This window comes from Nostoc sp. ChiQUE01b (assembly GCF_034531255.1).
GTDB lineage: Bacteria > Cyanobacteriota > Cyanobacteriia > Cyanobacteriales > Nostocaceae > Nostoc.
This window is the reverse complement of sequence record NZ_JAVRBM010000026.1, coordinates 1-57,671: the sequence shown is the minus strand read 5'-3', so window position 1 is coordinate 57,671 and position 57,671 is coordinate 1. Positions and strand designations below refer to the sequence as shown.

47 protein-coding genes and 1 riboswitch are annotated in these 57,671 nt (G+C 42.7%); of the genes, 23 read left to right on the top strand and 24 right to left on the bottom strand.

Translation table 11 applies throughout. The annotated features are described in order from the left end of the window. The first annotated feature begins 259 nt into the window (after window positions 1-259). From RMY63_RS18485 to RMY63_RS18470, 4 genes are all read left to right on the top strand, one after another. Complete coding sequence (locus RMY63_RS18485; protein ID WP_322730125.1) at window positions 260-784, top strand: MogA/MoaB family molybdenum cofactor biosynthesis protein; 525 nt, start codon at window positions 260-262, stop codon at window positions 782-784. 188 nt (window positions 785-972) lie between these two features. After that, window positions 973-1,740, top strand: a complete 768-nt coding sequence (locus RMY63_RS18480; RefSeq protein ID WP_416212531.1) for a tetratricopeptide repeat protein — start codon at window positions 973-975, stop codon at window positions 1,738-1,740. After that, a complete protein-coding gene (locus RMY63_RS18475) occupies window positions 1,712-2,560 on the top strand; it encodes a tetratricopeptide repeat protein (protein WP_322730094.1) in 849 nt (282 codons plus the stop codon). The genes RMY63_RS18480 and RMY63_RS18475 overlap by 29 nt, the downstream gene beginning before the upstream one ends. Before the next feature lie 260 nt (window positions 2,561-2,820). After that, window positions 2,821-2,976, top strand: a complete 156-nt coding sequence (locus tag RMY63_RS18470; protein WP_322730093.1) for a hypothetical protein — start codon at window positions 2,821-2,823, stop codon at window positions 2,974-2,976. Window positions 2,977-2,982: 6 nt separating this feature from the next. On the opposite strand, the gene RMY63_RS18465 is transcribed toward RMY63_RS18470, so the two are convergent. The 5 genes from RMY63_RS18465 to RMY63_RS18445 form a co-directional block, all read right to left on the bottom strand. Continuing rightward, complete coding sequence (locus RMY63_RS18465) at window positions 2,983-3,198, bottom strand: DUF433 domain-containing protein (RefSeq protein ID WP_322730092.1); 216 nt, start codon at window positions 3,196-3,198, stop codon at window positions 2,983-2,985. Window positions 3,199-3,201: 3 nt separating this feature from the next. Beyond that, complete coding sequence (locus RMY63_RS18460) at window positions 3,202-3,438, bottom strand: hypothetical protein (protein WP_322730091.1); 237 nt, start codon at window positions 3,436-3,438, stop codon at window positions 3,202-3,204. Next, window positions 3,422-3,697 carry a BrnT family toxin gene (locus RMY63_RS18455; RefSeq protein ID WP_322730090.1) on the bottom strand — a complete coding sequence of 92 codons (276 nt, stop codon included), beginning with the start codon at window positions 3,695-3,697 and terminating at the stop codon, window positions 3,422-3,424. Before RMY63_RS18455 ends, RMY63_RS18460 begins: the two co-directional genes overlap by 17 nt. Before the next feature lie 85 nt (window positions 3,698-3,782). Further along, window positions 3,783-4,886, bottom strand: a complete 1,104-nt coding sequence (gene mraY / locus RMY63_RS18450; RefSeq protein WP_322730089.1) for a phospho-N-acetylmuramoyl-pentapeptide-transferase — start codon at window positions 4,884-4,886, stop codon at window positions 3,783-3,785. Between the two features lie 79 nt (window positions 4,887-4,965). Beyond that, the gene (locus RMY63_RS18445) at window positions 4,966-5,208 is read right to left on the bottom strand and encodes a DUF3134 domain-containing protein (protein ID WP_322730088.1); all 243 of its coding nucleotides are present in this window, start codon (window positions 5,206-5,208) and stop codon (window positions 4,966-4,968) included. A gap of 244 nt (window positions 5,209-5,452) precedes the next feature. On the opposite strand from RMY63_RS18445, the gene RMY63_RS18440 reads away from it, so the two are divergent. The 5 genes from RMY63_RS18440 to RMY63_RS18420 all read left to right on the top strand — a co-directional run bounded on the left by RMY63_RS18440 (window position 5,453) and on the right by RMY63_RS18420 (window position 10,424). After that, window positions 5,453-6,037 (top strand): PAP/fibrillin family protein, encoded by a 585-nt coding sequence (locus RMY63_RS18440; protein WP_322730087.1) that lies wholly within the window; start codon window positions 5,453-5,455, stop codon window positions 6,035-6,037. 378 nt (window positions 6,038-6,415) lie between these two features. Further along, window positions 6,416-6,631, top strand: coding sequence for a photosystem I reaction center subunit IV (locus tag RMY63_RS18435; protein ID WP_322730086.1), 216 nt, complete (start codon window positions 6,416-6,418; stop codon window positions 6,629-6,631). 251 nt (window positions 6,632-6,882) lie between these two features. Continuing rightward, the gene (locus RMY63_RS18430) at window positions 6,883-7,809 is read left to right on the top strand and encodes a DNA-formamidopyrimidine glycosylase (RefSeq protein WP_322730085.1); all 927 of its coding nucleotides are present in this window, start codon (window positions 6,883-6,885) and stop codon (window positions 7,807-7,809) included. Window positions 7,810-8,078: 269 nt separating this feature from the next. After that, entirely contained in the window at window positions 8,079-8,306 is a 228-nt protein-coding gene (locus RMY63_RS18425) for an NAD(P)H-quinone oxidoreductase subunit O (protein WP_322730084.1), read from the top strand. Between the two features lie 543 nt (window positions 8,307-8,849). Next, window positions 8,850-10,424: a group II intron reverse transcriptase/maturase gene (locus RMY63_RS18420; protein WP_322730083.1), complete on the top strand. Its 1,575-nt coding sequence runs from the start codon at window positions 8,850-8,852 to the stop codon at window positions 10,422-10,424. A 476-nt stretch (window positions 10,425-10,900) separates the two neighbouring features. Here the strand turns inward: RMY63_RS18420 and RMY63_RS18415 are convergent, their stop codons facing one another. Then, window positions 10,901-12,364, bottom strand: a complete 1,464-nt coding sequence (locus tag RMY63_RS18415; RefSeq protein WP_322730082.1) for an FAD-binding protein — start codon at window positions 12,362-12,364, stop codon at window positions 10,901-10,903. Window positions 12,365-12,694: 330 nt separating this feature from the next. Between RMY63_RS18415 and RMY63_RS18410 the strand changes: the two genes are divergently transcribed. Next, window positions 12,695-12,865 carry a hypothetical protein gene (locus tag RMY63_RS18410; protein ID WP_322730081.1) on the top strand — a complete coding sequence of 57 codons (171 nt, stop codon included), beginning with the start codon at window positions 12,695-12,697 and terminating at the stop codon, window positions 12,863-12,865. Between the two features lie 388 nt (window positions 12,866-13,253). Further along, the gene (locus RMY63_RS18405; RefSeq protein WP_322730080.1) at window positions 13,254-14,825 is read left to right on the top strand and encodes an adenosine deaminase; all 1,572 of its coding nucleotides are present in this window, start codon (window positions 13,254-13,256) and stop codon (window positions 14,823-14,825) included. 240 nt (window positions 14,826-15,065) lie between these two features. Here the strand turns inward: RMY63_RS18405 and RMY63_RS18400 are convergent, their stop codons facing one another. From RMY63_RS18400 to RMY63_RS18390, 3 genes are all read right to left on the bottom strand, one after another. Further along, window positions 15,066-15,398 (bottom strand): translation initiation factor, encoded by a 333-nt coding sequence (locus tag RMY63_RS18400; RefSeq protein WP_322730079.1) that lies wholly within the window; start codon window positions 15,396-15,398, stop codon window positions 15,066-15,068. 95 nt (window positions 15,399-15,493) lie between these two features. Next, window positions 15,494-15,976, bottom strand: coding sequence for a hypothetical protein (locus RMY63_RS18395; protein WP_322730078.1), 483 nt, complete (start codon window positions 15,974-15,976; stop codon window positions 15,494-15,496). Window positions 15,977-16,243: 267 nt separating this feature from the next. Continuing rightward, window positions 16,244-16,690 (bottom strand): hypothetical protein, encoded by a 447-nt coding sequence (locus RMY63_RS18390; RefSeq protein WP_322730077.1) that lies wholly within the window; start codon window positions 16,688-16,690, stop codon window positions 16,244-16,246. A 143-nt stretch (window positions 16,691-16,833) separates the two neighbouring features. Here RMY63_RS18390 and RMY63_RS18385 point away from each other — a divergent pair, with 143 nt between their 5' ends. Further along, a complete protein-coding gene (locus tag RMY63_RS18385; protein WP_322730076.1) occupies window positions 16,834-17,100 on the top strand; it encodes a hypothetical protein in 267 nt (88 codons plus the stop codon). Between the two features lie 50 nt (window positions 17,101-17,150). Here RMY63_RS18385 and RMY63_RS18380 read toward each other — a convergent pair whose 3' ends face one another. Both RMY63_RS18380 and RMY63_RS18375 read right to left on the bottom strand, forming a co-directional pair. Beyond that, entirely contained in the window at window positions 17,151-17,771 is a 621-nt protein-coding gene (locus RMY63_RS18380; RefSeq protein ID WP_322730075.1) for a hypothetical protein, read from the bottom strand. A 324-nt stretch (window positions 17,772-18,095) separates the two neighbouring features. After that, a complete protein-coding gene (locus RMY63_RS18375; protein WP_322730074.1) occupies window positions 18,096-22,922 on the bottom strand; it encodes a CHAT domain-containing protein in 4,827 nt (1,608 codons plus the stop codon). A 207-nt stretch (window positions 22,923-23,129) separates the two neighbouring features. Between RMY63_RS18375 and RMY63_RS18370 the strand changes: the two genes are divergently transcribed. Both RMY63_RS18370 and RMY63_RS18365 read left to right on the top strand, forming a co-directional pair. Then, a complete protein-coding gene (locus RMY63_RS18370) occupies window positions 23,130-24,944 on the top strand; it encodes a ShlB/FhaC/HecB family hemolysin secretion/activation protein (protein WP_322730073.1) in 1,815 nt (604 codons plus the stop codon). Window positions 24,945-25,407: 463 nt separating this feature from the next. Next, window positions 25,408-25,662: a hypothetical protein gene (locus RMY63_RS18365; RefSeq protein ID WP_322730072.1), complete on the top strand. Its 255-nt coding sequence runs from the start codon at window positions 25,408-25,410 to the stop codon at window positions 25,660-25,662. 128 nt (window positions 25,663-25,790) lie between these two features. On the opposite strand, the gene RMY63_RS18360 is transcribed toward RMY63_RS18365, so the two are convergent. Further along, window positions 25,791-26,822 carry a VOC family protein gene (locus RMY63_RS18360; RefSeq protein WP_322730071.1) on the bottom strand — a complete coding sequence of 344 codons (1,032 nt, stop codon included), beginning with the start codon at window positions 26,820-26,822 and terminating at the stop codon, window positions 25,791-25,793. A 300-nt stretch (window positions 26,823-27,122) separates the two neighbouring features. On the opposite strand from RMY63_RS18360, the gene RMY63_RS18355 reads away from it, so the two are divergent. The 6 genes from RMY63_RS18355 (at window position 27,123) to RMY63_RS18330 (ending at window position 34,366) form a co-directional block, all read left to right on the top strand. Continuing rightward, the gene (locus tag RMY63_RS18355) at window positions 27,123-27,248 is read left to right on the top strand and encodes a hypothetical protein (RefSeq protein WP_322730070.1); all 126 of its coding nucleotides are present in this window, start codon (window positions 27,123-27,125) and stop codon (window positions 27,246-27,248) included. Then, window positions 27,245-27,868, top strand: a complete 624-nt coding sequence (locus RMY63_RS18350; protein WP_322730069.1) for a DUF3859 domain-containing protein — start codon at window positions 27,245-27,247, stop codon at window positions 27,866-27,868. Before RMY63_RS18355 ends, RMY63_RS18350 begins: the two co-directional genes overlap by 4 nt. 5 nt (window positions 27,869-27,873) lie before the next feature. Then, window positions 27,874-29,631 carry an asparagine synthetase B family protein gene (locus tag RMY63_RS18345; protein WP_322730068.1) on the top strand — a complete coding sequence of 586 codons (1,758 nt, stop codon included), beginning with the start codon at window positions 27,874-27,876 and terminating at the stop codon, window positions 29,629-29,631. Next, window positions 29,619-30,971, top strand: coding sequence for a decarboxylase (locus tag RMY63_RS18340; RefSeq protein ID WP_322730067.1), 1,353 nt, complete (start codon window positions 29,619-29,621; stop codon window positions 30,969-30,971). The genes RMY63_RS18345 and RMY63_RS18340 overlap by 13 nt, the downstream gene beginning before the upstream one ends. A 29-nt stretch (window positions 30,972-31,000) precedes the next feature. Beyond that, entirely contained in the window at window positions 31,001-32,260 is a 1,260-nt protein-coding gene (locus RMY63_RS18335; protein WP_416212530.1) for a hypothetical protein, read from the top strand. Window positions 32,261-32,377: 117 nt separating this feature from the next. Then, complete coding sequence (locus RMY63_RS18330) at window positions 32,378-34,366, top strand: S8 family serine peptidase (protein ID WP_322730065.1); 1,989 nt, start codon at window positions 32,378-32,380, stop codon at window positions 34,364-34,366. A gap of 576 nt (window positions 34,367-34,942) precedes the next feature. On the opposite strand, the gene thiC is transcribed toward RMY63_RS18330, so the two are convergent. The 8 genes from thiC to RMY63_RS18290 all read right to left on the bottom strand — a co-directional run bounded on the left by thiC (window position 34,943) and on the right by RMY63_RS18290 (window position 45,014). Next, on the bottom strand, window positions 34,943-36,316 hold the full coding sequence (gene thiC, locus RMY63_RS18325) for a phosphomethylpyrimidine synthase (protein WP_322730064.1): 1,374 nt from the start codon (window positions 36,314-36,316) through the stop codon (window positions 34,943-34,945). Window positions 36,317-36,323: 7 nt separating this feature from the next. Then, window positions 36,324-36,420, bottom strand: a riboswitch (TPP riboswitch). A 325-nt stretch (window positions 36,421-36,745) separates the two neighbouring features. Continuing rightward, complete coding sequence (locus RMY63_RS18320) at window positions 36,746-38,203, bottom strand: carotenoid oxygenase family protein (RefSeq protein ID WP_322730063.1); 1,458 nt, start codon at window positions 38,201-38,203, stop codon at window positions 36,746-36,748. Between the two features lie 280 nt (window positions 38,204-38,483). Further along, window positions 38,484-39,605, bottom strand: coding sequence for a sulfonate ABC transporter substrate-binding protein (locus tag RMY63_RS18315; protein WP_322730062.1), 1,122 nt, complete (start codon window positions 39,603-39,605; stop codon window positions 38,484-38,486). A gap of 152 nt (window positions 39,606-39,757) precedes the next feature. Then, window positions 39,758-40,522, bottom strand: a complete 765-nt coding sequence (locus RMY63_RS18310) for a class II aldolase/adducin family protein (protein WP_322730061.1) — start codon at window positions 40,520-40,522, stop codon at window positions 39,758-39,760. Then, window positions 40,506-41,177 carry a hypothetical protein gene (locus tag RMY63_RS18305; RefSeq protein ID WP_322730060.1) on the bottom strand — a complete coding sequence of 224 codons (672 nt, stop codon included), beginning with the start codon at window positions 41,175-41,177 and terminating at the stop codon, window positions 40,506-40,508. The genes RMY63_RS18310 and RMY63_RS18305 overlap by 17 nt, the downstream gene beginning before the upstream one ends. Window positions 41,178-41,245: 68 nt before the next feature. Beyond that, on the bottom strand, window positions 41,246-41,452 hold the full coding sequence (locus tag RMY63_RS18300) for an RRXRR domain-containing protein (RefSeq protein ID WP_069068524.1): 207 nt from the start codon (window positions 41,450-41,452) through the stop codon (window positions 41,246-41,248). A 424-nt stretch (window positions 41,453-41,876) separates the two neighbouring features. Continuing rightward, window positions 41,877-43,574: an RluA family pseudouridine synthase gene (locus tag RMY63_RS18295; protein ID WP_322730059.1), complete on the bottom strand. Its 1,698-nt coding sequence runs from the start codon at window positions 43,572-43,574 to the stop codon at window positions 41,877-41,879. A gap of 126 nt (window positions 43,575-43,700) precedes the next feature. Beyond that, the gene (locus RMY63_RS18290; protein WP_322730058.1) at window positions 43,701-45,014 is read right to left on the bottom strand and encodes a hypothetical protein; all 1,314 of its coding nucleotides are present in this window, start codon (window positions 45,012-45,014) and stop codon (window positions 43,701-43,703) included. A gap of 756 nt (window positions 45,015-45,770) precedes the next feature. Between RMY63_RS18290 and RMY63_RS18285 the strand changes: the two genes are divergently transcribed. Next, a complete protein-coding gene (locus RMY63_RS18285) occupies window positions 45,771-46,988 on the top strand; it encodes a lipid-A-disaccharide synthase-related protein (RefSeq protein ID WP_322730057.1) in 1,218 nt (405 codons plus the stop codon). Window positions 46,989-47,136: 148 nt separating this feature from the next. Then, on the top strand, window positions 47,137-48,873 hold the full coding sequence (locus RMY63_RS18280) for an ABC transporter ATP-binding protein (RefSeq protein WP_322730056.1): 1,737 nt from the start codon (window positions 47,137-47,139) through the stop codon (window positions 48,871-48,873). 59 nt (window positions 48,874-48,932) lie between these two features. Here RMY63_RS18280 and RMY63_RS18275 read toward each other — a convergent pair whose 3' ends face one another. The 3 genes from RMY63_RS18275 to RMY63_RS18265 all read right to left on the bottom strand — a co-directional run bounded on the left by RMY63_RS18275 (window position 48,933) and on the right by RMY63_RS18265 (window position 53,952). Then, window positions 48,933-50,141, bottom strand: coding sequence for a NupC/NupG family nucleoside CNT transporter (locus RMY63_RS18275; protein WP_322730055.1), 1,209 nt, complete (start codon window positions 50,139-50,141; stop codon window positions 48,933-48,935). A gap of 486 nt (window positions 50,142-50,627) precedes the next feature. Further along, complete coding sequence (locus RMY63_RS18270) at window positions 50,628-51,959, bottom strand: serpin family protein (protein WP_322730054.1); 1,332 nt, start codon at window positions 51,957-51,959, stop codon at window positions 50,628-50,630. A 397-nt stretch (window positions 51,960-52,356) separates the two neighbouring features. Beyond that, a complete protein-coding gene (locus RMY63_RS18265) occupies window positions 52,357-53,952 on the bottom strand; it encodes a S8 family serine peptidase (RefSeq protein ID WP_322730053.1) in 1,596 nt (531 codons plus the stop codon). Between the two features lie 252 nt (window positions 53,953-54,204). On the opposite strand from RMY63_RS18265, the gene rpe reads away from it, so the two are divergent. Next, window positions 54,205-54,912 (top strand): ribulose-phosphate 3-epimerase, encoded by a 708-nt coding sequence (gene rpe, locus RMY63_RS18260; protein WP_322730052.1) that lies wholly within the window; start codon window positions 54,205-54,207, stop codon window positions 54,910-54,912. Window positions 54,913-56,372: 1,460 nt separating this feature from the next. Here the strand turns inward: rpe and RMY63_RS18255 are convergent. Further along, window positions 56,373-56,723 (bottom strand): HetP family heterocyst commitment protein, encoded by a 351-nt coding sequence (locus tag RMY63_RS18255; RefSeq protein WP_322730051.1) that lies wholly within the window; start codon window positions 56,721-56,723, stop codon window positions 56,373-56,375. Between the last annotated feature and the right edge of the window lie 948 nt (window positions 56,724-57,671).

The following is a 57,671-nucleotide window of genomic DNA, read 5'->3' as shown; positions in this document are numbered from 1 at the left end:
CGCGTACTCTGTAAGAGTTGCAAGCTAGCAAGAGCGTCTCGTAGAGAGCGTATGCGTGGATTAACCCCGTCCACAAGGGTCGGGGCTTGGGGATTTTAGATTAACGATTTTAGATTTCTTCCGCTCACAAGGGGCGGGGCTTAAACCGAAAAACCCCAATCCAAAAACCCCAATCCAAAATCTAAAATCTAAAATTGGCACGGTCAATGCGCCATTTACCATGCCCAATTATCAATTATTAAAAGTACATGAGTGACATATAATGCCACAACCTCATCCAGACTCGCCTGGAGTTCTAGTAACTTGTGCTGTAGTTACTGTCAGCGATACACGCACTTTGGAAACAGACAAAAGTGGCCAGCTAATTCAGCAGTTACTCCTTGGTGCTAACCATGCTGTAGGAGCCTACACGATTATCAAAGATGAACCAACACAGATTCAAGAGCAGATAGAAAATCTAGGTAAAAGCTCAAATTTGGATGCTGTAATCTTCAATGGTGGTACAGGTATTGCACCAAGAGATACCACCTACGATGCCATTGAGAAGTTATTGGAGAAAACTTTGCCGGGATTTGGTGAGTTATTTCGTTTTTTAAGTTATCAAGAAATTGGTTCGCGGGCGATCGCTTCTCGCGCTGTTGCTGGTATTTATCAAAATAAATTAATCTTTTCGCTTCCTGGTTCCAGTAATGCTGTGCGGTTAGCTATGGAAAAACTGATTTTACCTGAACTGGCTCATTTAGTAAGTCAAATGCGGAACAATCACCCAGGTTTAAAGTACTAATTACCACCAGGTTACAGTTAGATTTTCCTCAGTCATTCACTCTAGATGTTTTAAGTGAGTCCGCAGCACTGGAACTTTTACAAGAGTGGGTAGGAGCAGAAAAAGTCGCACAGGAATTAGTTGATGCCAAAGAGATTTGTCAGCGTTTAGGTTATTTGCCTTTGGCGTTGAACTTGGTGGGGAGGTATGTGAAAAAGCGGAAACTCTCTTTAGCAGAAATGTTGCGGCGGTTAGAAGCAAAAAAGTTAGCTCATGAGTCTTTAGCAAGGGATCAAAAAGACAAAACTTGGACGCTAAATGTCAAATGGGGTGTTATTGCTGCTTTCGAGTTAAGTTGGGACGAGTTAAGTCATGATGCCAAGGAGTTAGATGTTTTACTGAGTTTATTTGCTTTAGCTCCTATTCCCTGGACACTGGTAGAAAGTGTAGAAACGGGAAAAAATGTTGAACAGTTGGAAGATAGCAGAGTTGAGTTAGAGAGTTTGCATCTGCTTCAAGGAGAGAACGGCTACCAACTACATCAACTGATTCGGGAATTTTTTCAAATCAAGCAGGCTGAGTTTAATCAGGTAAAGGAATTAAAGCGATCGCTTTGCCGGGTAATGGTAGCAATTGCTAAAGATATTCCTGAAACACCCACCCTTGAGCAAATCACCGATGTCTCCCCTACAATACCTCATATAGCTGAGGTAGCTAAAAACCTCATTCAATACGTGAGTGATGAAGATTTAATTTGGGCTTTCCTCGGTAACGCTCAATTCTACGATGGTCAGGGATTATATAACCAGGCAACACCTTTGCTTGAGCAGTGTTTAGAAGTAGCTAAAAACCGCTTCGGAGAAGAACATCCTCTTGTTGCACAAAGCCTCCACAACTTAGCAGGAATCTACTACTCCCAAGGACGATACAGCGAAGTACCTGCAATCATTGGAATTAAGGCAACACTTGCTGGGTGAGGAACATCCTGATTTTGCACGAGGCCTCAACAACCTAGCAGAAGTCTACAAATCCCAAGGACGGTACTCAGAAGCCGAACCACTTTTGCTGCAAGCATTGGAACTGAGGCGACACCTGCTGGGAGAGTCACATCCTGATTTTATACTAAGCCTCAATAACCTAGCGATACTCTACTACTTCCAAGTACGGTACTCAGAAGCCGAACCACTTTTGCTGCAAGCATTGGAACTGAGACGACACCTGCTGGGAGAAGAACATCCTTTTGTTGCACAAAGCCTCAACAACTTGGCGCATTTTTACTACTCCCAAAAACGTTTCTCAGAAGCCGAAGCGTTGCATCTACAAGCGCTGGAATTGAGGCAACGCTTGCTGGGAGAGTCACATCCTGATGTTGCTAGTAGCCTCAACAACTTGGCGTTACTCTACACATCCCAAGAACGTTACTCAGAAGCCGAAACACGGTTTTTGCAAGCATTAGAACTGATACAACGCCTACTGGGTAAAGAACATCCTCTCTTTGCAATAAGCCTTAACAATCTGGGGTCACTCTACGACTCCCAAGAACGTTACTCAGAAGCCGAACCCCTCTACCAGCAAGCTTTAGCACTAAGGCAACGCCTACTAGGAGAGTCACATCCTGATGTTGCTACCAGCCTCAATAACCTGGCAGGACTCTACAAATCCCAAAGAAGATACACCGAAGCCGAACCCCTTTACTTGCAAGCTTTGGAAATTTTGGAGCAACGCTTAGGAGCGAATCATCTGAAAACTATCACTTGTCGTGAAAATTTGGCAAATCTTCGCGATCGCCCCACCTAAGAACAGTAAAATACAAGTTCTCAGCCTCATCAATTAAGCTTTTATCTCCAAGGTTCGTGTTCTAAACTCCAAGTTTCCTGTTCCCAGCGAGAACGTTCCTATTCTAAGTGAGAATGTTCCTGTCTCAAACGAGAACATTTCTATTTCTAGTGAGAATGTTCCTGTCTCAAACGAGAACGTTCCTGTTCCAAGTGAGAATATTCCTGTTTCAAGTGACAACGTTTTAATTTCGAGCTAGTCGTTCCTTGTTTTGAGGTGGAATGATGGTGTTGTCAAGGCGATCGCTTTGGGAAAATTTGTTAGGGAAGGCTGGGCGATCGCTAATACCGTTTCTTTATGAAGCTACGCCAAATGCTAGCTTTTTTCAACGCAAAGGTACGCGGAGGTTAGCGCAAAGGTACACAGCGGTTTTCTAATGATAATTAGGCGCATCTTCCTTGAGTCAACCACGCTGCATAAAGAAGAGATTGACGAATATCTTCTGCTTCTAAATCAGGATATTCTTTTAAAATTTCTTCTATGGGCTTTCCATGAGCTACCAAATTTACCACTAAAGAAACTGGAATCCGCATCCCGCGAATGCAAGCTTGTCCAGCCATAATGGTAGGATCAAATGTAATTCTCTCCAGACCTAACATAAATTATCCCTCCAAATTGTTGGGTTGCTGACGCTGGGCAATCTGAATTAATAATCTTAATGCCTCATTCACTGCTTCATCGTTAGGAAAAGCTTGAGCAACATCAGGATCTAAACGCACTAGGTTAGTTTGTGTACGATATCGCTCAACATATTTACCTCTAACTCCCCCTTCCATTTGAGCGAAGTCATATTCAGGACGTACTTCATCTTCCATTTCGTTGTCAACTTCCTTCTTCATAAAACCTCCTCTCTCTAGGGGTAGCTTTTCGGGCGCTGATAATTCTTACTTTTTCCCCTCTATCAGTATGTGCAACTACTAAGAGTTGCCCAAACCCAGATAAGCCAATAATAACGTAGCGGCTTTCTCCAATTGAGTGGTCAGGATCGGGAAAAGTTATGGATAGGGGATCGTTAAATACAGTTGCAGCATCCTGAAAAGAAACACCATGCTTCTCAAGATTTAGTGTCGCTTTGTCTGAATTCCATTCAAATTCCATGTGAAATTATTCACTTGATTCCAAATAAAAAAGAAACCGCAAAGTTTCGGGGTTTCTTTTTCTTAAATTAGTTTTTCAACAATTTTTAGAAAGGTGCGATCGCTAAACAAATGGTAGCTAAAATCGCAGCGATGATATAAAACACTCCTACTACTTGCAATTCTGACCAGCCAGTAAGTTCTAAATGATGGTGTAAAGGTGCCATTTTGAAGAGACGTTTGCCTTTACCATCAGGCCCTTTAGTGGCTTTATAATAACTTACCTGTGCCATCACCGAAAGGGTTTCTACGAAGAAGATACCACTGAGAATAAACAGACCTACTAAGCTGTTTGTCAATAGTGCTACAGCAGCTAAAGCTCCTCCCAGTGCCAGGGAACCAGTATCTCCCATGAAAACGCGGGCTGGGTTACGATTATGGGCTAAGAAACCTAAGCACCCGCCACTTAAAGCAGCACAGAAAACCATCAATCCTGGTGCTGTAGGCGCGACTAGAGCACCTAATGCCAAAAGTGCGATCGCAACTGTTCCTGCTGCCAAGCCATCAATACCATCTGTTAAATTAGTCGCATTACTTTCTGCAACTAGTACAAAACCGGCTATTGGCCAAAATAGAAATCCTAAGGGTAGTGTGAAGCTCACCCAAGGCAAAGCAATATTTGTAATATTAGAAGGTTGATTAAACATCAGCCATAGACAAAACATAGCCGCAAAACTCACCTGCAAAGCCAGTTTTGTTTGTGGAGATATACCTTTATTTGATTTCCGGCGCAGAATTTGCCAATCGTCGAGCCAGCCAATCAATCCGTAGCTGATTGTCAAAGCCGAAACTGCAAGCACCTCTTTAGAAAAGTTAGACAATATACAGGCAAGCAGAACAGATACAGGTATAAAAAATATACCGCCCATTGTGGGAGTGCCTGCCTTTTTGAGATGAGCTTGGGGCCCATCTTCGCGAATTATTTGTCCAGTTTTAAGTGCTTGAAGTAAAGGTATTACCCAATAGCCCACCACACCTGAACCCAAGGCACACAACAGCAGTGGCAGGGTTAACGACATACTTTGCCAAGGTAGCCGATTGGCGATCGAATCCAAGAAAAATGCTGTTGTACCTAGCCCTACGGCTAATAAAGAGGCTAGAGCGATTCCAGAAATGTTTAATCCTTGCTCAGGAGATAATTTAGCGTCCACAGAAGTTTCCCTTCACTCCACACTTATAAAATTGAATACCATTAACTAGGGATACTACCAAGTCCCTAGCCTGAAAAGGCTAATTCTCAGCGATTCCTATATCATCATCTTCATCATCATCGAGGTCGTAGCCAATTCCATCTTCTACACCCATTAGGGAGTCTATTCCTTCTTCGTCAGCTTGAAAATCCGGTTCGTGAACGTCACGGGCGATGATGCGACCGTTGTTTTGTAACCAGTCCAACAAAGAGGACTCTGGCTTTAGGGGGATGACATCGGCTCGTTGGTTACGAGCTGCTTCACGTAATGGAGAGTTCAACATATCGAGTCAGGGCAAGAAAAGGTTGACGTAAGTTGACATTTAGAGTCTATCACTTGACACGGATTAATTTAGTTATCTTTTCAACCCTTTAGTTGATAAATCCGCATTCAGATAGAAATTTTTTTATTTAATAAGCATAAGGCTTAAGTCAAGCGATTCTTAGTAATTTTTATGGCTCTACATATATGTCATGAATATCTTGTTTATGCTGATGGAAAGTGAATGATTTTTGAGGTGACAGGCGATGATGGGAAAAGCGGCTCTTATGGATGCGATCGCACTTACTAATCGCGGTCTACTGGCGACTGAAGAACAGAAACAGGCTATCTTAGCAGCGATCGCCAACTTAGAAGACTTTAATCCTACACCCCGTCCGGTGGAAGCTAGTAATTTGCTAGATGGCAATTGGCGATTACTATACACCACTAGCAAGGCTCTTTTAAACTTAGATCGTCTACCTTTGTGCAAACTCGGTCAAATCTATCAGTGTATCCGAGTAGAAACTACCAGCGTTTACAACATAGCGGAGATTTACGGCTTACCTTATTTAGAAGGATTAGTCAGCGTTGCTGCCAAATTTGAGCCAGTTTCACTTCGACGTGTCCAAGTAAAATTCGAGCGGTCTATTATCGGCTTACAACGTTTAATAGAATACAATTCTCCGGTAACTTTTATCCAACAAATTGAAGCAGGTAGAAAATTTCCCGGAATTGATGTTGCTATAAACAGTGACAAACAGCAAGGCTGGTTAGATATCACTTATATAGATAACAACCTGCGGATCGGCAGAGGTAATGAGGGAAGTGTGTTTGTCTTAACTAAAACATAAGCTTCTACAAAATAACTATTTGCGAACGAAGGTACGCTATAACGTGTGCCTTGTCAAGTAGGATCTAATACAATTTTTTGGGGAATGGGGAGTAGGGAGTAGGGAGTGGGGGAGATGAGGGAGATGGGGGAGATCAGGGAGATCAGGGAGATCAGGGAGATCAGGGAGAAAGAATAATTAATATTCAATGCCCAATGCCCAATTCTCAATTCCCAATTCCCCACTCCCCACTCCCCACTCCCCACTCCCCACTCCCCACTCCCTACTCTCAATTCAGACAAATAACTTAACAAAGACTCTTGCTGCGACCTTGAGGTTGTAGAGTGAAATCAATTAGCCCTCTAGATTGGCGATTGATAACTAAAAGGGAAAATAATCATGGTTCAACGTGGTTCTAAAGTACGTATTCTCCGCCCTGAATCCTACTGGTTTCAGGATCTAGGAACTGTAGCTTCCATCGACCAAGGCGGCATCAAATACCCAGTAATTGTCCGCTTTAACAAGGTAAATTACTCTGGTATCAATACCAACAACTTTGCTGAAGATGAATTAGTCGAGGTTGAAGCACCAAAGGCTAAAGCACCGAAAAAATAGCAGCAAAGCTACAAGGGGGTTGTTTGATGCGATGATGAAGGGTAGTCTTAAGTCTGAAGTATGAAGTCTGAAAATTTCAGTTCATTCATTCTTTGTCCTAGCCTACCCTAATCTACGAGAGCCGCCCTGCGGGTATTTACGGTTTCTATTGGGTAGTAATACGAGCTATATACGGCTATGTAAGTTACTACTCCATCTCTTCTTACTCGATCCCTCAAATAAATCATAATTGCCTGCCTAACTCAGCTTGAATGCCCGAACTGCCTGAAGTTGAAACAGTCCGAAGGGGTCTAAATCAATTGACCCTCAACCAAGAAATCACGGGAGGAGATGTGTTGCTCGATCGCACCATCGCCTACCCGTTTTCTGTTGGTGAGTTTGTTGATGGAATTAAAAAGAATGCGTACCCCGGAGGGGTTGGCACAGCGATCGCTACTTGGCATCGTCGCGGTAAATATCTCCTAGCTGAACTCACTCCCCCTTCTCCCTCATCCTCCTCATCCTCCTCATCCTCCCCCTCTTCCACAGGTTGGCTAGGAGTTCATCTGCGAATGACCGGTCAACTCCTATGGCTGCATCGAGATGAACCATTACATAAGCACACGCGGGTTAGATTATTCTTTGGGGATCGGCAGGAATTGCGTTTTGTTGACCAGCGAACCTTCGGTAAAATATGGTGGATTCCGCCCGGTGTTGCTGTAGAAAGTATTATGACTGGTTTAACAAAACTGGCAGCAGATCCCTTTTCACCTGAATTCACTGTTGAATATCTAGCAAGCAAACTCCAAAACCGCCGCCGTCCAATTAAGACTGCGCTATTAGATCAATCAGTAGTGGCGGGATTAGGTAACATTTATGCCGATGAAGCCCTGTTTCAGAGTGGAATTTTACCTGAAACCTTGTGTATAGATTTGCAGCTAAAGCAAATTGAACGTTTGCGAACAGCCATCATTCAAGTGTTAGAAACTAGCATTAAGGCTGGTGGTACAACATTTAGTAATTTCTTAAACGTTAAAGGTACTAACGGCAACTATGGTGGTGTTGCCTGGGTTTATAACCGTGCTGGAGAACCCTGTCGAGTTTGTGGTACAGCAATTCAACGAATTAGGTTAGCTGGGCGATCTAGTCATTTTTGCTCCGAGTGTCAAACGTTACGGGGAGTTAGGAGACGCGATTAATCGCTTCTTTACTATCTCAGTACTGAGTACTGAGCAGGGAGTATTTTTTCTTACTTAAACACTTGACTACTATGGTTAATGCCCCGCAAGAAAGTGGGCGGAATCTTCCAATCCGAGAGAAGGTTGATACCCCGCTCTCGTAGTGGGCGGTCTTTTAACTCTAAGCCGAGGAACTCGGAACTCAGCACTTTTCATAAGAGTTAGGAGTTCTAACTCGAAACTCTTTTAAAATGCAGGTGAAAGACGTTACAAATTTGAGAGGGGAATTCATGGCAGTCAAAAAAGGAGATATGGTTCGCGCTGTCCGCGAAAAACTGGAAAACAGTCTGGAGGCAAAAGCCAGTGATGCTCGCTTTCCTGCTTATTTGTTTGAAACTAAGGGCGAAATTGTCGATATCAAAGGTGATTACGCCCTGATTAAGTTTGGGAAAGTGCCAACACCTAATATTTGGTTACGTGTGGATCAACTTGAAGAGTTTGTGCGATTCGTTGTTTAGTGAATCACGGTAATCAGTCCGTACATAACTAAGCCAGCCCGACAGCAGATTACTGTCATTAAAGGCTGAACTCTCGGTCAGATGCAAGTGCAAGCCTTGCCATTCAGACTCAGAATTGACTCCTTATCTGCCCACACCGAACAAGCTCGGTTCTTGTAGAGTGAAGCTGGGAACAGGGCGCAATCAGACGACCGTTGCGGGTTGACACTGGCGCTAATAGGGAGTTCCTATGATGAAACCGAGCCTAGAAAAACGACTAACCGAGGGGCAAGGGCGCAACACAAAAATCCCTGACCCTACTGGAGTTCATTCCCGCCGAACAGGTACTCAGTATCGGCAAAGAGTCTAGGGAATCCAGCAGTTGAATTGGCTACATCTAACGGAACAATCAATCTCTCCGAGGGAACGAATAAAAACTAACTGTGGGTCTTGAGACAGTCGAATCTCAGGTAGACCAGACGAGCGGAGGAATTCCCACAGTTAGGGTAGGACAGACCGTAATTGGTCTGAGGTGTTCAGAATACACTAACTAGAGAAGAGAAAATGATTAGACACAGTAAACATACTAGTGAATCTTGGAAAGCCCTACCGTGGAAGAAATTCCGCCGAAATCTTTTCCGCCTTCAAAAGCGCGTGTACAAAGCTGTTCAAGTTGGAGACAAGCGGAAAGCGCGGTTACTCCAAAAGCTCATTCTAAAATCCACCTCGGCTCGATTTCTTGCAATTAGACAAGTATCTCAGCTAAACGCTGGTAAAAAGACGGCTGGTATTGATGGGAAGAAATCACTCTCATTTGAAGAACGCTTCAACCTTGAAGAACTACTGAAAATGAATAGTGGAAATTGGAAGCATCAAGGATTACGGGAAATCCCCATCCCTAAGAAGGACGGGACTACCAGAATGCTTAAGATACCTACCATCGCGGATAGAGCTTGGCAATGCCTAGCAAAATATGCACTCGAACCAGCACACGAAGCCACTTTCCACGCTAGAAGTTATGGGTTCAGAACCGGGCGCTCCGCCCACGATGCACAAAAGTACATCTACTTAAACCTTAGCTCCAAGGTCAATGGAATAGAAAAACGAGTAATCGAACTCGATATTGAAAAGTGCTTCGACAGGATTAACCACTTAGCAATAATGGACGAACTCATTGCCCCCAAAGGCTTAAAACTCTGTATCTTCCGATGCCTCAAGGCTGGAGTCAACCCAGAATTCCCCGAACAAGGAACACCCCAAGGGGGAGTGGTCAGTCCTTTACTAGCCAATATTGCACTCAACGGGATTGAGAGTATACACAGATATCATAGTAATCAAGGATACAGAATCACTGACAAAACTTCAGTCAATGATATTACTGAACCATCAATCCGATACGCGGATGACATGGTTATTATACTTCGACCCGAAGATGATGCGACAGAGATACTTGAAAGAATCAGCGAGTTCCTCCGCAATCGCGGAATGAATGTAAGCCAAAAGAAAACCAAAGTTACCGCCGCGACAGATGGGTTTGATTTCCTCGGCTGGCATTTTAAAATCCAGAAAAACGGAAAGTTCAAAAGTATCCCCTCAGTAGACAACTTCAAAGCGTTCCGCAAGAAAGTAAAACACATCGTCAACAACTCGAATTATGGTGCTACCACTAAGGCGGAGAAATTAGCCCCGGTAGTTAGAGGTTGGAGAAATTACCACAAGTTCTGCAAGATGGATGGGTCAAAACTTTCGCTTTGGTCTATAAGTAACAGAGCATATACGGTATTTAACAAGGAAGCAAAGCAAACACGCTACTCTAGTAAAAAATTAATAGATAAAGCGTTTCCAAAAGTTTCCTACTCCGAAAACAAACACATCTCTGTCAAAGGAGTTAAATCACCTTACGACGGAGATACACCTTATTGGAGCGAACGTAACAGTAAGCTTTATGACGGAGAAACCTCTAAAATTCTTAAGAAGCAAAACCATAGATGTGCATCCTGCGGCTTAAAATTCATTGATGAGGAACGGGTTCACCTGCATCACATTGATGGAAATCACGCCAACTGGAAGAAAAATAATCTTGAAGCAATTCACGAGAGTTGCCATGATTACAAACACATGAGCAAAAGCGCAAGCTGAGAACATCGGGAGCCGTGTGCAGTAAAAGCTGCACGCACGGATCTAACTGAGAGGTGCGGGAGATAATACTCCCCATCGACTCAAACAAATAAGTAAAAAGAATTCAGAAGTCAGAATTCAGAATTCAGCATTTATCAAGGAAGGCAGGAGGAAAACTGCCCCAAAGGCAAAGCCGCTTTGCCTTTACTCTGTTTCTTGCCGCGACCAGACGGGTCTTGGGTTTAACGTGAGTTCGACGGAACTAAAAAATAGCAGGAGGTTGCGATCGCCCTCCCACTTTCTCTTAGAACTGATCGCATAATATGCAAATTGTCCATCCGACTTGTAATCGTCAGGCTACAAGCTTAGATTTAAGTAGAGCCTTGGGTAAATTACACATTTTTTAAATACTGCTGCGCTTTTATTTAATGCGATCGCCCTATCGCACCCTTACAACGGTGGGCGGGTACGCCATCGCATTAAAGGAAAAGCTTAAGCTAACAGTTTGCAAAAATGCCCTGACTTGGTGTTAGTAAATTATTTGGATCGTAACGTCGCTTTGCACTTACCAAATTTCCCCAAACTCGACCAAAATGCTGCTGCCAATCCTTTTTGGAAAAGGGAATAGCATCTACGGAATATTTGTAACCACCCAAGTCACGGTTTTGCTCAAATAGTTTGCGATTATCAGACAGCATCCGTGTAACTACAGCATCTTCTGGTGGTGCTGCTGTTCGCAAAATAGAAAAGAGAAACACAATCTCTTCTGTGGGAACCCGGAACAAGGGTAGATGAAAACGGTTGGTTTTGACTGGATATAGCAGAATTGGCCCTTGACCCGTATCAGCTAACGTTAAGTTGGCAGCGACTTCACCAACAAAACTGTTAACTGCGCTACCAGGTACAAACAAATCTAACCAAGGATGAGGATAAGACCAAACACCAATAGATTTGAGGAAGGCAACTGTAGGAGCTAAACGATTGAGGAAATCAAAATAAGTTTTATCTTCTATTTGTTGTGTACCGCGAGTATAGTTTAATTCCCGAAGCAATCGGTTATTATTAGGTACAGAGGGAGGACTGTAAAAGCTAGCCGCTTCTAGCAGATAACGCCATCCACCAGCATTATTAGAAACTAACTGACCTTCTACATAGTTAAAGCGCTCATCATTTATGATTTGGCGTTGGTCACGAGTAAAGGTAGCTAAATCGTCATAATACAACTGAAATACACGGGCATTGGTAGTGGCGGGAATTAGCTTAACAGTTGCCTGTACAATAATTCCACATTGACCTAGCCCTGCTAGTACTGCAAACCATAGATTGCGATTGTACAACAGTGAACAAGTTTCGAGATCACCTTTGCCTGTAACTACCTTGAGTTCTAAAACATTGTCAACTTGCACACCATAGCGATGAGTTGCACCGCCAATACCTCCTACTGACAAAGTACCGCCAACAGAAAGTTCGATATAATCGGTAAGAACAGGCGGTGTTAATCCCTGCACAAGCGTTTGTTGCAATAACTGACTCCATACGACTCCAGCATCAACAATCGCTCGGTCTGTACCAATGAAATGAATCTTGTTGAGCGTACTTAAATCAATGACGATGCCTGCTTCTACTTGTGACTGACCGTAGGTAGAGTGACCCTGACCGCGTGGGGCAACCTTGAGCTTGTGAGTGCGAGCGAATTGAATAACTTGAATAATATCCTCAATGGAGCCTGGTTTAAGTACTGCTATCGGTTGACGATGGACGATATTACCAAAGTCAATACTGGCATCAGCAAGTGTCGCATTATCCGTGTAAAGCACTCCATCTAAGGCAGGTAAGCTTTCAAAAACAGATGTGGCACTGGCAGATGTTACCCAAGAACGAGTAGTTAAATCAAACCCGATCACAATTGCACTGGTAATCAAACCTTGTAAAACTGAGCGACGTGAAGTGTTTTGTCCCATAATTTTTACTTGGTAGTGTAATCGTTGCTTTCTCAAGTAAACACACTAAGAGTTTTAGTGTTTACTTAACTAACAGTGTGTTTCTATTCAGTGAAAGGTGTGAATTTATGGCTGTGCCATAAATTAAAAAATATACAATCATTACATTAAAAATACGGTTAAATACTGTTAAGGCTTAACTTAAGAAAAAATCACCTTTAGAAAATACAAGCGTTCACGTAGTGTCCGCACCAGAGCAAAAGTTACACTTCTGGAGCGATCGCCCCTTTCCCCTTTCCTCTAAGAAAATGGGAAAGCAATGACACGGAGCGATGGCAAGAAGTTGATGTTATGAAAATTCCTTTCGAGCGATCGCCCTTAAAAAATACAAGCGATTATCAGCTGATTTTGGCGAATGGTGTTCCCAAGAGAAAATCAAGGGCTGATAAGGCTTCTGGAAAACTTTTCGATCTACTGTTCTTTTCAGACTTCAAGACAATGTTAAGAAATGATAAGTTCTGATTGGATTATATAAAATTCATTGACAGGTATCTATCTCAGGTTATACGTTTATCTAGCTTATAAAGATTGATAGTTGATGGTTTTGAACAGGATGAGAACTACACTCATACTGAGTATCATTATTTTCAATCTATAAGCATATATTCTTAACTTGAAAACCATGAGATTAGATCATAAGTACAATACCGTTGCCCAAATAAGAGCATGAAGAGGTAAGAGACTTCGTAGTAGAGTTATTGTTTCTCACCACGACAACTCAAAAACTACTTGCAGCCTATGCCGGACATTTTATCAGTGTTTCAATGCTTATTACCGCAGATAAACCCTACAATGACGCGGCAATTAAACCAGATAATTCTGGCCATGTTTTACAAAAAAATAAATCTATATGCATAGACGATCGCTCTTATATTTGTTTTTAGGAGTATTAACGAGTTCTAGCTGTTTTATCTTCAGTGGAGCAGCCCAAGTCCCATCTACTTCGCAGCAGTCCTCGACTCACAGTGAAGCTCAAGCTGCTAGTTGGTTTGAAGCCCATCGCGCTCAACCTGCGGCTTTACGAGCATTTGTACAGCGAATGCCGAAGGGCGGGGATATCCACACTCATCTAAGCGGGGCTGTGTACGCAGAACACTACCTGGAGTGGGCTGCCACCGATGGGTATTGTGTAAATCCAAAGGCAGGGGCTTTAGTTGAACCATTAGCTTGCAATCAGGACAGTAGCTATTTTCCAGCCTCAGAATTGTTCAACCGAACATCTGTTTATGATTCCCTAATAAATCGTTGGTCTACTCGCAACCTCCAATTTGCTGGAAAATCTGGACACGACCAATTTTTTGAGGCTTTTACTGGTTTTGGGGCAATATCAGATTCTGCAAGCCGTCGGGATGATATGGTCGCAGAAGTTGCAAATCGGGCAGCTTCACAACATATTAGCTATCTAGAATTAATGCTTACCGTTCAGGGTAGTGAGGTTCGACAGCTAGGGCGTGAAGTTGGTTGGAATCAAGATTTGCAAGAGATACACCGTCAATTACTCAAGCGAGGATTAACCGAGCTAGTGACACTCGGCAGTCAGCAATTAACACAGTTGGAGCGTGAAGTCTCGAAAACACTCGGTTGCGGCACTCCATCGGCACAGCCTGGATGTACAGTAACGGTGCGCTATTTGCAGCAAACGACAAGAACAAAATCGCCTGTTGAAGTATTTTCTCAGTTAGCTTATGCCTTTGCACTAGCTTCATCACAAAAGCGAGTAGTTGGTATCAATCTCGTCGCCCCAGAAGACAACCCGATTGCACTACGTGACTACACCCTGCAAATGCAGATGCTGCAATTTTTCAAACGCCAATTTCCCAATGTTAAGGTCGCACTCCATGCCGGAGAGTTAACTTTGGGGTTGGTTCCGACCGAGGATTTACGTTTTCATATTCGGCAAGCTGTAGAAGTAGCACAAGCCTCTCGCATCGGACATGGTGTGGATATTCTTTTTGAGGAGCGTCCTTTCGAGTTGATGGCGCAAATGCAACGACGCGGCGTGTTAGTCGAAATCTGCCTGACCAGTAATGAGGTCATTTTGAATGTCCAGGGAAATCAGCATCCTTTTATGGAGTATTGGAAAGCTGGCGTACCAATGACTCTTGCTTCCGATGATGAAGGCATTTCCCGCATCGATTTAAGTCATGAATATCTGTTGGTGGCAACAAGATATGGGCTGGGATATAAAGACCTCAAGCGACTGGCTCGCAATAGCTTAGAATATAGTTTCTCTCCTGGAAATAGTCTCTGGAAGTCGCCTGAGTTTAAGGCGATGGTTCCAGCTTGTGCAAGCGATACCCCTGGTGCAACCTCCATTTCTCAAGGGTGCAGTGCTTTTTTGCAAAAGAGCGAACACGCACGAATTCAATGGCAACTAGAGTCAGAATTTGCTCGGTTTGAGTCATTGCAGAACTGGCTTTGATCACCCGTAAGAGGTTAAGAAAAAGTACATTTTGTCAATCAGCTAAAATACTTCAAAAACTTTTATTGATAATGATAATCAAATAAAAGGCAGTAGGTTTTAATCCCACTGCCTTATTTTTTATTCCGAAATTTATCGAAACCCGTAAATCCCTTTCCAAACCTCTCCTCTAGAAGAGAAGAGGCTTTGAATTGTCTCCATTTTCTGGTAGGGAAGGAGGCTGGGAGGTTAGGTTTTGCGTTAACGGCGGGAATCCTGATCTGCGGGGTCGCCGTAGGGATCTTCACTAGCTGGGCGGACGTCACCAAACTCCCCTGTATCTGCGGGGTCGCCGTAGGGGTCTTCACTAGCTGGGCGAACATTGCCGTAAGATGCAATATCTGCGGGGTCGCCGTAGGGGTCTTCACTAGCTGGGCGAACATTGCCGTAAGATGCCGGATCTGCGGGATCGCCGTAGGGATCTTCGCTGGCTGGACGTACATTGCGATCGCGGAATTCGGCATCTTTATCAGCTTGATCGCTGTTCGACCCCAAAAGCAACTCCTTCGCCTTTCGGAAAAATTCATCTACCATAATCTGTCTCCTGATTTAAGTTCGTGTTTCCGACGTGCGCGATCGGCGTTATCCTTCGGGAAACCCGCTTTTTTATTTACACACGCTTCGCTGATCTAGAGTGCCGGAGCTGCGGATGAAGTTAGACCAGTGAGATCGCGACCTGTGGCACTCCGGTTATAGCCTTGGAATTCCCGATACTTTTGTGCTTCAGATTCCGGTACTCGAATTCCTTCTGCTGGTGGCGTTACCCAGTGAGCGCGATGTTCAGCGTCACGGTAGTATACACGCCCGTTCTTGGAAAGATAGTATTTACCTTGCGCTCCTTCTTGGGGAGCATTCTTATGTTGGTTATAGAGGTAATAAAGTCCCGCAGCACCTGCCAAGATAGCCACTTTTTGCCCAGTAGACAAGCCCTTCTTAGCTTCGGTTTGGCGATCGCTCACTGTTCTACCAACAGTATCATCAACAGGTGGTGGAACTGAAGCGTTTTTAGAACCGCCTCCGCAGCTACTCAACAAGGGAACCATTAGCAATGCCGAAAGCAGCACTGCAAATAGACGCGAAACTATTTTACGTTCTTTATATATTGTGTTCATTGGATTTCGTTCTCACCTGTATTTGCTAAAAGCCTTGCTGTTGCAAAAACAAAGTTGGAATTCCTGTGATTTCGCTGGGAATTGAAAAAACATATACCACTCAAATTTACAACTGCACAGCTACAGCGTTTCTCTTTCATGGTCGTCGATTTTTTCAAGCATTCCATCCCGCCTTTGAGAGAAACTGCGTTCATCCCAAGGAAATATATTGTTGATTTTTGATGAGTTTATTTAGCTGAAACGCCGAAATCTTCAGCAATTTCTCGGTTATTTTTTCAGGGTAATCGAAAGTTTTGGAAACTGGAGACTGGGGAATTCCCAAAAGTTGGGGGGCGCAGGCGAAATTTCCAGCCTCTTAGCTAACCATCCCCAAAGGGGCGGTAAAAATCCTGGTTTAGTAGATGCACTCTTGGTGTGCGCCATTTCTGGGAATTGCCAAGCTAGAAGTTGTCTGGCATAATTCACAATTGGCGATTGCACCCGGTTGAGGTGTTCGAGTTGCTGACACAGATCGCGCAACTCATCGATGGGTTCGGGACGGTGCATGAGGAAATACCTCAAATTTAAGTCCCCAGTTTCCAGTCGGTGATCTGGGTCGTGACCGTAAGCAGCCATTGCTAAAGCATCAGCAGGATCGCTTTTATTCGGGAGATTTTTACCACCCCGGTAACGCCGCAATTCAACATGACCAACCCAAAGAATTTTGATTTCCAACTTCTACTGCGACTTAGACCAGGCATACCGGGACTACCAGGAAGAGACGGTAGGAAATGGCCTTGATGGTAAACCTGGGCGGAACGGCGCACCAGGGGTAACAACTGTGATGCAAATCCCTGGCTAGCTTTTTATTAGCTTTTGTGGGTGCTTTATCAGGTTGGGTAGCTTGGTGGTTTAGTAAGTTAGAGCTAAAACAAGAAAAAGCTACCCAGTCAGCTGTAGCACTTGCAACTGAAGGAGTTAATGAGAGGCGTAATTTTAATCATCTCTTAGGCAATTACAAACAAATGTCGGAGGCGATGACTTTTGGCTTTAATGAACTTGAAGTAATGGTGCGTGAAAATAGGCTAGAGCTAGCTGAAATCAAGGCTTATTTAATCCGAAATCAAGGTAAGCAGGATCAGTAACTCTCTGGGGATTCCCTCCAGCAAGACTGCCTGATTTCTGGCAAGCGTCTTTAAGTTTCTCGAATCAAAAATGCCAATCCTCCCCCACGACCGCGAGCTGCAATGAAATCTTCTGTCACTAAAAAGAAGCCAAAGAAGGGTAGTTTAGCTATAGGTTGGTTGTAGAAATCTTCTGTTTGAACTTTACCAGCACGGATTGCTCTGTTGTAAATAACACGACCAAACAAACTGATAATCATTTGGTTAAAGTCAAAGGCTAATAAATTTTTCTTACCAAAATATTGCACTGGGCCCGTGAGCTTCAGTGAAACTGGGTTAAACTCAACCTGATTAGTAATTTCGCCTCTGTCTGAATCCTGTTCCAAAGTGGCATTAAAGGAAACATGGATTGCTATAAACTTGGGTACATAGAAACCGTTGCCTAATACAATTCCCCCACTACCTTTGTTTTTCTTAGTGCCAGTGACAAAGCAAAGTTGCCATTTACCGAGAAGAAACTCAAACGGATAAGTCAACCGTTGTTGCTTGGCAGTTTTTTCTGCTTGTAGCAACGCATTTACTAATATTTCAGCACTAGGGCGTATGCGTTGTGGTTCTCGATACGTAACCGCAGCTTGGGATAGCACGGTAACAAAGTTAAATGTCGCTGTAGGTGTTAAATTAGGCGTCATGAAGCCACTGTCGATTTAACTATTTCTTTGATTTTCTGATAGATTGTAGCGTTCATCTACAAGAAGACACATCTTTCATCCGTAGTATCCGCTAGAAGTATGTCGCTCGATTGAAGTTATAGCAAGGGACTGGGGACTGGGGACTGGGGACTGGGTGAAAAGTCTCTTTGTGTCTAGGTTTCATCATCTGTTAATGTCCTAACCACCTTGGCTTGTGCTATACTAGTGGTAATACTAATTCTACGTCTAACATCACGTTAGGTTAATAGCAACAATAAAAATCTCTTTCTTGCCCTACCTCTCTTAACTCCCTATTCCCTACCTTCACCAAGGATTACCAACCATTGTAAATCCAGCCCAATAATAAGGATGCATAAGTGATTCATCAGCACTGTCAGCAGGTAAAGGCAAATTCCCAACTACTCCTAAACCTTGCACTTGTCCATCCTTTACATAAATTTGCCCTTTGATCATAGCTACCTGAGCCTGTCTGAGAGCTTCTGCCTTAATTGGATCTGTCTTTAAGTTCTCATAAAATTTTGTCATCAACGCCGCTGTGCCAGCATCATTAACCGACCAAAGACTAGCAACACTAGTTTTTACACCTGCCAGCACTGCTAAACCCGCAAATCCCAGTTCGGATTCTTCATCTCCTAAAGCTGTTCTACAAGCACTCAGCACCAGCATTTCAACTTCAGGTTCATTCAAGCGTAACTGTCGTAATTGATTCAAGCGTAACTTGTCTTCCCATAGTTGAATATAGGAATTAGTCAAAGCGCCGGTAGCAAAATCGGCATGGGTTGCCATGTGAATAATCCCAAAAGGTTGTTGGCGGCGGGTAGTTTTGAGATTTTCTAAAGTGGCTTGCTTGTCTAATAATAATTTGCCCTGCCAAAGTTTAGATACTAGTGTTGATAACTCAAGGGGGACTGCTGGTAAAGGCTCTTGTCCCTGAGTACTCTGAGAAACCCCCAGCGCTAAAATTTGAGATTTTTTAATGTCTTTATAGAGGGTATTAGTCAAACTAAGACTAGGCATTAAGCCAATACTGTATTTTTCTACTAAAAACCCCTTACCATCGTGAAGTGCTGCCATTGGGGTTGAACGTAACCCAGTGTCTGGTAAAAAGACCAGATTGTTGATTCCTCTCGCCTGTAAATCTGCCTCTAGTGGTGCAATAATCCAGCGATAAAGTTGTTGAGATGAACGCAAATAACCGGTGCGACGACGGTTTTGGGGACTAACTATTTGGTCACGAAATTCTTGAGCTACTTGGAGAACTTTGGCTTTAGTTGTGTCTGGGATGCGCTTGCGGATAGGATCGCCTTTTCCGGTTACTACTACTACTTCTAGTTGGTCACTATCCTTTTCTCCTATAGTATTTAACTGTTTTGTCAGTTTTTGAGCTTTGCCTAAATTTCCCTCTGGTAGAATTTCCACAGGGACAAAACTGATGTAGATAAATGCAGGTTTCACACCAGTAGCTTCTTCAATTTTGCGAGCAATTTCTTTGGCATCATCTAGGGTTTTGATTCTAGGAGTAGATATGCCTAAATGGTCGGCAAAATCATCTGTGAAATTGTCTTCGGGAATGGGATCGGTATTCAGAACGGGGTTATCAATCTGAGGATTATTGGGGCCAGGGTCAATTGGTTTACCTGGTGGATTGCACTGGAATGAGCAGGGGGGAGGATCTGGCCTGTCAATTGGCGGCCTGTCAATTGGTGGCGTGTCAATTGGTGGCGTGTCGTTTGGTGGCGTGTCGTTTGGTCTAACGTTAATTCCTATCTGTACAGGTGGAGAAAAGTCAACCCCGTCATTTGCACTAATCACAAAGGCATTCAGTGAACCATTAGTATCTGTTGGAGCAGTGTAAACTAAAGTTTCTGTCCCAGATAAGGTGGTAACGCCAGGTTGTACGGGAAGACCGTTCACAGTTAGAGTTCCTCCATTCACTTGATCAATCCGAATGGAGGTGATATCAGTGTCAGCATCGGTAACTTGTGCTGCTAAACTGGCAAAGGTAAAAGTCACTGACTGATTACTTTGAGTATCGGGTAGCTGAGAATTGGCAGTGAGTTGGGGAGGTGTATTTACAGAAGTAATTGTAATCCCTGTTGGAGTAACTGGTGGTGTGTCACCTTTGGCAACTACTGGAAAGCTTCTACCCGTGGGGATGATAGAACTACCACCATCGATCGCAGCTTTTGTCCCGTTTACAGTAAAGTCGCCCACTGTCAAAGGAGTATTCGTTATTCCTCCACCATGTTGAATTGCGATCGCACCGTTTATAGGATTAGTGTCATCACCACTACTAACACCAATAGTAGAAATGCTGCTATCTCTAACCGCATTATTAATAAAACTGCCCGTTAAGCTGACAGCACCAGAGCCAGAGGTGCTGATTGTAACTTGACCTCCAGTGCCTATACCATTGCTGCCATATCCTGAGCCAGCTAACACAATCCCTTCAGTTTTAATTGAAGTTAGGGAGATGTTACTGGGTGTATTTGTAGTGTTGCTAGATGTATCGATTAGGACTGAACCACCCGTGGCATTGCTGTTTGTATCAGTGGAAATGGCGCTAGTATCAAGATTTCCCAGGCTGACAGCACCGTTAGTGCTGGTAACACTAATATTGCCGCCTTGAATTGTGTTATAACCTTGTCCTCTAGCGATAATATCACCACCAGTAATATTGTTCCTTGCAGACAAGGTGGCATTACCACCATTGCCATTAGTAATAAATTGACCTCCCTCGTCGATAAAGAAGTTGCTAGTGTTAATAACTCCTAAAGACAGGCTGGCTCCTGAAATGGTAATATCCCTGCCATTAGTTCTGATGGTGTCGCCTGTTCCCATTGTAAAAGCGCCTACACCATTACCATCTGCGTCTGCGGTAAAAGCGATCGCTCCGCCACCATCATTAACAAAATTCAACGATACGCCATTAGCGATCGTAATATCATTAGTCGCTGCCAAAGTCACAACAGCATTACTATTTTCTAAAGCGTCTTTGGAAATTGTGAAAATAGCTGGGGAAGCATCTTGAAAGATTTCAGGCACAAAGGTATCTTGAGGTGCATTAGTACCATCTACGATATTGATATTGGTTGGGTCTAGCAACAAGTTACCAACAATACCATTATTGGCACTCAGATTAGTATTACCACGGTAAATTAGATTCTCCTTACCCGACACTTCTACAAAACCACCGTTACCGGAGTTCAGTCCACCACGAGCAGTAATATTGCCAAAAAATCTCGTTGTCTTGTCACCCCAAACAATTACCCGACCACCATTTCCATTCAAGTTGCTATCAGCATTAATGACGGAGTTTGAATTAACATAAGTCTGCTCTGCATTGGGTAAAGTCCCCTTACCTTGATAATCTCCACCAATTAGCACAGTACCGCCGCCATTATTTCCAGAGGCGTTAATATTGGCATCAATCACCGCGACTTTTTTACCCAAAGCAGTTACAGTACCGCCTGTTTGACTCGCTGCATTCACTGTCCCAGAAACAATCGTTGTACCTGGAGTTGTGGGAATTGTGACATTAGAGTTTGTCAACTTTACAGTTCCATCAGGATTGGTAGTTAACCCAGTGTTACCAACTGTGAGCAATTCTGGTAAAGATACAATGGGAATTGTCCAGTTATTGGGTTGCTTGCTACTAGAGGCGAGGGGCTGAATTTCTAGACTCAACAGATTTCCTGGCTGACTGAGACGTACCCAATTTTGACCTGGTACGGATGTGACAGAAATCTGCCCTCCCGGTGCGGAAAGTTGCCCGGTGTTAACCACCGTACCGCCCAATAAATTCAAATTCTGCCCAGCACCGACTGCCAAATTTCCAGCATTTGCGATCGCTCCCGCCTGGTTCATACTAAAGGCAAATCCGTTGGGGTTTCCCACTAAAGCATTGTAGTCATTCACACCAATGGCGTTGAACCAACTGCTGCCAAAACCAATGCCGTTAGCTGTTGTCACCGTAAAAGCACCAGGCACATTTAAACTGGCGTTTGTTCCAAAAACAAATCCGGCTGGATTCATCAAGAAGAGGTTAGCATTACCACCTGTCACCTGAATTAAACCATTGATAACTGAGGCATTCCCGCCTGTAATTCGACCAAGAATATTTTGCAGCGCCGGATTAGCTTGAAAGTTGGCAATTTGTTCTGGTGAAATCCCAAATTGTTGAAAGCTGTGAAAGAGGTTTGCACCATCTTTAGAAGTTGTACCGCCATTGATATCAAGTCGATTGCCGTTTGGTGTAACAATTGTGTTTGTCCCATCGGCAGCAGGAACTATTTGTTGTGCTTGGACTAATCTGGGACTGACCAGCGACGCAATAACTAGGACTGAAGCGGCGATATTAGACAATAAAGATTTTTTGCGCCGCAATATGAAGCGACCTACGGGCAATTCTACATCGATTTGTAACTTGTCTGCTAATCCGCGTCGCCAAAGTGCTTGAGCGATCGCCTGCCAAGACCAGAGGATTTGTTCTGTTCTTCTAGTAATAGAGATGCTTTGAGAATGAATCCGGTAGAGGTAAAGTGGCTCTGGAACGCGGCGCACTTGAGCTACTTCTGAAAGTCGCAGACATAGGTCATAATCTTGGGCACAGCGGAACGACTTGTTAACACCTCCCACCCGGTCATAAACTGACCGCCGAATCAGGCGGAAGTGAAACGTCATGAAGTTTACCAAAAGACCTTCTTGGGAGTAGGGAATGGCACAGCGATCGCCGTAGCCGATAACTTTGCTGTCTCGATCAATATTTAAATAGTCGGTATAAACAAATCCCGTTTCTGGATGGCTGTTGAGGACTGTAGCAGTTTGGGCAAGGGCTGTGGGGGCTAGGATATCATCACTGTCTACCAAACCGATGTAAGTGCCAGTAGTTAGGTTGATTGCTGCTTTAAGTGCCGCCGTATATCCTTGATGGTGTGCTTGGACTAGCCGCACTCGCCCATCTTGTTGAGCATAGTTGTTGGCGATCGCTACCGATTTATCTGTAGAGCCATCATCCCAAATTAGTAGCTCAAAGTCTTGCCATGTCTGCGCTAAGACGCTAGCGATCGCTTCTTCAAGGTAAGACTCCCGATTGTAATTGACGATGACAATGGAAATCAGTGGTGACATCGAAGTATTCCCAAGTTTTCTACCTGTTACCACAATATAATGCTAAGGACTATTACTTAGAAAAAATCGTTGTTAATTATAGTTTTAGTTACAAATCTTTTGAAATTTCAATATCAAAAATATGATATTGAAATATTCATACAGCCATAGCATACTCAAAAATCAAAATCAGCCCAGTCGTTAAATAAGGCACTCCACCGAGGATAAATGAGAAAAGAAACAGAAACTGGTGTTCAGCTTAGAACAACGACTCAGCAAAGAAGCGTCTATTTATCTCATCAGTTAGACACTTGGCGGAGTTTGGCAACTACTAAATGCAGTAAGCACAGTTTTAGGTTTCGGTGCGGCTTGTTAATTCTGCCTGCGGTCTGGATAGTAACTGCAAATGGACTTAGAGCTACAGCAAATATTTTTACACCTGACTCGATTCAAAATAGCAGTCAGTCAGAGTTAAAAATAGTACAAGAAACAGAATCTACTCCCGCAACTAACCCACAACCAGAAACACCACAACGCATTCGAGTTCGGAAAATTCAGGTTGTAGGTAGCACAGTTTTTAATGAAAATGACTTAAATCCAGTAGTGAAACCGTTTGAAGAACGGGACTTAACTTTAGAAGAAATTAGACAAGCCGCAGATGCCGTTACCCAGCTTTACCTAAATAAAGGCTATATAAATTCCAGAGCAATTCCAGATACTCAACAATCTAGTACCGCAGATGGTGTTGTGGTAATTCGGGTGTTAGAAGGGCGTTTGACAGAGATTGACATCGAAGGGACGCGACGATTAAACCCATCTTATATTCGTAGTCGCATCCAACTAGGTGCTGGTATTCCTCTCAATACTGGTAAACTCGAAGAACAACTGAAATTATTGCGGCTCGACCCCTTATTTACAAATGTGGAGGCGCGTCTGCGTCCAACGGGTAAAGTTGGTCAAAGTGTTCTCGTTGTCAGAGTTGAAGAGGCAAAAACTTTAATTGGTAGCTTGGGTGTAGATAATTATTCGCCTCCCAGTATTGGGGCGGAAAGATTGGGTGTTGAATTACGCGATCGCAATTTAATCGGTATCGGAGATGAGTTAGCAGGCTCTTATTACCATACACTCTCTGGCGGTTCCGATGTCTTTGATTTTAGTTATCAGGTTCCCGTGAACGCCATGAATGGCAAAGTGCAGATTCGAGCCGCATTTAATCGCAACGAAATTACTGAGCCACCCTTTGATGCGTTAGAAATTCGGGCAAACCAGGATCTTTATGAAATCAATTATCGTCAACCATTGATGCGATCGCCCAAAGAAGAATTTGCCCTATCTTTAGGATTTACCTATCAAGATGGTCAAACCTTCCTTTTTGATAACCTCGCAACCCCCTTTGGCATTGGGCCTGATGCCAATGGCGTTAGCCGCACCAGTGTAATTAAATTTGGTCAAGATTATATCAGGCGCGAACCTCAAGGAGCTTGGTTTTTGCGATCGCAATTTAATTTTGGTATTGACGTATTAGATGCAACGATCAACAATGACCCCATACCAGATGGTCGTTTTTTCAGTTGGCTAGGTCAAATCCAGCGCGTGCAGCAATTGAGCAACGATCATCTATTGCTCATCCAAGCAGACTTGCAGCTTACACCAGATAGCCTTTTACCTTCCCAGCAATTTGTGATTGGCGGTGGACAATCGGTAAGGGGATATCGCCAAAATATCCGTTCTGGGGATAATGGATTTCGGCTAGCGATCGAAGATCGGTTTACAGTCCAGCGTAATGAATCTGGATTATCGACAATTCAACTGGCGCCATTTTTAGACATGGGAGCCGTCTGGAATCAGTCTGATAATCCCAATCCGCTACCTAATCAAACTTTTTTGGTGGGCGCAGGCTTAGGATTATTATGGAATCAGGCAATGGGAATTGATAATCTCTTTTTGCGGCTCGATTATGGATTTCCATTTATCGATTTGAGCGATCGTGGTAATAACGCTCAAGATGATGGCTTTTACTTTAGCCTTCGCTATCAACCTTAGCTAAAGGCTATGGTAATATAACTAATTTTGCGGGCATGATATTATTTGAGCCGCATTTGATCAAGTCAAGTTTAATCAGCAAAATGCTATAAAATGCTATTTCACTATACTTCTTGCATAAATCCAAAATAAGAACCCCACCCCGCCTTTGACTTACGTCAAATTCTCCCCTAAGAGCCTGCGGGGTGGGGCTGGGGGTGGGGTTTAGGGGACTTTTGCAAGAGGTCTATTTACTCCTTTTAGTGTTTTCCGCAAGCAATATGCCATTTGACTTACTCCTTTTGGTAGAGGAGGTACTTATTTCAGTATTTTCCACAGTTAATTACTTTTCCTTTTGCCTTATCCTAATATTGAACTAAAAAATTAACTTCTTTCTCCAGGAATTTGAATTTTCTTCTGTGTATATATACAAAGAAAGAAATTATAGTTTATAAATTTAAGAAAGAATTACAAGATAAAACTTATGACACAACCTAACTCGCAAGACAAAAACAGCTTTCTTTACCCTCGTAGCCGGTATTATGGTAAATTTCAGCCAGAGAATTTGGTGTTTAATGCCAACCTCCAAGAATTCTCTCAAAAAATTAGTTACATCACTTCCCTAGAAACAGGGGGGAAATTGTCTCAGGAAGAGGCTTACCAGCAAATTAAGTCACTTTGGAAAGAGTTGAAACATAGCAAAAAACAATTGTCTATTGGCGGAGATAAAGAAATTTAAACTAATTGTAAGGAGGTATTGGTAATTTTTATTAAATCTATTGCAAAAATACTTGAACCGCCCGATAATCAATTTCTGGGCGGTTTTTTGGCTTTTGCAAAAAGTCTTCTTTTTCGTCAGATGTCTAGTTAATTACCTTCTAGCAAAGTCCAGAAATAACCATCTGGTGCAATAAAAGAGAAACTCCTCTCACTAAATTCATTACTAATAATTTCTGTAACTTTTTGTGTAGTACTTGCCTTGATGCGATCGCAATATTCCTGTATTCTTTTAACCCGATAGGTATATAAAGACATACCCAAGCTACCTGGTTGGGCTGCTTCAAAGCGTGATTCCAAATTAATAGATTCTGGAAATCGAACGATATAAAGTCTACCGCTACGTGTAGCCATTAGGTCAGAGTTAGAAGAACGAGGATCGTCAAAGGTAGTGACAATAAACTTTTCACCAGGATTTAGGTCAAAAATATCTCGACCTGCTGGCGAAGATTCATAGCTAGTTTCGACACCATCACGCACACGCAGCAAACCCAAAACTTCTTCATAAAACTTCAGGGTTTCTTTGCTGTCATCCTGAACGATAATTCCTATATGAGTAAACTGACTAGTCTTAAGAGGCGCATTATGGTTAACTTGTCCGTAATGCGGTAGTGTATAGCCAAACCGTTGAAACAAAACCTGTCGAGCTAAGGGTTGCAATAGCAGCATTTCTCGCACACCAACTGCTGGCTCAATAAAAGGACGGCTTTTCCTCTCTTTGTTGTAGATGACTTCCCAATAAGGGTAAGAGTATCTAATAGAAAAACCTGCTGCCTTTGCATCCTCTATATGATTTAAAATACTCAAGACATCCGCAGTTAAGCTTGTCGCCCAACGATTTCCCTTAATTTTCATTGAGGCTGTTCCCAAACCTTCATTTGTGGGATTTTGCCAAACCATCAGCCGAATCAAACCATGATCTGTATTTTGGTGGTAGAGGCGAATTGAGCGTAAAGACGAATTCACCCCATATAATTGATGGGCGACATCTGCGGTTAATTCACCCACTTCACCAATGCGATAGCCAAATTGCTCCCAATACTGAATTGCAGAAATTGGCTCTGGAATGCCGATGCAGACTTCATAGATACCTGCAATTGTAGTTTGTTGTTCTTGAGTCATAATCAGTGCTGAGTGCTGAGTGCTGAGTGCTGAGTTAGGAGTTAGGAGTTAGGAGTTAGGAGTTAGGAGTTAGGAGTTTGGAGTTAGGAGTTAGGAGTTTGGAGTTAGGAGTTTGGAGTTAGGAGTTTTCATGCTGATATCATGTCCGCTAAATTACCCTTAATTCCCTCGGAACCCCACCCCGCCAATGCTACGCTTTGTCTCTCCTCGCCGCAAGCTCTTAGGGGTTGGGGGTGGGGTGTTTTTATTATGGTCAATTCGACGGACATGATATGAGACATGGAAATAAGAGAAAAGAAAGTGTTTACAAAAGTATCTCTCAAAGAATCCGAAAAGCAACAACTTTATTTTGTAGCTTATGATGTACCTACAAAAGTGAGATTTAGCGATCGCTATCAAGTTTTTTTAACAGGAGTTAAGCTATGACGCAGCGACTGACTCAAGAGCAATTATCACAAATAGTTACAGAAGTAGAAGGTCTGCAATTGCGTCGAGAAGCGGAACTAGACCAACAGCAGGTTAGAGAAATTTTACAGGAGTTGAATTTACCGCCAGAGTTACTAAATGAAGCGCTGATTCAGTTAAATCGCCGCCAAGCACTGGAAGTACAACAACGCCGGCATCGATGGATTACTTCTGGAGTGGTGGCAATTGTAGTGGTTGTCATTGCATCTACAATATTTTTCATGCAGCAGCAAAGTTCTACACTTTCCCGTGTTTCTGCTCAACAAGACCGTATCACTTTGACACAAGATAATGGCGGCGACTTAAAGACAATTTCCCGCCAAACCAATCCAGAAGTCTTGTATCGTGTCACCCTAAAGGATGTACCTTTGGGTCAAAAGCTGGCTCTCTCCTGTAATTGGATTGACCCAAGCGGTCAAATTGTCAAGCAAAACAACTATCAAACCCGCGAGATTAATACGTCTGTCTGGGATACCCAGTGTCGTTACACTATTAATCCGGCTGCAATTGTTGGCAATTGGCAGGTGCAGATGTTCCTAAAAGGTCGGCAAATTAGCGATGAAACCTTTGAAGTTAAATAGTCCAGATGGGTATCCCGCATCACTTTCTTGGCTATTGGGGTTACGGTGCTCAACAGGAGTTGGAAGCGCTATTAACTAGTGTTGTGGATAGAAAGGGAGAGGCTTTGAAGTTTTCTGCACAGGAAAATTATCCTCTTCCCATCTGGAATGTTGTTTACATAGGACTTGATGGCAATTCCCCGTCGCAACAAAATCAAATTGCTGCCATCTTTGCATCAGGATTATTTAGTTCACCCGATGCTTGGGTAAGTCTCCAAGAAAACAACTGCCTAATTTTGGGAAGAGAACCTTTCGGAAAGATGCCTTTGTATTGGACTGTGCAAAGACAAGTAGTCTGGTTTGCATCCCAACTGCAACTACTTTTACCGATTTTGCAACAGTCAGAAGTTAGCATTCCTGGATTATATGGCTATAGCTGTTTTTCTTACGTTCCCACACCCTTAACTCCGATTAATGGAGTGTTTGCAGTGATGGCGGGGACTGAATTAGTTTGGCAAAGTGATTGTCAATCAGGTAAGCTGCGATCGCCTGAATCTAAAAAAATCCACTCATGGCGGGAAGCGTCAGAACAGTTAACAGATGAAGCTACAGCAATTACTGAATTGCAAACTCTCCTTAAAGACTCCATTGAGAAACAGATTGCCGATTTAAAAGATGAGCCTGTTGGGGTGTTTCTCTCTGGCGGACTCGATTCTTCAGTGGTGGCGGCGCTGCTGGTGCAAGCAGGGGTGAAAGTCCGCGCCTACACTTTAGATTTTGGTGACGCAGGGATTCCAGAATATCCATACTCTGAACAAGTCGCCCAGTTTCTCAAAATTCCGCTTGTTAAAGTTGCAGTAACCCCAAGTTTGATCGAGAATGTGCTAATTCCGACTGTGCAAGCATTGGATTTGCCCTTTGGAGATGGCGTGTGTGTGCCGTTGTATCTTCTATCTCAGAGAGCGAGTCAGGAAACTCAGGTAATTTTTAACGGCGAAGGTGGAGATCAATTGTTTGCTGGTTGGACGAACAAACCTTTAATTGCCGCAGGTGTTTATCAAGCAGAAAATCCCGCCAGACAGGAAACTTTTATCCAGCAATATCTCCGCACCTTCCACCGTCTTGGGGGATACGAATCTCAAGTTTATCAGCCAGAGGTTTATGCACAGATTCAAAATTTGCATCCTGAAGATTGGTTGTTAACAGCTCTTGATCGCAATGAATGTCCATCTTTGCTGCATCGCCTCCGCCGTGCTAGTTTGATGCTCAAAGGAGCGCAGAATATCCATCCCCGTGCGACTGCATTGGGGTTTGCTCATGGGTTGTGGGTGCGATCGCCTTTTTGTGATTTACCTCTAGCTGAGTGGACATTCCGCCTATCTGGAGAACTCTGCTTACAGGGTGCTTGTGAAAAATATATCCTCAAACGGGCTGTAGAAAATTGGCTTCCACCCGAAATTGTCTGGCGACAAAAACGTGGTATGGGGGTTCCTTTGACTTCTTGGTGTTTAAATGATTTTTGGCATCAACTCGGCATTTGGCTTAATCCAGAAATACTTCGCGCCAACAATCACTTTTATCCTCATATTGCGGCCCAAATCGTTGAAGGCAAACTGGGAGCAGCTATTCAAGGCCGTCGAATTGGTGAAACACTCTGGTTACTAATTATGTGGCAACTTTGGCGATCGCACGTTTTAAATGAAGAAATAAGTAAACAGTCTTGGGATCATCCCTTTTGGTTACATCGTTGGCTATGGAGAAATTACAAACGATGGCAAAGTTAGATAAAAGTGAGGAGTTAGGAGTTAGGAGTGAGGAGTTAGGAGTGGGGAGTGGGGAGTGGGGAGTTGGGAGTGAGGAGTTAGGAGTTAGGAGTGAAAAATTAATCTCCTCATCTCCTCCATTTTCCAGGGAACTTGCTCAGGAGTTACTGAATAACTACGGTTCTCCGCTTTATGTTTATAATGGCGATCACTTGCGGGAAACTATTGAGCAAATTACCAAAGCAGTCAGTTATCCCCGCACGCAATTTCGCTTTGCCAGTGTTACTAATGGCAACATTGCGCTGTTAAAAATTTTTCGCTCTTTTGGATGGGGACTTCACGCCAATACGCCAGGAGATATTTATTTAGGATTGCAAGCTGGTTTCGATCCTAGTGAGATTGTTTATAGCGGCAGTAATTTGAATTGCGCTGAGATGCTACAAGTCATGAATTGGGGAGTTACAACTCTTAATCTCGATAGCCTTGCTCAGTTGCAATTATGCTGTACAATTTTGCCCAAACACAAAGAGAAATCGATTCGGCTAGGTTTACGTCTCAATTTGCCGGAAATTACTGGAGATAGCCGCATTGGTGTACGTCCAGAGGAATTTGATGATGCGATCGCTTTAACTGCTGAGATGGGATTAAAGCTGAGTGGTTTACACTTCTATCGAGGGACGGGAACTAATGCCACAGCCGCTTTTACCCAGGTGATTGATAGGGTAATCGCTCTTGCACAAAAGTTACCTGATTGGGAATATTTAGATTTTGGTGGTGGTTTTGGCTATCCTTATCACCACAACAAAACAGCCTTTGACTGGGAAATATTTGGGGCTGAGTTAACCGAGAGAATTACTCGTTTAGGACGGAAAATTGATTTGGTGATTGAACCAGGACGAAGTGCGATCGCCGGATGTGCAACTTTGCTTGCTCAAGTTGTTTCGGTAAAATGGCAAGGAGAAAAACAGATTGTCGGAGTTGATACCACCGTTGCTAATCTTTCAGTACCCTCAGTACACGGCGGCTACCGAGAAATTTTCACTTGGAAGCAAGCAGATAAATTCTCAATTCCCCACTCTTGTACAGACGCGATTAATCGCGTCTCCCTATTCACAACTGATATTTGTGGGAACACCACCTATTCACGAGATTATTTAGGGAAAAATTGTCAACTCCCAGTTTTAGAAATTGGTGATATTGTTGCCATTCTAGATGTCGGTGCTTATGGTTATGCCATGTCGTCTCACTTTTTACACCGTCCCAAACCTGCGGAAATCTTGCTAGAAAATGGTGCACATCGCTTGATTCGTCGGCGGGAAGACTACAGTGTTTTATTAACAAATCAGGTGCTAGATAACTAACAATTAAAAAATAACATTGGGCAACCATTATGAAATGTATTAACTGCGGAACTGACAATAAACTAAAAGACCGGACAGCTAATCAAGGTCGGTGTCTAAAATGCAATCATCTCTTTGCTTTTGAACCGACTAGTATGAGTAATGTTAAAATTACTGACCCTTTCTTTGCAAAGGCGATCGCTGATATTTCTGCAAATAACACTTTATTTTTTACACCCAAGCAACTGCTTTATTTTCTAGATAATCGTCTAAGGTCAAAGTCATTTTCAAGATTTAGCTGGTTATTTTTATATGTATTTTTTAATATATTTACATTTGCTTTCATAATTGGCCCATTGATAGTAAACTTTGTATTTATTTTGATATTTTTTAATCGCAGTAGCTCAAGTAAGTTCAACAATACAATTCGCAAAGCAAATGCTAAAAATTTGCAAATCATAGGATTAATTATTCTTGTAACAGGAATTTTACTAAGTCTTGCCTCAAACTCATTCAGTCTCTTTGTCATTGTTGTGATTATGGGAATGCTACCCATATATTTAGGAACTCGACAACTAGGTCGAATTGGATTCTTAACACAAGAATTTTTACTTTCACAATCTCAGGTTAAAGATTGGCTAGACCGCTGGCAGCAAATCAATGGTTCAATTCTCAAAATTCTTCCTTCACCAAAGCAGGAAAATACACCAGCTACGGTTAATCCTGATGTGACTGCTTACAGTTTTGATAAATTAGTCGTTTGTGACAGTGCTAGTATTGCTCAACTATTAATCGCTAATAATTTTCACTTTGAAAACAACTGTGCAATTCTCAGCATTACTGGATATCCTCAAAGCATTTTTGACACCACAATGCAAATGCTGCGCCGCAATCCCGATTTGAAAGTTTATGCACTTCATGATTGCAATCCACGAGGAGTTGGTTTAGTTCATAATTTGAGAACCAATACTAATTGGTTTCTCAATAGCGAGATTGTGATTATTGATATTGGACTGACACCACGTCAAATTATCGCTACGAAGCGCGGAATGTTCATTCAATCCTCTCCAGAGTCGGCGCAAGCAGCAAAACAATTGTCTGAAGAAGTACGTCAAAGTTTATCTGCTGAAGAATTAGCATGGTTAAAATCTGGAAAGTTTGTGGAATTAGAATCTTTCACTCCCCAAAGAATAATTAAAGTCCTGCAAAAGGGCATTGCTGGCAGTCAAAATTTAGAAAGTGATGACAGTAGCTTGCTTTTAGTCGGCGATACAGGAAATGATATGTATGTTGTTCAAAGTTTTGGTTAGTATTCTCATTTCAATTATGGCGGTAATTCATGACCATTGGTGTCAACTTAAGCAATTCCCCATGCCCCATCCTCAATGCCCAATTCCCAATTTTGAAAATATTTAGGAGATTAAACAATGGTTCAGGTTCGCTATGGTGGACAGAATGGCCAACAGTATGAATTTGCTATCAGTAACGAACACGTTGTAGTGCGTACCGAAAGCCGTAGCACTCTTGTTGGTGCAAGATCCTTTGAAGTCGCACCTGTATCACCCATAGCTCGTAGCATCCTCAATCAATTTGAGTTAAAAACACGGTTTCGGCAAGCGGGTGTAGAAATTTTGCAAGCGAAAGTTCCGAATCAGGGTGTCGCTCTGCGCGATCGCGCCCGTGAAATTCTCAACAATGAGTCTGAAGTCCAATTTGCTGGACGTGTCTTAATCGATCCAGTATCCCAACAACCTGTAGTTTATACTGAAAACCTTTTTGTTAAATTTGATAGCGAAGAAGAGTCAGGTGTCTGCCAAGAGGTTTTAAGACGTTACAGCTTAACAATTAAACGCCAACTTGAATACGCACGAAATGCTTATTTTGTCAGTGCGCCTGCAAATACTGGTATAGCGGTCTTTGACATCGCCGAGAGACTTCTAAATGAGGAATCAGTTGAACTGTGTCATCCTGAACTAGCGCGTGAGTCACGCCAACGTCAAGTTTTCCCGCAGCAGTGGCACTTAAAGCAAACAACAATTAATGGTAAGACAATTAATGCCCATGCCAACGTTGAAGCCGCTTGGAAGTTGAGTAATGGCACTGGGATGATTATTGCAATTATCGACGATGGTATGGATCTCGATCATGAAGAGTTCCGTTCCTCTGGCAAGATTGTTGCCCCACGTGATGTCACACGTAAAACGAACAATCCTAGACCGGGAAATGATAATAACCACGGTACATCTTGTGCAGGAGTAGCTTGTGCAAACGGCAGCTTTGGGGCATCTGGTGTAGCACCTGGGGCAAAACTCATGCCGATTCGTTTAGCTTCAGCGCTGGGATCGCAGGATGAAGCAGATGCTTTTATTTGGGCGGCTCAAAATGGTGCTGATGTTATTTCTTGTAGCTGGGGCCCAGCAGACGGTACTTGGTTTGAGCCAGACGATCCTGCACACAAGCAAAAAGTACCTTTGCCTGATTCCACACGACTTGCTATAGACTTTGCAATCAATAAAGGACGCAATGGCAAGGGGTGTGTAATTTTATTTGCAGCTGGCAATGGTAACGAAAGCGTCGATAATGACGGCTATGCCAGCTACCAAAAGGTGATTGCAGTGGCAGCTTGTAACGACTACGGCACGAGAAGCGCTTACAGTGATTTTGGTCAGGCGGTTTGGTGTGCCTTCCCCAGCAACAATGGTGACAGTTCTCAAACTACTGGAATTTGGACAACCGATCGCTCTGGTCTACTTGGTTATAATTCAGGTAATCGAAATCTGGGTGAAGCTTTAGGCAACTATACAAACGAATTTGGCGGAACTTCCAGTGCTTGTCCAGGTGCAGCAGGTGTAGCAGCCTTGATTCTAGCCAGAAACCCAAATCTGCGTTGGGATGAAGTGCGAGACATTATAAAACGTTCCTGCGATCGCATTGATTCAGCCGGAGGTAAATATGATGCCAATGGTCGCAGCCCCTTGTACGGTTACGGTCGAATCAATGCTCTCAAAGCTGTAGAATTGGCCAAGCCCGCGCAAACATCGCCCATTAGTATTTTCCAGGCAGTGCAAGATATCCCAATTAACGACTTGCAAACATCAACATTGTCGTTGGCGATCGCTAATACCACCCTTCTAAAATCCATCAAAGTTAATGTAGATATCGAGCATACTTATATTGGGGATCTTGTCGTTACTCTCCTTCCTCCAGTGCAAATAGGCATACTTCCCATAATTCTGCACGATCGCCAGGGTGGAGCTACAGATAATATTAAAACAATTTATGACGAGGTAAACACCCCTAAACTTGCTGCCTTTAAAGGCAAAAGTCCCCAAGGAACCTGGATTTTGGAAGTTGCAGATAAAGCTGACGGAGATACAGGAAAGATTCGCAGCTTGACCATTGAAATTGGATTTTAAGCCAATACGTTTGTGTTAATGATAATTGTCGTGGGATAGAGCGATCGCTTTACACTGCCTGATCTTGTCTTTTGACAGAAACAGCTAGTTTTGAGCATTTGTAGTAAGCACTTTAGTGCTTAGAAAATAAGGATTAAAGTTGCTCTGACAATCTTTTATATAGCCTTTCCTCATCATACAAGTTACATCATAGCCCCCTCCTCACTTGCGGGCTATCCATTAGTCACATCTTTCTTTACAATCTTGAAACGCTTGTTTTGTAGGCATCTTAAACACGCTCGGTGTGAGGCATACTTGACAAGTTACCTCTTAATATTCTCGCTAAAAGTAGGTTTTTATTGAGAATTAACGACGAACGAATCAGGGTTATAAAAAACGTGAGTGAATACTCTCGCAAATGTTAAGAAAGATCCGGGTAATGGATAGCTTACTTGCGGGGAGGGGGTTGGGGGTGGGGTTCTTCGGGTTTAATTAAGTAATTAAGCAGACAATCTGTTATGTCAATTTGAAAAATGATTACAACAGATAGATTAATAGAACCCAGACAGAGAAGGCAATTCCCAATTCAAAATGGAATTAGCTTTGAGTCACAGCCTCTTTCGCCAAGAACTTCTCTAATTCTGTCAGCGCATCAGCATCAACCTTAGTTTGCATTGGGCAGAACTTAGGCCCACACATCGAACAAAACTCAGCAGTTTTATAAATATCTGCTGGTAGAGTTTCATCGTGATATTCCTTAGCTCTTTCTGGATCGAGTGATAATTCAAACTGACGGTTCCAATCGAAGTTGTAACGCGCCTTGGAAAGTTCATCATCTCTATCCCTTGCACCAGGGCGATGTCTAGCAATATCAGCCGCATGAGCTGCTATTTTATAGGCAATCAACCCATTTCGCACATCTTCAGCATTTGGTAGACCTAAATGTTCTTTAGGTGTTACATAACACAGCATTGCAGTACCGTACCATCCAGCCATCGCAGCTCCAATGGCTGAAGTGATGTGGTCATAACCAGGAGCTATGTCTGTCACCAATGGCCCCAAAACATAGAAAGGTGCTTCCGAACACTCTTCCATCTGCTTGCGGACGTTGAACTCAATTTGATCCATTGGCACGTGTCCAGGCCCTTCCACCATCACCTGTACGTCATCTTTCCAGGCTTTGCGAGTTAGCTGTCCGAGGGTTTTCAATTCAGCTAATTGTGCTTCATCTGAGGCATCATGGGTGCAGCCCGGACGCAGGGAATCTCCTAAACTGAAGGAGACATCATACTTTTTGAAAATCTCAATAATATCTTGGAAGTGGGTATAAAGCGGATTTTGTTTGTGGTGATGTAGCATCCACCGCGCCAAAATCCCGCCGCCACGAGAGACAATACCAGTGATGCGGCTTCTTACCAAAGGTAAATGCTCAATCAAAATTCCAGCATGGATAGTTTGATAGTCTACTCCTTGCTGGGCGTGCTTTTCAATGATATGGAGAAAATCATCAGCAGTCAGATTCTCGATTGTGCCGTGGACACTTTCTAAAGCTTGGTAAACAGGCACTGTACCAATGGGAACAGGTGAAGCCTTGATGATTGCGGTACGAATTTCATCCAAATTACCGCCACCTGTAGATAAATCCATCACGGTATCAGCACCATACTTCACTGACAGATTCAGCTTATCCACTTCTTCTTGAAGATTAGAAGAGTTGGGAGAAGCGCCGATATTAGCATTTACCTTACATTTAGAGGCGATGCCAATAGCCATCGGCTCTAGGTTAGTGTGATTAATATTAGCGGGGATAATCATTCGTCCCCGCGCTACTTCCTCACGAATGAGATCGGCTGGGAGATTTTCCCGTTTTGCGACGTAGTGCATTTCTTCGGTGATAACACCTTGGCGCGCGTAGTGCATTTGAGATACATTAACTTGCCCACGTCGTTTAGCAACCCATTCAGTCCGCATATTGTCATTCCTCAATAAACAGCTTCCCTCCGCTGGTATTACCCAGACTCAGGTGTTAAGGGTGTGATCTCAGCCTCGTTATGTAGGCACCCCTAGCATGGATGTAGTGTAGCACCTTGGGTATATCTGGGAGCAAAGGTGTTAACAATTTATGAGGTGAGGGTGGTGTTAAGCGTGGGCATCAGAAACCTTTTGTTGTGCTTGAGCTAACAATGATGACAGTCAAAAGCTGACAATCACTCCGCTAAATAGTAATGCTATAGAGTTTATCCTGATGATTTTGGACTTATTTTTAGATACCAATATGTAGGATGCTACGTTTTTACACTTAGCAATTATCAAAAATTAGAGTGAATTGGGCATTCGGCATGGAGAAGAGACAAGGGAGAGACTTGTCCCCTTGTCTCCCTTGCTTCATTCCCCAAATTGTTAAGCTGGGTTCCAAGTGCCGTGGAAACTGTGGGGAATGACGCTAGGTAATCCTAGTTTGCAAACGGGTTCTTCATCCAGGCGATCGCTATCAAATACCCAAACTTCACTACTATGACAATTACCATCGTATACAACAGTTAGCACCCAACCTTGCTCAGGGTTTTGGGCATCTTGCGCGTGAATGGGTTCTGAAGCATAGCGGTTTTCTCCTAAGTCTGCTTCAGTGAGGGTTTCAGTTTTGTAGTCAAAGCGGGCGATCGCACTGAACCATTCTTTGCCTATATCCGCTCTTTGGGGCATTAATGATATATAAGTATAGCGCCAAGGTTGACCAACTTGCGATCGCTGCACTACAGGAAATTCACAAATCCGGTTGACAACTTCCTCTATTGCTGTCACTTTGCCAGTTCGGGGATTGAGGCGCACTTGCGACAATTTTCCTCTAGGAACTGTGTACGTCTCACCACTTGCGAATTCTCTAAGATACTCATTAGTTTGGTGAAAATCTCCATATCGCACCATGTCCAAAACCACGGAACCGTCTTTATCTTCATAGCCATTGCCAAAATGCCAATTAAACCAAGGATCGGTTTCGCCACGACTCACTAAGGATAAGTTTTCCCGGTCAAAGATTAACACCTGGGTTCCTAACTGAGGTTCCCACAACAGAGATTCACTAAAGGTAGTCACACCTAGCAAAAGTGACAGCATTTTCATCCGCATCGGTGGCATGAAAAACACCAGATACCTTTGAGTTAAAACAAAATCATGCATTATCGAGTAGCGATTTAGCTTAAAAGCAGTTTTTTGGATAATTTTGCCAGTGCGATCGCTTTTGTAAAGATTCAATTGTATAGAACTTCCGATACTGATTCCAAAGTTAAAAATCTCGCCTGTTTGTGAATCACGCTTATAATGAGCAGAATAAGGTAATCTGTTATCCAAAGCACCTAAATCATCCAATCCCTTCGTTTCTAAAGTTTGCAAATCAAGGGCGTAGGGATTGGTTGCTTCCCATAAAGCCAATAATTTATCAGGTAAAGCCAGCACTGAGGTATTCGCTGTATTTTTGACCTTTTGGCCCCAGCGCTTCCAGATGGAACCTGGCGGATGCATCCCATAGACACCATAAAGAAACCTATCCGCTTGAGTTTCAGCTTGATATTCTGCTGTTTGCACATAGCGATAGACTCCGGTAACTCCTGCATCTGTGAAATGGACGCCAAGAATTGCCCCATCTCCATCAAACCAGTGTCCCACGCGTTGGCGTAGCCCGTCGCAGACATCGCCACCGCGTTCTAGCCGTGCGGGGCCATTGCGGTAAAGAGTGCCACGCAAGCCATCTGGGATTTTACCAGAAATAATTGACAGTTGAGTAAGGGGAAATTCTTTTGCTGGTTCTGCGATGGCACCAGCCCAGGATTTCTTTATTGACTTTTTAGTGATAGTCTGCATATTACAATATTGCCTGATACATTGATGTAGACCGATGTATTCTGACATTGTTGCAATTTTTGGCGTTGCAGAGAAAGCGGCATGATTTAGCAACTTACAAAATTCCTCCCCTGCCTCCTCTGCTGGTTATATACGAGGTGGTATAGGACTATGATTTGATTGCGTGAAAAAACTCCGTACAACTCGAAAAGCCTGATTCTCTATTCCCTACTCCCTACTCCCTACTCCCCAACTACGTAGATAATTTCAGAAATCAAATACGATTCCTATATCAACTAGTTTAAGTTTTTGGTGATAAAGTAGCATATTCTTCTTTTGTCAACACTGCATCCTTCACATTTACCTCTTTGGGAATTAACTTCAATTTGTAATATGTATCTGCAACACCTTGCTGTAGATTTATCAAATTGTCGTCAATTGGCACAAGACCAAAAGTCCGTCTGTTAGTTGCTTTTTTCATCGTTTCTAAATCAATTCCTAACACAGGTGCGAGAGTTTTTGCTACTTCTTCTCGATTCTGTTTAGACCATTCTTCTAAATTTTGAATTTCCTCCAGTATTGCCTTGACAGTTTGGGGATTTTCAGTGACAAATTTGCGGGTCATTAAATAATATCCTCCCTGTTTATTAATTCCTGTGCCATCAATTAGGACTCTGGCTTTAGTTGCCTCTTGAGCCGCTGCATAGAAGGGGTCCCAAATTACCCAAGCATCCACACTCCCTTTCACAAATGCAGCGCGGGCATCAGCCGGAGCCAAATATTTAGGTTCAATGTCTGTATATTTTAATCCGGCTTTTTCCAAAGCTTGAACTAACAATAAGTGAGCACTAGACCCTTTTTGAAAGGCAACTGTTTTGCCCTTCAAGTCAGTAACTTTTTGAATTTGCGAATTTTGAGGAACAAGAATTGCTGAACTAGCCGGAGTAGCCGCAGTACCAACAACATAAGTTAGTGATGCTCCCGCTGCTTGGGCAAATATTGGCGGTGATTCTCCTACGGGCCCAATGTCAATACTACCCACATTCATCGCTTCTAGTAGTTGTGGCCCCGCTTGAAATTCAGTCCACTGTACAGTGATACCTTCAGGTGCTAAACGCTTTTCTAAAACACCCTTAGTTCTCAGCAAAATGGTCGATTTTTGATAGCCAAATCTGACTACTGGTGCTTTATTATTGGAAGCCGAATTGCCCACAGATGTGGCACTGGGATTAGGGGCATTAACAGTCGGTGTCGATGAACAAGCAGCAAATAGCAAGCTCAGACAAAGACCTGTAACAAAAGCCCCCACTGTTGGCAAAGGAGAAGAAAAGAATAATTTATGTTGGTTGTTAAATGGGATATTCTTGAATTTTATCAACGATATCCACTTGGCAATGAAACGGCCAAAGATTTGGTTAATCATCAAAATGATTTCTCTGAACTATATAAACACTATAAACTTATAGGTTTACCGTAGTATATAAATAAATCTAGGTTTAATTGACATCAAAATAGCGGGAAGTGGGTTAACTGGAAACTTCCCCGCCTATTATTCCAGTGTCAAAAAACACAGCACTAATTTAGCAAATCAGGTTCTTCGCGCACAATCCGGTCGTAAAGGGGCTGGAAACTGAACCACCCACTTACATGTGACCCCACTTGAGTTTGTGTTAAACGGGCTGTTTCGTGTTTGATCGTAGTCGGTCTACCCGCAGCTTCTGCTAACAGTTGGGCTTGGCACGATCGCTCTAAGCTAATGTACCAAAAGGCAGCTTCATCGACTGTATGTCCCACAGTTAAAATACCGTGGTTACGCAGGATTATCGCTTTATTACCGCTCAAAGCTTGAGCTAGTCGTTCACCTTCAGAGGTATCTAATACGACACCTGTATAGTCATCAAATAATCCATGATCTTCGTAAAAAGCACAAGAATCTTGAGTCAAGGGGTCAAGGAAACGCCCCAAACTAGACCAGGCTTTACCATAAAGTGAATGGGCGTGAGCTGCGGCGATTACATCAGGTCGAGCTTCATGAATCTGAGAATGGATGGCGAAAGCAGCTTGATTTACCTCAGCATCGCCGCCTTTAACCACCTCACCTTCTTTGTTAACTAGAATCAGGTCAGAAACTCGGATATGACCGAAGTATGCCCCGAATGGATTAACCCAAAAATGGTCTGTAAACTCAGGATCGCGAGCCGTAATATGGCCTGCGATTCCCTCGCTAAACCCAAACTTTCCAAAGAGGCGAAAGGCGGCGGCGAGACGTTGCTTGCGGTGGAGGCGTTCGTCTTCAACTCGCTCGAATGCTGGGGGTTGTGGTCTAATGTAACTGGACATATTCTTTTTCTTCTTCTTTACAGGGAGCGTTGGAATATCCAGAGCGAAAGGATTTGACGCTGTCAGATTCTGGGATGAACTGGTGACGCAAAACGCAACCAGTATCATTACCCAAGACATGGATGGATACAGATGCGCTCTGGGATGTGGTTTTGACAGCGTGGATATCACCATCTGGGGGTAAGAGGCGGTAGATATCCCCTGGTTGAAGCGATCGCACTTCAGTTACTTGTAATTGTGCGTGTCCTTCGGCATCACCGTTATCTACACGGCGATAGACTGTTTCTTCTTGATTACCCTTGTATAAACCAATCAATCCCCAAGCTAAATGGTCGTGGACGGGAGTCGTTGAGCTTGGGGGAATCACCAAACTGAATACTGATAAAGAACGGTCTTTAGCGCGATAAAGCAGCCACTGGCCAATACCGCCACCCATCCGGCTTTCGGGATTGACTTGGGCAAACTTTTGGGGTAGCCATTGTGGTTGAGCAAGAAGTTCTTGAAAATAGGGTTCTAGTTTAGCGAGAGTTTGTGTGCGATCGCTAACAGTGCTAGCGCTAATTTCCCGTACTGTTGCTACAAAGGATCGTAGTTCCTGGCTCTCAATAAACCATTGGTCTTCTGGTAACGGTTCTAAAATAGTGTGGTTCGTCATCTATATTCCTCTGTTTAGGAGGCGACTAAGATTAACTAATTGCTAAGTCGTAATTCATAGTTAAGAATTCAATTACGATTTATTTTAATACCAGGATGAATCTTAAAGCCAAGTTGCTCAAGTTTTAGATGAGAAAGGGACTCCTTCAGAATAATAGTAAAAGGATATCGCTGGAATACAGTAGCTTTACCTTGTGACAATAGTAGCCTAGCATGGCTGATGCGTACTGGATATAACGGTTGTTGGTTGGCATCGAGAATGAATACTTTAGTCATGTAATTTTGAATTTTAGATTTGCGATCGCCAGACTGGGGACTAGGAGAATCCCCTTACTCAGCTATGGAACGAGAAAATTATTCTCCTCTGCTCCTTTATTACTCCTTTGATTAAAGAAAAGACAAGAATGAGAGTCTAGAGGTCAACTCCAGCACTCTTGTCTTTACCTCTGATTTAAGGATTTCCAAGGAATAAATTATCCAATTTTGTGGGGTGTCTCACAATCATTTGTAATTGAATATTTTTATTGGGAAGCCTCTTAGCTGTTATATTAATTTTTATAAGTACTGTAATTCGGTCGGATAACCGTTGAATTAACTACAAGCAAAAATTATCACATACAAATTTAAAAAGCAATAGGCTAGCTGTTAGGAGAGACAAAGCGTAGCTTTAGCTCTTTGAGGTTTTTTATAATATGACTCGTCAAAAGGGCGTAATTGCTTGTAAATGCAGGGTTTTTTTCAACTGCGGATGCTCGAAGCGAAGTTCTCTGGCGTGCAGATGTAACCGACTAGTAACTGCACAGCATCCATAAAGGCGATCGCCTAAAATAGTTATCCCAAGTCCTCGCGCATCAGCTGCATGAACCCTTAACTGATGAGTGCGTCCTGTTAGTGGCGTAAATTCTACGCGAGTGTAGTTTCCTTCTCTGGCCATTACCTGGAAGTGTGTCAAGCTAGGTTTACCGTACTGCCAATCAACTTTTTGCTCAGGGCGATTTTCAGGATCTCCCCATAGTGGCAAGTCAATTTTACCTTGCTCAACTATTACAGCACCGGAAAGTATGGCTTCATAAACCTTGTGAACCTGGCGTTGCTGAAACTGCTGGCTGAGTTGCCGATGGGTTTGGCGATCGCGTGCCAACAACAAAATCCCAGAAGTTTCTCGATCTAAGCGATGCACAGATATAAGCGCCATGCCATCAGGTAACAAATGACATAAGCGACTCAAGACACTATCTTGGCGATCGCGATAACGACCAGGTACCGAAAGTAATCCAGCAGGTTTGTTTACAGCAATCAGCCATTCATCTTCATAAATAATCGGTAAAGTGACCTCCCCCCAAACCCTTCCCCTATCAGGGCAGGAGGGGCTTCTTACTGCCTTTTCCCTAGCTGGCAAGGGAGGTTTCAAGCCTGAGAGCAAAAACCCCATCAATGGCTGACATCGCTCGACACACGCTCCATAAAACTTTCCCGGAATTTTATCCTGATTTACGGAAGACGCACCCCACCAAAATTCTGCCATTGCTAGGGGTTTAAGATTATGTGTTGCGGCATAATGAAGCAGCTTTGGGGCACAACAGTCTCCTGTACCAGTTGGCGAACCTCTTGGCATCAATTCTTGCAATGATTGCGATCGCCCGGAAAAATTAGTCAGGCTGTAGCTAGCGTGCATTTGAGCTTGTAATTGACAAGAAAGTGCTTTACGCTGTTTTTTCAGTTCGCTAATTCGCGCATCCGTCGCTGTAATTGCTTGTTGTAGTGGCTGTAATACGGCATTTTGCTGGCGTTTAAGTTGTCGTCGCTCAATTCCCTGCTGACGACTCTCTTCGTCAAGTTGTTTAAGGGCAATCGTGAGTGTTTCGGGAGAGAGTGTATTGCAGAGTTGCTGACGTTTTTCCTGTCGTTGATGTTTGCAATAGCGATGGCGATCGCTCATTGCTTGTAACTGCTGCTCAAAGTCATTAAACAGGATTTCATACTGCTGGCGTTCGGTGAGTTGCTTCAAAGTAATAATTTCTTGCTTAATCGCGTCCAACTGTGCCAAAGTCCGGGCTTCCTCGAAAGCAACTTCGTCTCGTCCGGGAATTGGCGGCACCCAGCCCTCAACCACACTGCAACCATTCAAAAGACCGGAAAAGGCTTTTAGTACCCGTTGTTCGCCATTAGGCAGTTCAACCAATAGGATTCCATACATCTTCCCTTCACGAGAATAACAGTTATTCTTAGCAAGATATTGCATTAGTCCGTGGGCGATCGCTTCGGACATTGAAGTGCGGGGTAATTTTAGGCGATCGCCACTTTGCGGACAACGCCCTTCATACCAATAACTAGAAGATGAGTCGCCGAGCGCAAAATCACAGTCGATGAAATCTGAAAGTGTGTGCAGAACTACCATACAAAGTATGATTGCAAATCTAGCTAATTTTAATATTTTAAATTATTGCCCATACTAATAAGTTCGTAGTCAGGACTTTAGTCCTTATTTTTAAGCACTAAAGTCCTGACCACAAACCTTCTTGCACTAGCTTGACAAAGTATTAGTTGGAGTGCGATCGTCTTCTGGTGTAGGCAATTGTTCAGATAAATTTGCTTCTTGAGATGCAGGTTCTGGATCTTTTGTCATACCATGCTGCTCTTGCCCTCTCAGTCCAAGATATGTTGCGGCACTGATTCCTTGTAGCGCCAGAAGTGTATCATCAAATTCTGGCATTGCTAGATTTTTAATCACCTCCCAAACAAAAAATAATCCGATGGCAACTGTCCAAATAAATGTTTGGAAGCGATGAAAATTGACTCCATTAATATCTGATAATATATCGGTGAAAAACCCTTCCGAAACGCTTTGACTACCTTTTCTATTTTTCTCATTACCCTGCCCATCAATTAATGAAGTACCAAATGCAGTTACAGAGTTAATTCCTAATAAAACTAGTGATTGTGCAGTTAAAATATTAGTGTAATCTCCTGTTACGCCGTAGATAATCAGGTAAGCAGAAAAAATGAGAAATGTCCAGAAAGCAAGTTGAGATATTGATAAGCTGAAGGGATTTCTATACTCTTCATTTGAACCAAGAAAAAACTTAGCAATTCCCGAACGAGCTTCTTTTTGAGGTAGAAACTCTTTTCTAATCAACATTTCCTGACCATTGATGACTTCTTTTTTAGAGTAAATTCCTTCTATTCCAGGGCTACGTAGACTGTCTCGACCATATCTGATAAATATCAAGATAATAGCTATAACTAGAAGCAGACACAGCCAAAATCGCCATGATAACAGAACTATTTTTAATTGAGGAGGCGAGAGAGGATCGCTCACCAGAATCGCAACTTTACCGGGACAGCCTACCCCAACTATCGTATCAATACTATATTTGGGCCTACCACCAAGTAGCGAATTCCATGCAGTTTCAGATGCATCAGTACGTTCAAGCTGAAAAGCTAACCAATCATTATTAAGAGTTTTCTTTTGATCTTCACCCTCCTCCATGACGCTGACTGGTTCTCCGTGGACATTATCTAGCTGATAGCCATTCAGGTACAACACTAATTGGCGAGGATCGAATGAATTGCCTTTAGGCGTTGTACTTGTGGCTGCTGCTGACAATCCTTTAACTTTTACCCTGATGCGATCGCCCATTTTAACCTGGCTGCGATCGTTATCAGCAATGACTCGTTCAGTTCTGAGATTTGCAGGAACATAACAAGCGCGAGACGATGCAAAATTTACAGAAGGGATACCTGAACTATCTTGAGCGATCGCAGAAAAGTTGATAGAAACAACCAGAGAAAACACGAATAGAAAAATAGCAGTAAATCTTTTAGTCTTTCTATACATTGCTCAGTATTACTAAGTAAACTATGTCGTAGTTTACTCCTACTTGAGCCATTTGGAATATTAAAAAACTTGTCTAGGATGAATCCCCAGAGAGTTAATTTGGCAGACATTCAGGAGTGCTGAGTGCCTCGGCTTAGAGTAACCTTTGATGAGCGAAACGGGGGGATTGAAGTAAGGACGCATGTTTCGACTCCGCTCAACACAAGTTATTTCTTGTGGCACTTTCCGCTCGAAATAAATATTTATTTCTTCTTCCTTGGCTTTTAAGCAGGGGCTTCAGACCCTTCTGTGCTGAGTGCGATTATTACTTTATAACTGGGCACTCATAACTGGGCACTCAGCACTGTTTCAGTGACTGCCGAATCCATTAAAAACACAACAGCTTACCCATAGCGCTTGTACTCCTAATACTGTATTCTCTGATAGATTAGCGTTTGCAAAAACAGGGATTAGCAGTAATTCCATTCCGGTTTGCACCTGAAAAAGTAACTTTGTAGATTTGTCTATAAAATTACAAACTCCAAGAGTAAAAATACTATCAATCTCTTAGCCTACTCACCCAATGTAGGTTAAACCAATTCGCAATTCGCAATGACGCTCGCAGACTCGCTAACGCTGCGCTAACGCAATTACGTTTTGTAACAGGGATTTAACCCCGAGACAAAACCTGCTGTCTATAGAGACAGGGGACTTAAACCCCCAAACTTTGTTAAAAATCTCACCAAGCAAGCATTTTAGACCTATCCAAACCCCAAGATGCCTTCTAAGCGAATCTTGTTTATCAGTAACGGCCACGGAGAGGACAACCACACCTCTTATGTTATTCAGACTCTGCGCCAATTGTGTCCTTCTCTTGAGATGGCGGCAATGCCGATTGTGGGAGAAGGAAAAGCTTACCGTAGTTTAGACATTCCCATTATTGGGCCCACACAAACAATGCCCTCCGGGGGATTCTTCTACATGAAGCGCCTCTATTTGCTCAAAGATTTTCAATCAGGATTGATTGGGTTAACGTGGCAACAATTACAAGCAGTGTTGCAGTATGCTCCTAACTGCGATTTAATTATGTCTACTGGGGATTTTGTCTCCCAGACATTTGCTTACTTAACAAAGCGTCCCTTCGTTTCGTTTATCTCTTGTCTTTCTGCCCTTTATGAAGGGCGATTGCGTCTCAATCCGCTTCTGTGGCACGACCTTAATTCTTCTCGATGTCTGGCAGTTTTCACCAAGGATTCCCATACGGCTTATGACCTCGAACGGCAAGGTTTAACTAAAGCTCAGTTGGCTGGCATTCCGGCTTTAGATAGGCTCGTCCCTACTGGCAAAGACTTGCACCTGAAACCGGACGAAAGAGCGATCGCTCTCCTACCAGGGTCACGGATGCCTGAAGCCGCGCGAAATTTTTGTTTGCAGTTGCAACTAGTGGTAGAAATCGCCAAGGTGATGCCTGAGTCAGGATTACAATTTCGTGCAGCCTTGATACCGGATTTGATGGAGCAACTAGACGACATTGCCAAAAGTCAAGGTTGGCAGCTGACTCAAGGCATACTCACTTATTCTCCTCCAGGAAATTCTGCTGAGGAATCACCGATTGTGGAAGTGAGATGTTATTCAGATGCCTTCAGTGATATCCTATGTTACTCTACTCTCGTGATTGGTATGGCAGGGTTGGCAGTGGAGCAAGCTGTAGCGATCGGCAAACCGATCATCCAGATTCCCGGAGAGGGCCCTCAATTTACCTATCAATTTGCAGAAGCGCAAACGCGGCTGTTGGGCATTTCTGCCCAAACCATCGGCACTAAGCCAGCAACCCCTGAGATTCTCAAGCAAGCAGCTAAACGAGTAGTGGAAACTTTAGAAGATTCAGACTACCTCGCTAAGTGCAAAGAAAATGGCCCTCAGCGATTTGGCCCACCTGGCGCATCTGAGAGAATTGCCCGCTTTCTACTAAACTCTCTAGGAGAAACTGAGTAGAAATTGCGTCAGAATTCAGGAGTCAGCACGGTTGGGTAACATGGTGTGGTAGGCTAACGCCGTAATGCACCTCAATTCTAACTCCTGTACAGACGCGATTAATCGCGTCTCTACTCCTAACTCCTAACTCCTGAATTCTTACTTACCTATGAAAGTCCGCTCTAGTTACTGGCAACTGTTACCTTATCTGTGGCCCCAATGGCCGCTGTTAATTCGGGGATTGGCTTGTATCTTAGGATTTGTGTTATTCACCCTAGCAGTGCCCTATTTAGCAGGTCAGGTCTCTTTTTATCTTAGTCAGGGAAATGTTAACCAGATTGCCTACTGGCTCGGACTAGCCACTTTAGTATTTTTGGTTCGAGGGCTTTGTCAATACGGGCAGAATGTCTTTATGATCGCTGCTGCCCTGAACATGGTTTTAAACTTGCGTAAGCGCGTTTATGCTCACCTGCACAAACTTGGATTAGATTATTTTGAAACTACACAGACGGGAGACCTGACTTATCGCCTGACTGAAGATATCGATCGCGTCGGCGAGATTGTAGAGAAATTATCCCATCAGTTTCTTTCCAATTTGTTGCAGTTAATTGCGATTCCCATTTACATGCTCTACCTGAATTGGCCACTCACCCTTGCAGGTTTGATTTTGGCTCCTTTAATGGCTTGGTTGATCGGGCAATTTGGTCAGCGATTACTCGTGCTATCTCGCCAGAGCCAAAATCAGGTTTCCAATTTGTCGGCGATGTTAACTGAAGTATTTAGCGGAATTCGCGTTGTTCAAGCTTTTGCAGCCCAAGAATATGAAGTGAAGCGATTCAATCAAGAAGCAGAAATTAATCGCCAAGCTAAGTATCGCGCTCTACAACTCAAATCCATTCAGTTTCCCGTTGTCGGTTTTTTGGAAGCAGTTAGTATTATACTGCTGTTTTTATTAGGAGGATGGCAGATTTCTCAGAATCAGCTGACAGCTCAAGGGTTTATCAGTTTCTTAGCTGCTGTGGCTATACTGATTCAGCCAATCGACATGATGATTAGCAATTACAACGAGTACAAACAGACCGAAGCTTCTGTTGAACGCATCTTTGAACTGATGGCGAAGGAACCTAGTATCAGCGAAAAATCGAATGCTCAGGCAATGCCACGAGTTATGGGCAAGGTAGAGTATCGTCATGTTGATTTCGCTTACAATCCCGATCAGCCAGTTCTTAAGGATCTCTGCTTAGACGCTTCTCCTGGTGATGTCATTGCCTTGGTTGGTTCTTCTGGAGCAGGCAAATCGACGTTAATTAACCTTTTACTTCGCTTTTATGACCCTCAGATGGGTCAAATTCTGGTTGATGATATTGATATCCGTGATGTCACACTTACCAGCCTGCGCCATCAAATTGGCATTGTTCCCCAAGATGTTACGCTTTTTTCGGGAACGATCGCCGAAAATATCGGTTACGGCCAGGAAAAATTAGATTTAACAGCGATTCAGTCAGCAGCAAAGATTGCCAACGCTGACTCTTTTATCACCCAGTTTTCTCAGGGTTATCATACCTGGGTAGGAGAGCGTGGAGTTAACCTATCGGGAGGACAACGCCAAAGATTAGCGATCGCTAGAGCAGTTGCCAACGATCCGCGAATTCTCATCCTGGATGAGGCCACCTCTGCCCTAGATTCGGAATCAGAAGCACTAGTTCAAGAAGCACTGGAGCGAGTGATGCAAAACCGTACTGTGTTTATTATCGCCCATCGCTTGAGCAGCGTTCGTCGGGCTGACTGTATTCTCGTAATCGAACAAGGACAGGTGGTTGAAGCTGGTACCCACACCTCCCTTCTGTCTCAGGAAGGACGGTATGCCCGTTTTTACGCCCAACAGTTCTACTCTACAGATGAGTAGGGGATTGCCAAACTGTCGGTTTGCTCATTTGATAAAATTTATATTTAGAAAATTGTTTTTCAAATCAACACCCCAGCAATACAAGCGGTGATAAAACCGGCTAACAATCCGCCAATCATTGACCTTACACCCATACGAGCTAAATCATGCTGGCGATTAGGTGCTATCCCCGCAATGCCGCCAATGGTAATGCCAATTGAACCGATATTTGCAAAATTACATAATGCATAAGTTGTAATAATTACTGCACGCTGAGAGATTTTTCCATTTTCAATTAGTGCCTTCAAATCCAAAAAAGCAATAAACTCATTGAGAATTGTTTTTGTACCCAATAAAGCCCCAACTTGCCGACAATCAGCCCAAGGTACGCCCATTAGCCATGCTACGGGAGCCATCAGAAAAGACAAAATCCACTGCAATGAGAGTTGCTGTAAGCCTACAAATGTCCCTAACCATCCCAAAAGTGCATTCAGGGCAGCTAATAATCCTAAAAAAGCGATAATTATCACCCCAACATTAACTGCTAGCTTCACGCCGTCAATTGCTCCGGTAGTAGCAGCATCAATTACATTTACATAATTGGTTTCTATATCCGCTTTTGCTTTGCCAACCGTCTCTGATACTTCTGTTTCGGGGTAAAGTAATTTTGATACCACCAAGGATATGGGAGCAGTCATAAAGAAAGCAGCAATTAGGTGTTCTGCTGGGATGCCAAAGGAAAGATACGCTCCTAGTACTCCACCGGCGATTGTGGCAAAACCACCCGTCATCACGGCATGGAGTTCCGATTGCGTCATATTCGCTATATAAGGTTTAACCATCAGCGCCGATTCTGTTGGCCCCAAAAAGATATTACCTGCACAGGATAAAGATTCAGAACCTGATGTTTTCATCGTCTTCATCATTACCCACGCCATCACGTTTACGACTCGCTGTAAAATGCCGTAGTAATACAAGACACTGATGAAAGCAGAGAAAAAGATAATTGTCGGCAGCACTTGGAAAGCAAAGAAATGATCCTTAAAATTTTCTCCAAAGACAAATTTAGCACCAATATCAGAAAATGCTAAAAATTGACTGACAATATCTCCCAGAGATTTAAACACAGTCAAACCCCAAGGAGTTTTAAGAATCGTGAGTGCAAACACAAATTCCAATCCCAAACCCCACGCCACTATTCGCCAACGCACCGCACGACGATTAACAGAGAAGGCGTAGGATATACTGATAAAAACTAAAATTCCCAACGCAGAAATGATGCGTTCCATGTTTACTCCTGAAAAGTCTTGCTAAGGCACTTAGTCACAGAGCATACACAAAAATTCGCCTTTCTTGTGGTTTTTTAGTCAATTACTAAAGTTTTGATCCTGTAAATCAGAATTTAGCGATCGCACATTTTCCAAGTGCAATATCTGATTAAGGAGGCAGGAGGACGAAGGCAGTTCTTGCTGGAGGTAATCCCCATAAATAAATTTAGGGGATTTATAGCCGTAGCCACATAGGTTAGGACAATGTTGATTGCTAAAAGCCTTGATTTCACTGGGTTTATACTCAGCACTCAGCACTCAGCACTTAGCACTTTGCTATATAAAGGACGCTGTATTTTTTGCGCCTACTCGCTGAAATACATTTTTTTAGCTTTTTTCATAAATCAATTTAGGGGCTTGAAACCATGAAGGCAGAGGGTAAAAATTGTATTTTTTACCTTCTGCCCTCTGCCTTTCTTCGGTAAGTATTCAATCTCTCTTGCCCCCTCATTGTGGTTCGATAATTGAACCCATAAACAAAACGTTTCCCGTATGATTATCTCTAATGGCACAGAAGAAGGGACGATTGACAATCATTCGGAATGGTTCTGGTTCTTGTCTCAAAGATGTTGCTACTATTCCCACTGAAGTAGCAGCAGCTGCTTCGGTGCCTTCTTCATTTACTTCAACAAAAGTTTTATGCTTAACTTGGCTAATGGCAAAATTTTTACCCATGCCAGAAAAATTGGCTTTGTTGCTGAAAGCCTCTCCCATACCTAAAGTTTTTAAAGCATCATTGAGTGTAATATCGTAATCTGTTTTGAAGCGGGGTAGGCGAATAAACCCTTTTTGATTGTTGAACTGAGTCATCCATTTTTTCCAGTTCTCAACATTCAAGTTTTGATAAAACTCTTTGAGGTTAGAATTATTTTTGGGTAGGAATATATAAAAACTTATCTTACCATCTTTCCCATAAGGTAAACTAACTGCCTGAAATTTTTCGCTTTCATAGTATCTATAATCACCATCCTGTGACATCATTGGCTGTTGTTTTTGCCTGCCAGATGTGATGTAAAAAGGGTATGAAGCAGTTTGTTTCTTGTCAAACTCTTTACTCCAATTACCTTTAAAATATATGGCATTAATCAGAAATAACACCTGCTCTGATTCAATGTTTTCAACTATTTTAGTAATTTTGCCGTTAGTATTTTCTTTAACCCAGTTATTGATAATACTAGGTGCAGCGGCATCTTTAAAGTTTAAATTGCTGACTTTGGCTTGATAGAATTCCTGGACTGTATTGAGAAATTTTGGTGCAAAGCTAACATCTTGATTTGCCCAAAGTGAGTTAGCAATTTTCAATTGCACTTTCGCATCCGAATTATCTAAAAGTTGTTTTAATACCGCCGCATAAGAAGAGTTGATTTCTGGTAGATTCATCCCCTGTAATTCCAGGGTTTTTGCCATTGCTTGTTGAGTCGATCCGCTAGCACCGTTGTAAGTCATAGCAAGAGCGATCGCCACACTCGAAGGTGAGATAAAAATATTCTTCTCACCTTGATCGTTTTTCAGAACTTCTGAAAATAGTTTAAAGCCAAACTTATTGCTAGACTCAACGATTTTTGTATCAGTTTTGGCTGTTTTTTTTTGCAATGGAGTTTCTGGCTGAGGTAAACTAGATTGGGCAAGGGCACTTTTATTACTATCGACTTGAGAACACCCTAATACACTGAATAGAACAACACTTGCAGCAGCCAGCGCATAACGTCTGCCCAGGCTAACACCGTAACGTCTTTGCAGGAAATTTTCTTTCGCATCACTCAATTTATGGCGATTCATTCTGCTACCTCACTTGCCAAAGATTCCCAATTGTTCTCAGAGTTGACGCAGATACTGTGTCAATGACTAACTATTGCATTTACTCCAATAGAAAAATAGGACTGTTACAGTTTTCGTAACAGCAAATTAGTAGCTTAGAGGAATTAAACACAACTTGTGGAGTTGCTAATTCCTTATTGAGACGGCTATAGAGACCAGTTATAAAAAATTTTGATTTCTAAGAATTTTTATTTTTCCGTATAAACGTATTGTAAGCTACGTAATCATAAAATAACCACTTCTGTTAAGTTTTATAGATCGAATAACGTTTCTCTGAGGCACGAAATCTCGTTCCCATGCTCCGTATAGGAACGAGAAAAACGCTGTAATTTTACACAGATATTTGTGCTAATCTATTTCAATTAATAGGTACAGTCCACCAAGCTAAACTGTAAGGTTGAGTCGCTTCATTGAGCTTTTGACGAAACTGGACGCGGATTTTGTAATTGCCAGTAGCAGCAACAGGGCAGAAAATATGTTCTACACTATCGATTTGGCTGATTGAGGAGCAAACAGCACCAGCATCAGAATTTTGAGCATCAGCTTTTACCAAGTAGAGGTCAAGATTATTCAAACCGCGATCGCGAAAATTTTCGCCTACGTCATATTGCTGGTTTTTATTTTTATCGTTGAGTTCTACCAATCGATCCCAACTCAGGGTGACAGCAACAAAACTTCCCTGCTTTAACGGTTTTGCTAATATATAGTCAACAAATGCTCCAACATCGACTGCGCGATAATCCCAACCAATAGCCGGCACCACAGCTGATGCCTGCCATTGACCAGCATTAAATTGCTGATAAGCGCGAAATACATTCAAATGACCCGCTCCCATTTGGGCATCCAAGGGAATCTTTGGATCTTTATAAGCATCAGAATCTAGCCAGTTTTGATTTTGTTTATCAATTAGTGTCCGGGTCATTCCCAGCTTTAAGCCATCGCCGCTATCTAGAAGTTTGTCTGCTGAATTCAGCAATACAGCTTTCATCACTTGATGACGCCGAGCATCAATGCTCCAGTGGGGTTGTTTTGTCCGCATCTGTCGGTCTGCAAGTTCTTGTAACAGAGCAACAGTAGCTGTAACTTGAGGTGCTGCAAAACTTGTACCTGTAACCTTGTTCAATTTGCCATCTGGATTGAGCAAAGGAATATTATTACCAGGAGCAACTAAACTGATAGCGCGACGCCCATCAAGGTCAAATTCCTTTCCAGCTAGTCTTCCATTCACCCCTTGGTTAACACCCGCCAGATTAGCCACGTCTACTTTGTTAAAAACTCCCCCTCGGCGGGATGAAAAAGCCACGTTTATGCCGTTAAAATTATCTGTAGGAATAGGAATACCGCCTTTACCCTGGTTGCCAGCGATCGCATACAAAACATCATGAAAGCGACTAGACCAGTCAACACATAAAGTTAGTAAAGCATTACCGTCTAAAGCAGCTTCCGGACGAGGATCGCGGCTCAGAGGTTCGCCAAAGCTAAAGTTAATCGCACGGACATCGCCACCATTTTGGAGCGCTATGTGCTGTGCCGATAAGCACTCTTCTGGCTGACCCATGTTTTTAGTCGAACCCACAGCTGATGAATATAATCGCGCTCCTGGAGCAACTCCTGGCAAGGCTTTGTCTTGACTCACCATTACACCAGCGACATTGTAGGCGTGGGGGTCAACACCAGTATTAGACTTAGCTGGCCCATTGCGTAAGAAAACCGCAGCTACAGATATAGCACGATTTTTAGACACCGCCTTATCCCACCCAAACATTCCTGGCCGACCAATTTCCACTTGACCAATCGCAATCTTACGACCGATTAAATTATAAGGAGGTTTGTGTAGCTTCAGAGCATCAATACCGTTAGTTCCTAGTCCAGATTCTAAAGCTGAAGCAATTACCGGCGCACTCAGACAAGAAGCAGTTAATCCCCAAAATATCCAGGTTAATTTTTTAGTCATTAGTTATTAGTCATTGGTCATTAGTCATTAGTCATGGGGGATGGAGTATTGGGAAGGGACAAGGAAGAAACTTGTTCAATATTTCTCCCTCATCCCCCTCATCCTCCTCATCCCCCTAGTCCCCATTACCCCTTATCCCCAGAGGGGGCCCCACCATCCCCAGTCCCCAAAAAACCGGGATCAAAATTATGAGTCTTGCTCAATGTTTTGTTACAATGCGTACAGACGAGGACGCTTAAAAACCCACTAGCCATGACCCAAAACCTATCTCAAAAGCCCATTGTAATTGCTCCATCTATCCTATCAGCCGATTTTAGTCGTTTGGGTGACGAAATTCGCGCCATAGACGCGGCTGGAGCAGATTGGATTCATGTTGATGTAATGGATGGTCGTTTTGTACCTAATATTACGATAGGCCCTCTGATTGTGGAGGCGATTCGTCCGATTACGACCAAGCCACTTGATGTCCACTTGATGATTGTGGAGCCAGAAAAGTATGTAGAGGATTTTGCTAAGGCGGGTGCCGATCATATCACCGTACACTGCGAACATAATGCTTCTCCACACCTGCACCGCACCTTGGGGCAAATTAAAGAGCTTGGTAAGAAAGCTGGAGTTGTACTTAATCCTGGTAGCCCTCTAGAACTAATTGAATACGTTTTAGATTTGTGCGATTTAGTACTAATTATGAGCGTCAACCCTGGTTTTGGTGGTCAAAGCTTTATCCCTGGTGTGTTACCCAAAATCCGCAAGCTACGCCAAATGTGTGATGAGCGTGGTCTTGACCCCTGGATTGAAGTAGATGGGGGACTGAAGGCAAATAATACCTGGCAAGTTTTAGAAGCGGGAGCCAATGCGGTCGTCGCCGGTTCAGCTGTGTTTAAGGCTAAAGATTATGCTGAGGCTATTACAGCAATTCGCAACAGCAAGAGTCCTACTCCAGAATTAGCTAAGGTTTAATTCATTTTTGAATTAACCAATCATTAAACATGGAAGTAGGTGAAAAAGAATGTAGAAACGTAGCACCGCTACGTCTCTACAAGGGTTTTAGATTAATTCCATTAGATATCTATTCTCCCCAAAAAATAAGGTAGGCAATTTACCTATCTTATTTTTATATACATAGGACTTACGCACAGGTCACGCAAAATCAAACCACAGAAAATGCAGAGAAGCCAGTGTGCCCTTGCGGTTAAGAGACTTGTCCCTTGCGCGTCTCCCCTTCTCCCAAAGCTATCCATTACCCGGATCTTTCTTAACATTTGCGAGAGTATTCACTCACGTTTTTTATAACCCTGATTCGTTCGTCGTTAATTCTCAATAAAAACCTACTTTTAGCAAGAATATTAAGAGGTAACTTGTCAAGTATGCCTCACACCGAGCGTGTTTAAGATGCCTACAAAACAAGCGTTTCAAGATTGTAAAGAAAGATGTGACTAATGGATAGCTCCCTTTGGGAGAGGCTAGCGCCTTCTCTACGAGACGCACTTGCGAACGCGGAGCGTCTCGTAGAGAAGGAAGAAGCAACTGGCGCGACACAGAGGAATAAGAGTTAGAGAGCTTTTTTGCGTAAGTCCTAATACAGATAAAAAACTGGAAGCTATTCAAGTTTTGAACTTCCAGTAGTTGCTATGTAAATTGAAAGTTTAGAAACTAAAGATAATCCAGGTTAGGAGGACTAGGATTACAATAGTCGAAAGAGAAGCGTATGAGCTACTAGTTCTACCAGCCAAGGACAACAATTTCACCGTAACTTTTCTATTTCTGTTCCTGGAATTGATGTTAAGCGTTTGCAATATTTAACTAAAGCAACACCAACCACAGGATAGAAAGTTTTATCAGCATTACTCGCACTGTCTGCAGTCAGTGAAAGCTGTGTAAAATTTGGCTTGGGGGAATCCACCTCCCCAAATTCTCTTTGCTCAGACTTCCTCAGAAGAAGAACCACCAGTAGCAATAGTTGGATTATTGACCTTGGTCTAGGAGTGATTTACTCCATGAAATGCTGACTACTTTTGTAATCAGTTTGATTTATTTCATAGTCAGAACTAATCGTTGATTTTATTTTTTAAATTAACTTGCTTGCCAAATCACCTCTATTTTAGTTTAAATTGTAGTTGTTATTAGTTTACCAATATCATTAGTATATATTTGCCATTTTGGCAGATTTTTACAAAATACTATCAAATTAATCACTGTTATAGAAAATCTGCCATGCTATAAATTTTCAATTAGCATCGCAGGCTTTCAGATAATCAATCAACTTTAGAGCAGAATCTATTGATTCCAAATACTTTTTAATTGAATCCACAAGATTTCAAGGAAACGTCTTGAACGTTTTCTGGTTTTAATGGCGATTTGCTTGATTGATATTCGTTCATTTGCTGTGTCAATCTCTGGTATAAACTCCCACCAAGGATTTATGCTTTTTGCTTTCTAACTACTTCTAGATAAGCCAGGTCTTTAATTTTGCTTAAGCAGCTTGATGACAGATTATTATCAGATCGGGAATCATGAGTATGTTTCAGCATTTTTAGATTTTCACTTTGCTGTTGTTTTGTCCTATCTGCTTGAGAGTTCTCTTTGAGCAATCGATTGTAGGTGCGATATGGAATGTAATGGAGAGGATTATAACCACCAAATCGCAGCATTAAAACACATGCCCAAGAATACTTTCCAGCAAGAATTGCTTCAACTACTTTGTCAAATTGTTGAGCTTTCACTATCTTATCTAAGTTACTACTAATACCAGCAATGTCTTGATTCATCATAGTGTTTAGTTATTTTGGGTGAAGTAAACTATTTTCTTCTCTGCGATTGTTGGTGTTTGAATTGAGATGTATAGACTGCACTAGCCTTTTTGCAAATCTTGAATTGCTTATGGCAAATTATCACCAATGGAGCGGTGTTTAATGTTTCCAAGGGATAAAAAACCATAAGTAAATAAATTTTCTTGGTTCACATGCTTATATTTCTTACTACTGTTGAATTAGGCAATTTCCGGGAAGTTTGCATATTTTTTTAGACTAATAGAGAAAATATATTTATCTTTGAGCGTTAACAACACCATTCGTATTTATACTATTTTTTGTTGTTAATGTCATCTACTAATCTAGTATATTTATAGGTCAAATTTACTTAATATATTCCGATACTTACTTGTGTATTGTGCAGCTTTCAGTTTTGTCCTCGTTTGTAATTTTTGAGGGGTGTTACCCCTCACCCGATATCATTTTAAAACCTTTATTATTGTCGAGTAACTAGAAAACAATACCATTAAATGAAATGTAAAACAACTTGTAAAAATATTAGTTGATAGAGAATAAAACCGTTCACAGGAGTAAGATTGAACCTATTTCCCAATAAGTTCGATTAGATAATAATACTTATTAGACTTGTCTTGATTGGTTTGCAAAAACTACAACTTTAGCGTATCTAAATATAATCGCTGTCAACCGCTCGTAAATATTTCATAACGAGCAGCTAGGAATCATAAAATATATCAGTTTAAAAATAAAATTACTGGTTAGTGATAACCAGCCTTAGCTGAGTCAAGGAAAAGAGCCGCAAATGGATAACTTTACTCAAAAAATGTAGCAAGCTGAGTCTGTACAATATTAGACAATTTAAGAATAAATAGAAAGCTAATTAACACAGAATATTATTAACAGGACTTACGCAACTGGCACAAAGCACGGGCAGGTAGACAAGGGCGACAA

Bases quoted from the DNA above. Each gene is read 5' to 3' on its own strand.
- RMY63_RS18420 (WP_322730083.1), top strand. From the start codon at position 8,850: ATGATTAGACACAGTAAACATACTAGTGAATCTTGGAAAGCCCTACCG.
- RMY63_RS18300 (WP_069068524.1), bottom strand. From the start codon at position 41,452: ATGACTAAAGTATTCATTCTCGATGCCAACCAACAACCGTTATATCCA.
- RMY63_RS18410 (WP_322730081.1), top strand. From the start codon at position 12,695: ATGAAAATTCCTTTCGAGCGATCGCCCTTAAAAAATACAAGCGATTAT.
- RMY63_RS18380 (WP_322730075.1), bottom strand. From the start codon at position 17,771: ATGACGCCTAATTTAACACCTACAGCGACATTTAACTTTGTTACCGTG.
- RMY63_RS18360 (WP_322730071.1), bottom strand. From the start codon at position 26,822: ATGACTCAAGAACAACAAACTACAATTGCAGGTATCTATGAAGTCTGC.
- RMY63_RS18285 (WP_322730057.1), top strand. From the start codon at position 45,771: ATGCCTTCTAAGCGAATCTTGTTTATCAGTAACGGCCACGGAGAGGAC.
- RMY63_RS18395 (WP_322730078.1), bottom strand. From the start codon at position 15,976: ATGAACACAATATATAAAGAACGTAAAATAGTTTCGCGTCTATTTGCA.
- RMY63_RS18415 (WP_322730082.1), bottom strand. From the start codon at position 12,364: ATGGGACAAAACACTTCACGTCGCTCAGTTTTACAAGGTTTGATTACC.
- RMY63_RS18350 (WP_322730069.1), top strand. From the start codon at position 27,245: ATGACGCAGCGACTGACTCAAGAGCAATTATCACAAATAGTTACAGAA.
- RMY63_RS18370 (WP_322730073.1), top strand. From the start codon at position 23,130: ATGAGAAAAGAAACAGAAACTGGTGTTCAGCTTAGAACAACGACTCAG.
- RMY63_RS18305 (WP_322730060.1), bottom strand. From the start codon at position 41,177: ATGACGAACCACACTATTTTAGAACCGTTACCAGAAGACCAATGGTTT.
- RMY63_RS18440 (WP_322730087.1), top strand. From the start codon at position 5,453: ATGATGGGAAAAGCGGCTCTTATGGATGCGATCGCACTTACTAATCGC.
- RMY63_RS18270 (WP_322730054.1), bottom strand. From the start codon at position 51,959: ATGAATCGCCATAAATTGAGTGATGCGAAAGAAAATTTCCTGCAAAGA.
- RMY63_RS18435 (WP_322730086.1), top strand. From the start codon at position 6,416: ATGGTTCAACGTGGTTCTAAAGTACGTATTCTCCGCCCTGAATCCTAC.
- RMY63_RS18280 (WP_322730056.1), top strand. From the start codon at position 47,137: ATGAAAGTCCGCTCTAGTTACTGGCAACTGTTACCTTATCTGTGGCCC.
- RMY63_RS18340 (WP_322730067.1), top strand. From the start codon at position 29,619: ATGGCAAAGTTAGATAAAAGTGAGGAGTTAGGAGTTAGGAGTGAGGAG.
- RMY63_RS18465 (WP_322730092.1), bottom strand. From the start codon at position 3,198: ATGTTAGGTCTGGAGAGAATTACATTTGATCCTACCATTATGGCTGGA.
- RMY63_RS18375 (WP_322730074.1), bottom strand. From the start codon at position 22,922: ATGTCACCACTGATTTCCATTGTCATCGTCAATTACAATCGGGAGTCT.
- RMY63_RS18335 (WP_416212530.1), top strand. From the start codon at position 31,001: ATGAAATGTATTAACTGCGGAACTGACAATAAACTAAAAGACCGGACA.
- RMY63_RS18405 (WP_322730080.1), top strand. From the start codon at position 13,254: ATGCATAGACGATCGCTCTTATATTTGTTTTTAGGAGTATTAACGAGT.
- RMY63_RS18445 (WP_322730088.1), bottom strand. From the start codon at position 5,208: ATGTTGAACTCTCCATTACGTGAAGCAGCTCGTAACCAACGAGCCGAT.
- RMY63_RS18265 (WP_322730053.1), bottom strand. From the start codon at position 53,952: ATGACTAAAAAATTAACCTGGATATTTTGGGGATTAACTGCTTCTTGT.
- RMY63_RS18460 (WP_322730091.1), bottom strand. From the start codon at position 3,438: ATGAAGAAGGAAGTTGACAACGAAATGGAAGATGAAGTACGTCCTGAA.
- RMY63_RS18255 (WP_322730051.1), bottom strand. From the start codon at position 56,723: ATGATGAATCAAGACATTGCTGGTATTAGTAGTAACTTAGATAAGATA.
- RMY63_RS18425 (WP_322730084.1), top strand. From the start codon at position 8,079: ATGGCAGTCAAAAAAGGAGATATGGTTCGCGCTGTCCGCGAAAAACTG.
- RMY63_RS18430 (WP_322730085.1), top strand. From the start codon at position 6,883: ATGCCCGAACTGCCTGAAGTTGAAACAGTCCGAAGGGGTCTAAATCAA.
- RMY63_RS18345 (WP_322730068.1), top strand. From the start codon at position 27,874: ATGGGTATCCCGCATCACTTTCTTGGCTATTGGGGTTACGGTGCTCAA.
- RMY63_RS18275 (WP_322730055.1), bottom strand. From the start codon at position 50,141: ATGGAACGCATCATTTCTGCGTTGGGAATTTTAGTTTTTATCAGTATA.
- RMY63_RS18290 (WP_322730058.1), bottom strand. From the start codon at position 45,014: ATGTATAGAAAGACTAAAAGATTTACTGCTATTTTTCTATTCGTGTTT.
- RMY63_RS18310 (WP_322730061.1), bottom strand. From the start codon at position 40,522: ATGTCCAGTTACATTAGACCACAACCCCCAGCATTCGAGCGAGTTGAA.
- RMY63_RS18400 (WP_322730079.1), bottom strand. From the start codon at position 15,398: ATGGTAGATGAATTTTTCCGAAAGGCGAAGGAGTTGCTTTTGGGGTCG.
- RMY63_RS18320 (WP_322730063.1), bottom strand. From the start codon at position 38,203: ATGCAGACTATCACTAAAAAGTCAATAAAGAAATCCTGGGCTGGTGCC.
- RMY63_RS18365 (WP_322730072.1), top strand. From the start codon at position 25,408: ATGACACAACCTAACTCGCAAGACAAAAACAGCTTTCTTTACCCTCGT.
- RMY63_RS18470 (WP_322730093.1), top strand. From the start codon at position 2,821: ATGATGGTGTTGTCAAGGCGATCGCTTTGGGAAAATTTGTTAGGGAAG.
- RMY63_RS18330 (WP_322730065.1), top strand. From the start codon at position 32,378: ATGGTTCAGGTTCGCTATGGTGGACAGAATGGCCAACAGTATGAATTT.
- rpe (WP_322730052.1), top strand. From the start codon at position 54,205: ATGACCCAAAACCTATCTCAAAAGCCCATTGTAATTGCTCCATCTATC.
- RMY63_RS18295 (WP_322730059.1), bottom strand. From the start codon at position 43,574: ATGGTAGTTCTGCACACACTTTCAGATTTCATCGACTGTGATTTTGCG.
- RMY63_RS18315 (WP_322730062.1), bottom strand. From the start codon at position 39,605: ATGATTAACCAAATCTTTGGCCGTTTCATTGCCAAGTGGATATCGTTG.
- thiC (WP_322730064.1), bottom strand. From the start codon at position 36,316: ATGCGGACTGAATGGGTTGCTAAACGACGTGGGCAAGTTAATGTATCT.
- RMY63_RS18455 (WP_322730090.1), bottom strand. From the start codon at position 3,697: ATGGAATTTGAATGGAATTCAGACAAAGCGACACTAAATCTTGAGAAG.